The organism is Marinobacter sp. DUT-3 (assembly GCF_050379435.1).
Taxonomy (GTDB): Bacteria; Pseudomonadota; Gammaproteobacteria; order Pseudomonadales; family Oleiphilaceae; genus Marinobacter.
On sequence record NZ_JBNRMG010000005.1, the window covers coordinates 115,343 to 171,285 of the forward strand.

55 protein-coding genes and 2 pseudogenes (2 of these 57 running past the window's edge) are annotated in these 55,943 nt (G+C 57.9%); 25 read left to right on the forward strand and 32 right to left on the reverse strand.

Features of this window, described 5'->3' with window-relative positions:
• Positions 1 to 807: the 3' portion of a phosphoglycerate dehydrogenase gene (gene serA, locus ACQUWM_RS10970; protein ID WP_428922182.1), read on the forward strand. It extends 423 nt beyond the left edge of the window; the window shows 807 of its 1,230 coding nt (coding positions 424–1,230); its start codon lies beyond the left edge, outside the window; the stop codon is at positions 805 to 807.
• Between the two features lie 80 nt (positions 808 to 887).
• Here serA and ACQUWM_RS10975 read toward each other — a convergent pair whose 3' ends face one another.
• Entirely contained in the window at positions 888 to 2,189 is a 1,302-nt protein-coding gene (locus tag ACQUWM_RS10975) for a S8 family peptidase (protein WP_428922183.1), read from the reverse strand.
• Between the two features lie 223 nt (positions 2,190 to 2,412).
• Here ACQUWM_RS10975 and ACQUWM_RS10980 point away from each other — a divergent pair, with 223 nt between their 5' ends.
• Positions 2,413 to 2,697 carry a hypothetical protein gene (locus ACQUWM_RS10980; protein ID WP_406999260.1) on the forward strand — a complete coding sequence of 95 codons (285 nt, stop codon included), beginning with the start codon at positions 2,413 to 2,415 and terminating at the stop codon, positions 2,695 to 2,697.
• Between the two features lie 59 nt (positions 2,698 to 2,756).
• Here ACQUWM_RS10980 and ACQUWM_RS10985 read toward each other — a convergent pair whose 3' ends face one another.
• Both ACQUWM_RS10985 and ACQUWM_RS10990 read right to left on the reverse strand, forming a co-directional pair.
• Positions 2,757 to 3,413 carry an OmpA family protein gene (locus ACQUWM_RS10985; RefSeq protein ID WP_428922184.1) on the reverse strand — a complete coding sequence of 219 codons (657 nt, stop codon included), beginning with the start codon at positions 3,411 to 3,413 and terminating at the stop codon, positions 2,757 to 2,759.
• A 24-nt stretch (positions 3,414 to 3,437) separates the two neighbouring features.
• Positions 3,438 to 4,457 (reverse strand): alpha/beta hydrolase, encoded by a 1,020-nt coding sequence (locus ACQUWM_RS10990; protein ID WP_428922185.1) that lies wholly within the window; start codon positions 4,455 to 4,457, stop codon positions 3,438 to 3,440.
• Between the two features lie 136 nt (positions 4,458 to 4,593).
• On the opposite strand from ACQUWM_RS10990, the gene ACQUWM_RS10995 reads away from it, so the two are divergent.
• A complete protein-coding gene (locus ACQUWM_RS10995; RefSeq protein WP_428922186.1) occupies positions 4,594 to 5,487 on the forward strand; it encodes an alpha/beta hydrolase in 894 nt (297 codons plus the stop codon).
• Here ACQUWM_RS10995 and ACQUWM_RS11000 read toward each other — a convergent pair.
• The 4 genes from ACQUWM_RS11000 to ACQUWM_RS11015 are packed head-to-tail and all read right to left on the reverse strand — an operon-like array spanning position 5,465 to position 9,489.
• The gene (locus ACQUWM_RS11000; RefSeq protein WP_406999267.1) at positions 5,465 to 5,740 is read right to left on the reverse strand and encodes a GIY-YIG nuclease family protein; all 276 of its coding nucleotides are present in this window, start codon (positions 5,738 to 5,740) and stop codon (positions 5,465 to 5,467) included. The genes ACQUWM_RS10995 and ACQUWM_RS11000 overlap by 23 nt on opposite strands.
• A complete protein-coding gene (locus ACQUWM_RS11005; RefSeq protein WP_428922187.1) occupies positions 5,737 to 6,642 on the reverse strand; it encodes a DMT family transporter in 906 nt (301 codons plus the stop codon). The genes ACQUWM_RS11000 and ACQUWM_RS11005 overlap by 4 nt, the downstream gene beginning before the upstream one ends.
• Positions 6,639 to 8,021 carry a sigma-54-dependent transcriptional regulator gene (locus ACQUWM_RS11010; RefSeq protein ID WP_428922188.1) on the reverse strand — a complete coding sequence of 461 codons (1,383 nt, stop codon included), beginning with the start codon at positions 8,019 to 8,021 and terminating at the stop codon, positions 6,639 to 6,641. The genes ACQUWM_RS11005 and ACQUWM_RS11010 overlap by 4 nt, the downstream gene beginning before the upstream one ends.
• Entirely contained in the window at positions 8,014 to 9,489 is a 1,476-nt protein-coding gene (locus ACQUWM_RS11015; protein WP_428922189.1) for an ATP-binding protein, read from the reverse strand. Before ACQUWM_RS11015 ends, ACQUWM_RS11010 begins: the two co-directional genes overlap by 8 nt.
• 250 nt (positions 9,490 to 9,739) lie before the next feature.
• On the opposite strand from ACQUWM_RS11015, the gene ACQUWM_RS11020 reads away from it, so the two are divergent.
• Together ACQUWM_RS11020 and dctP are read left to right on the forward strand one after the other, a co-directional pair.
• Complete coding sequence (locus ACQUWM_RS11020) at positions 9,740 to 10,138, forward strand: DUF4168 domain-containing protein (protein ID WP_406999275.1); 399 nt, start codon at positions 9,740 to 9,742, stop codon at positions 10,136 to 10,138.
• A 150-nt stretch (positions 10,139 to 10,288) separates the two neighbouring features.
• Entirely contained in the window at positions 10,289 to 11,392 is a 1,104-nt protein-coding gene (dctP, locus tag ACQUWM_RS11025; RefSeq protein ID WP_428922190.1) for a TRAP transporter substrate-binding protein DctP, read from the forward strand.
• Positions 11,393 to 11,416: 24 nt separating this feature from the next.
• Here dctP and ACQUWM_RS11030 read toward each other — a convergent pair whose 3' ends face one another.
• A complete protein-coding gene (locus tag ACQUWM_RS11030) occupies positions 11,417 to 12,256 on the reverse strand; it encodes a 23S rRNA (adenine(2030)-N(6))-methyltransferase RlmJ (RefSeq protein WP_428922191.1) in 840 nt (279 codons plus the stop codon).
• A gap of 134 nt (positions 12,257 to 12,390) precedes the next feature.
• On the opposite strand from ACQUWM_RS11030, the gene ACQUWM_RS11035 reads away from it, so the two are divergent.
• On the forward strand, positions 12,391 to 13,704 hold the full coding sequence (locus tag ACQUWM_RS11035; protein ID WP_428922192.1) for an MFS transporter: 1,314 nt from the start codon (positions 12,391 to 12,393) through the stop codon (positions 13,702 to 13,704).
• Between the two features lie 163 nt (positions 13,705 to 13,867).
• On the forward strand, positions 13,868 to 14,161 hold the full coding sequence (locus tag ACQUWM_RS11040; RefSeq protein WP_428922193.1) for a DUF6316 family protein: 294 nt from the start codon (positions 13,868 to 13,870) through the stop codon (positions 14,159 to 14,161).
• A 747-nt stretch (positions 14,162 to 14,908) separates the two neighbouring features.
• Here the strand turns inward: ACQUWM_RS11040 and ACQUWM_RS11045 are convergent.
• From ACQUWM_RS11045 to ACQUWM_RS11080, 8 genes and pseudogenes are all read right to left on the reverse strand, one after another.
• Positions 14,909 to 15,137: pseudogene (locus tag ACQUWM_RS11045) on the reverse strand (thrombospondin type 3 repeat-containing protein); the annotation flags it as partial.
• 21 nt (positions 15,138 to 15,158) lie between these two features.
• Positions 15,159 to 15,440, reverse strand: a pseudogene (locus tag ACQUWM_RS11050) (thrombospondin type 3 repeat-containing protein); the annotation flags it as partial.
• A 20-nt stretch (positions 15,441 to 15,460) separates the two neighbouring features.
• Positions 15,461 to 16,411 (reverse strand): OmpA family protein, encoded by a 951-nt coding sequence (locus ACQUWM_RS11055; RefSeq protein ID WP_406999284.1) that lies wholly within the window; start codon positions 16,409 to 16,411, stop codon positions 15,461 to 15,463.
• Between the two features lie 528 nt (positions 16,412 to 16,939).
• Positions 16,940 to 17,299: a DUF4870 family protein gene (locus ACQUWM_RS11060; RefSeq protein WP_428922194.1), complete on the reverse strand. Its 360-nt coding sequence runs from the start codon at positions 17,297 to 17,299 to the stop codon at positions 16,940 to 16,942.
• A 67-nt stretch (positions 17,300 to 17,366) separates the two neighbouring features.
• Entirely contained in the window at positions 17,367 to 19,007 is a 1,641-nt protein-coding gene (locus ACQUWM_RS11065; protein WP_406999288.1) for a methyl-accepting chemotaxis protein, read from the reverse strand.
• 217 nt (positions 19,008 to 19,224) lie between these two features.
• Positions 19,225 to 21,261: a PhoX family protein gene (locus ACQUWM_RS11070; protein WP_428922195.1), complete on the reverse strand. Its 2,037-nt coding sequence runs from the start codon at positions 21,259 to 21,261 to the stop codon at positions 19,225 to 19,227.
• 194 nt (positions 21,262 to 21,455) lie between these two features.
• Positions 21,456 to 21,755, reverse strand: a complete 300-nt coding sequence (locus ACQUWM_RS11075; protein ID WP_406999292.1) for a hypothetical protein — start codon at positions 21,753 to 21,755, stop codon at positions 21,456 to 21,458.
• 129 nt (positions 21,756 to 21,884) lie between these two features.
• The gene (locus tag ACQUWM_RS11080; RefSeq protein ID WP_406999293.1) at positions 21,885 to 22,148 is read right to left on the reverse strand and encodes a hypothetical protein; all 264 of its coding nucleotides are present in this window, start codon (positions 22,146 to 22,148) and stop codon (positions 21,885 to 21,887) included.
• Positions 22,149 to 22,397: 249 nt separating this feature from the next.
• On the opposite strand from ACQUWM_RS11080, the gene ACQUWM_RS11085 reads away from it, so the two are divergent.
• The gene (locus ACQUWM_RS11085) at positions 22,398 to 23,624 is read left to right on the forward strand and encodes an alkane 1-monooxygenase (RefSeq protein WP_406999696.1); all 1,227 of its coding nucleotides are present in this window, start codon (positions 22,398 to 22,400) and stop codon (positions 23,622 to 23,624) included.
• 171 nt (positions 23,625 to 23,795) lie between these two features.
• Here ACQUWM_RS11085 and ACQUWM_RS11090 read toward each other — a convergent pair whose 3' ends face one another.
• Positions 23,796 to 24,575, reverse strand: a complete 780-nt coding sequence (locus ACQUWM_RS11090) for a crotonase/enoyl-CoA hydratase family protein (protein WP_428922196.1) — start codon at positions 24,573 to 24,575, stop codon at positions 23,796 to 23,798.
• 209 nt (positions 24,576 to 24,784) lie between these two features.
• Positions 24,785 to 26,587, reverse strand: coding sequence for an acyl-CoA dehydrogenase (locus tag ACQUWM_RS11095; RefSeq protein ID WP_428922197.1), 1,803 nt, complete (start codon positions 26,585 to 26,587; stop codon positions 24,785 to 24,787).
• A gap of 258 nt (positions 26,588 to 26,845) precedes the next feature.
• On the opposite strand from ACQUWM_RS11095, the gene ACQUWM_RS11100 reads away from it, so the two are divergent.
• Positions 26,846 to 27,841 (forward strand): GlxA family transcriptional regulator, encoded by a 996-nt coding sequence (locus tag ACQUWM_RS11100; protein ID WP_428922198.1) that lies wholly within the window; start codon positions 26,846 to 26,848, stop codon positions 27,839 to 27,841.
• Positions 27,842 to 27,952: 111 nt separating this feature from the next.
• Positions 27,953 to 28,117, forward strand: a complete 165-nt coding sequence (locus ACQUWM_RS11105) for a hypothetical protein (protein ID WP_406999300.1) — start codon at positions 27,953 to 27,955, stop codon at positions 28,115 to 28,117.
• A 20-nt stretch (positions 28,118 to 28,137) separates the two neighbouring features.
• Here the strand turns inward: ACQUWM_RS11105 and ACQUWM_RS11110 are convergent, their stop codons facing one another.
• Both ACQUWM_RS11110 and ACQUWM_RS11115 read right to left on the reverse strand, forming a co-directional pair.
• Entirely contained in the window at positions 28,138 to 29,157 is a 1,020-nt protein-coding gene (locus tag ACQUWM_RS11110) for a CNNM domain-containing protein (protein ID WP_428922199.1), read from the reverse strand.
• Positions 29,158 to 29,164: 7 nt separating this feature from the next.
• Positions 29,165 to 31,219, reverse strand: a complete 2,055-nt coding sequence (locus tag ACQUWM_RS11115) for an FAD-dependent oxidoreductase (protein WP_406999304.1) — start codon at positions 31,217 to 31,219, stop codon at positions 29,165 to 29,167.
• Positions 31,220 to 31,672: 453 nt separating this feature from the next.
• On the opposite strand from ACQUWM_RS11115, the gene ACQUWM_RS11120 reads away from it, so the two are divergent.
• The 8 genes from ACQUWM_RS11120 (at position 31,673) to ACQUWM_RS11155 (ending at position 39,654) form a co-directional block, all read left to right on the forward strand.
• Positions 31,673 to 34,474, forward strand: coding sequence for a monovalent cation/H+ antiporter subunit A (locus ACQUWM_RS11120; protein ID WP_428922200.1), 2,802 nt, complete (start codon positions 31,673 to 31,675; stop codon positions 34,472 to 34,474).
• The gene (locus tag ACQUWM_RS11125; protein ID WP_406999308.1) at positions 34,474 to 34,842 is read left to right on the forward strand and encodes a Na+/H+ antiporter subunit C; all 369 of its coding nucleotides are present in this window, start codon (positions 34,474 to 34,476) and stop codon (positions 34,840 to 34,842) included. The genes ACQUWM_RS11120 and ACQUWM_RS11125 overlap by 1 nt, the downstream gene beginning before the upstream one ends.
• Positions 34,839 to 36,356 (forward strand): monovalent cation/H+ antiporter subunit D, encoded by a 1,518-nt coding sequence (locus ACQUWM_RS11130; RefSeq protein WP_428922201.1) that lies wholly within the window; start codon positions 34,839 to 34,841, stop codon positions 36,354 to 36,356. The genes ACQUWM_RS11125 and ACQUWM_RS11130 overlap by 4 nt, the downstream gene beginning before the upstream one ends.
• Positions 36,356 to 36,844 (forward strand): Na+/H+ antiporter subunit E, encoded by a 489-nt coding sequence (locus tag ACQUWM_RS11135; RefSeq protein ID WP_406999312.1) that lies wholly within the window; start codon positions 36,356 to 36,358, stop codon positions 36,842 to 36,844. The genes ACQUWM_RS11130 and ACQUWM_RS11135 overlap by 1 nt, the downstream gene beginning before the upstream one ends.
• Positions 36,841 to 37,110, forward strand: coding sequence for a K+/H+ antiporter subunit F (locus ACQUWM_RS11140; RefSeq protein WP_406999314.1), 270 nt, complete (start codon positions 36,841 to 36,843; stop codon positions 37,108 to 37,110). Before ACQUWM_RS11135 ends, ACQUWM_RS11140 begins: the two co-directional genes overlap by 4 nt.
• A 39-nt stretch (positions 37,111 to 37,149) precedes the next feature.
• Positions 37,150 to 37,482: a Na+/H+ antiporter subunit G gene (locus ACQUWM_RS11145; protein ID WP_406999316.1), complete on the forward strand. Its 333-nt coding sequence runs from the start codon at positions 37,150 to 37,152 to the stop codon at positions 37,480 to 37,482.
• 82 nt (positions 37,483 to 37,564) lie between these two features.
• A complete protein-coding gene (locus ACQUWM_RS11150) occupies positions 37,565 to 37,846 on the forward strand; it encodes a pyrimidine/purine nucleoside phosphorylase (protein WP_012136445.1) in 282 nt (93 codons plus the stop codon).
• Positions 37,847 to 38,010: 164 nt separating this feature from the next.
• A complete protein-coding gene (locus tag ACQUWM_RS11155) occupies positions 38,011 to 39,654 on the forward strand; it encodes a fatty acid--CoA ligase (protein WP_406999318.1) in 1,644 nt (547 codons plus the stop codon).
• Between the two features lie 54 nt (positions 39,655 to 39,708).
• Here ACQUWM_RS11155 and ACQUWM_RS11160 read toward each other — a convergent pair whose 3' ends face one another.
• From ACQUWM_RS11160 to ACQUWM_RS11185, 6 genes are all read right to left on the reverse strand, one after another.
• Complete coding sequence (locus ACQUWM_RS11160) at positions 39,709 to 40,962, reverse strand: D-amino acid dehydrogenase (protein WP_428922202.1); 1,254 nt, start codon at positions 40,960 to 40,962, stop codon at positions 39,709 to 39,711.
• A gap of 90 nt (positions 40,963 to 41,052) precedes the next feature.
• Complete coding sequence (locus ACQUWM_RS11165; RefSeq protein ID WP_406986915.1) at positions 41,053 to 41,409, reverse strand: translation initiation factor Sui1; 357 nt, start codon at positions 41,407 to 41,409, stop codon at positions 41,053 to 41,055.
• A 34-nt stretch (positions 41,410 to 41,443) separates the two neighbouring features.
• On the reverse strand, positions 41,444 to 41,980 hold the full coding sequence (locus ACQUWM_RS11170) for a DUF4136 domain-containing protein (RefSeq protein WP_428922203.1): 537 nt from the start codon (positions 41,978 to 41,980) through the stop codon (positions 41,444 to 41,446).
• 72 nt (positions 41,981 to 42,052) lie between these two features.
• Positions 42,053 to 42,658 (reverse strand): YigZ family protein, encoded by a 606-nt coding sequence (locus ACQUWM_RS11175; RefSeq protein ID WP_428922204.1) that lies wholly within the window; start codon positions 42,656 to 42,658, stop codon positions 42,053 to 42,055.
• Positions 42,658 to 43,980, reverse strand: a complete 1,323-nt coding sequence (locus ACQUWM_RS11180; protein WP_428922205.1) for a sensor histidine kinase — start codon at positions 43,978 to 43,980, stop codon at positions 42,658 to 42,660. Before ACQUWM_RS11180 ends, ACQUWM_RS11175 begins: the two co-directional genes overlap by 1 nt.
• Positions 43,977 to 44,663, reverse strand: a complete 687-nt coding sequence (locus ACQUWM_RS11185; protein WP_406986925.1) for a response regulator transcription factor — start codon at positions 44,661 to 44,663, stop codon at positions 43,977 to 43,979. Before ACQUWM_RS11185 ends, ACQUWM_RS11180 begins: the two co-directional genes overlap by 4 nt.
• Positions 44,664 to 44,851: 188 nt before the next feature.
• Here ACQUWM_RS11185 and ACQUWM_RS11190 point away from each other — a divergent pair, with 188 nt between their 5' ends.
• The 3 genes from ACQUWM_RS11190 (at position 44,852) to ACQUWM_RS11200 (ending at position 47,213) form a co-directional block, all read left to right on the forward strand.
• Positions 44,852 to 45,247 (forward strand): hypothetical protein, encoded by a 396-nt coding sequence (locus ACQUWM_RS11190; RefSeq protein ID WP_428922206.1) that lies wholly within the window; start codon positions 44,852 to 44,854, stop codon positions 45,245 to 45,247.
• 56 nt (positions 45,248 to 45,303) lie between these two features.
• Positions 45,304 to 46,461: a GNAT family N-acetyltransferase gene (locus ACQUWM_RS11195; protein ID WP_428922207.1), complete on the forward strand. Its 1,158-nt coding sequence runs from the start codon at positions 45,304 to 45,306 to the stop codon at positions 46,459 to 46,461.
• Positions 46,462 to 46,547: 86 nt separating this feature from the next.
• Positions 46,548 to 47,213, forward strand: coding sequence for a hypothetical protein (locus tag ACQUWM_RS11200; RefSeq protein ID WP_406999332.1), 666 nt, complete (start codon positions 46,548 to 46,550; stop codon positions 47,211 to 47,213).
• On the opposite strand, the gene ACQUWM_RS11205 is transcribed toward ACQUWM_RS11200, so the two are convergent.
• The 3 genes from ACQUWM_RS11205 to ACQUWM_RS11215 are packed head-to-tail and all read right to left on the reverse strand — an operon-like array spanning position 47,200 to position 49,389.
• On the reverse strand, positions 47,200 to 48,552 hold the full coding sequence (locus tag ACQUWM_RS11205; RefSeq protein WP_428922208.1) for a nicotinate phosphoribosyltransferase: 1,353 nt from the start codon (positions 48,550 to 48,552) through the stop codon (positions 47,200 to 47,202). The genes ACQUWM_RS11200 and ACQUWM_RS11205 overlap by 14 nt on opposite strands.
• 22 nt (positions 48,553 to 48,574) lie before the next feature.
• Positions 48,575 to 49,126 (reverse strand): isochorismatase family protein, encoded by a 552-nt coding sequence (locus tag ACQUWM_RS11210; protein WP_428922209.1) that lies wholly within the window; start codon positions 49,124 to 49,126, stop codon positions 48,575 to 48,577.
• A 47-nt stretch (positions 49,127 to 49,173) separates the two neighbouring features.
• Complete coding sequence (locus tag ACQUWM_RS11215; protein WP_406999337.1) at positions 49,174 to 49,389, reverse strand: dodecin; 216 nt, start codon at positions 49,387 to 49,389, stop codon at positions 49,174 to 49,176.
• A 112-nt stretch (positions 49,390 to 49,501) separates the two neighbouring features.
• On the opposite strand from ACQUWM_RS11215, the gene ACQUWM_RS11220 reads away from it, so the two are divergent.
• Positions 49,502 to 50,272 (forward strand): DUF3750 domain-containing protein, encoded by a 771-nt coding sequence (locus ACQUWM_RS11220; RefSeq protein WP_428922210.1) that lies wholly within the window; start codon positions 49,502 to 49,504, stop codon positions 50,270 to 50,272.
• 27 nt (positions 50,273 to 50,299) lie between these two features.
• Here the strand turns inward: ACQUWM_RS11220 and ACQUWM_RS11225 are convergent, their stop codons facing one another.
• The 3 genes from ACQUWM_RS11225 to ACQUWM_RS11235 are packed head-to-tail and all read right to left on the reverse strand — an operon-like array spanning position 50,300 to position 51,952.
• Complete coding sequence (locus ACQUWM_RS11225; RefSeq protein ID WP_406986944.1) at positions 50,300 to 50,611, reverse strand: AzlD family protein; 312 nt, start codon at positions 50,609 to 50,611, stop codon at positions 50,300 to 50,302.
• Positions 50,608 to 51,351 (reverse strand): AzlC family ABC transporter permease, encoded by a 744-nt coding sequence (locus ACQUWM_RS11230; RefSeq protein ID WP_428922211.1) that lies wholly within the window; start codon positions 51,349 to 51,351, stop codon positions 50,608 to 50,610. The genes ACQUWM_RS11225 and ACQUWM_RS11230 overlap by 4 nt, the downstream gene beginning before the upstream one ends.
• Before the next feature lie 58 nt (positions 51,352 to 51,409).
• On the reverse strand, positions 51,410 to 51,952 hold the full coding sequence (locus ACQUWM_RS11235; protein ID WP_406999342.1) for a hypothetical protein: 543 nt from the start codon (positions 51,950 to 51,952) through the stop codon (positions 51,410 to 51,412).
• A 603-nt stretch (positions 51,953 to 52,555) separates the two neighbouring features.
• On the opposite strand from ACQUWM_RS11235, the gene ACQUWM_RS11240 reads away from it, so the two are divergent.
• The 3 genes from ACQUWM_RS11240 to ACQUWM_RS11250 form a co-directional block, all read left to right on the forward strand.
• Entirely contained in the window at positions 52,556 to 53,656 is a 1,101-nt protein-coding gene (locus ACQUWM_RS11240) for a Glu/Leu/Phe/Val family dehydrogenase (protein WP_406999344.1), read from the forward strand.
• Positions 53,657 to 53,741: 85 nt separating this feature from the next.
• Positions 53,742 to 55,154: a sodium-dependent transporter gene (locus tag ACQUWM_RS11245; RefSeq protein WP_428922212.1), complete on the forward strand. Its 1,413-nt coding sequence runs from the start codon at positions 53,742 to 53,744 to the stop codon at positions 55,152 to 55,154.
• Between the two features lie 163 nt (positions 55,155 to 55,317).
• Positions 55,318 to 55,943: the 5' portion of a metal-dependent hydrolase gene (locus ACQUWM_RS11250; protein WP_406999348.1), read on the forward strand. It continues 202 nt past the right edge of the window; only the first 626 of its 828 coding nucleotides appear in the window; the start codon lies at positions 55,318 to 55,320; its stop codon lies beyond the right edge, outside the window.

The window sequence follows — 55,943 nt, forward strand, 5'->3', positions numbered from 1 at the left end:
TCCGCCAAGAACAGCTACGAGATTCGTGGCAAGAAGCTGGGCATCATCGGCTATGGCAACATCGGCACCCAGTTCAGTGTGCTGGCCGAAGGCCTGGGCATGGACGTGTACTTCTACGATGTGGTCTCCAAGCTGTCGATCGGTAACGCCACTCAGGTAGGTACGCTGCAAGAGCTGCTGAACATCTCTGATGTGGTCAGCCTGCACGTGCCGGAAACCCAATCGACCAGGTACATGTTCAAAGCTGAGCAGTTCGCCCAGATGAAGCCGGGCTCGATCCTGATGAATGCCTCACGGGGTACCGTGGTGGATATTGACGCTCTGGCCGATGCCCTCGGAAGCGGCAAACTCCTTGGCGCCGCCATTGACGTTTTCCCGGTTGAGCCCAAATCCAACGACGAGGAATTTGTCTCTCCGCTGCGGGAATTCGATAACGTGATCCTGACGCCGCACGTTGGTGGCTCCACCATCGAGGCCCAGGAAAACATCGGTCGCGAAGTGGCGGAAAAACTGGCCATGTACAGCGACAACGGCACGTCTGTGTCTTCCGTGAACTTCCCGGAAGTGGCCCTGCCCTCACACCCGAACCAGCACCGTCTGCTGCACATTCACGAGAACGTGCCGGGCGTGATGTCCGAAATCAACCAGGTGTTTTCGGAGAACGGCATCAACGTCTGCGGCCAGTATCTGCAAACCAAGGAAGACATTGGCTACGTAGTGATCGATGTCGACAAGGAGTACGGTGAGCTGGCGCTGGAGAAGCTGATCCACGTCAAAGGCACCATTCGCTGCCGCGTTCTGTTCTGATCAGATCGGCAGAAAGCCTAAAAAAACGGGAGCCCCAGGGCTCCCGTTTTTTGTTCCGCCAGCATAAAGCTCAATAGCAATTATTGAGGTACGCGCAGCAGCAAGTTGGGCGAACCCGCCTTGATACCACTCAGCACATTTGTCGTCGTCATCTCCAGAATGGCGGCCCCCACCTGATCCGGGCTCAAGCCACCCTGATCACCCAGAACCAGCGCCGCCACACCGGCGACATGGGGCGAAGCCATTGATGTGCCGCTGATGGTGTTGGTCTCGGTATCGGTCTGGTACCAAGCCGCCGTGATGTCGGATCCGGGGGCAAACAGATCTACGCACTCACCGTGGTTGGAGAAGGACGAACGCTGATCCTCCCGGGTGGTGCTGCCCACCGTAAGGGCGGCCTCCACACGGTTGGGGGAACCGGAGCAGGCATCGGCATCGCTGTTACCGGCGGCAACAACAAAGGTCACACCTTTGGCGATGGCGCCTTTCACCGCAAAGTCCAGAGCGTCTGAATCGCCACCTCCGAGAGACATATTGGCAATCGCAGGCGCCTGATGGTTTTCAGCGACCCAGTCCACACCTGCAATCACATCGGCATTCGAACCGGCGCCGGAGCAATCCAGCACCCGTACCGCCGCAACTGAGGCGGCCTTGGCGACCCCATATTGAGACCCCGCTGCGGTGCTGGCCACATGGGTGCCATGGCCGTTACAGTCGGTGGTATCAGCTGGATCGGTTTCTCCGCCAAGATTCAACAGGGGGCCAAGCAACGGCAAACCTCCCACGCCCAGGAGGCCAGCGTCATTGACCGCGAAATTACGCCCCTCAATCACACGCCCGGTAAATTCCACATGGCTGTCCCGCAGGCCGGTATCGATAATATACACATTGGCGCCCGCCCCGGCAGACGCGGGGTAACGGTAGAGTTCATCCAGCGGCAGTACCTGCTGATCAATCCTGTCCAGCCCCCAGGTTGCGCCTTGCTGAACGTCGGTGTTGGCGGCAACAATACGATCCGGCTCCACGGCCAGCACTCCCGGCAGGGATGACAGCAGGCCGGCCTGCCCATCGGTCAGCGTTACCGCGGCCCCGGTCATGGCGGTGCTATACAGATGAAGGATCTCTCCGCCTCCTACAGCCAGCAACAGGGACTCGACCCCCGCCTGCAGATCCGCCAACCCGAGAATGTCGGGCAATTCCGGATTGAGGGTTACGATGTAGCGACCTGGCAATACGTCTCCGGGCTGCAATGCCTGTTGCCCGGTTTCATCGCTGGATTCGCCAGTGAACCCGAGGCCGCCCAGCAGGCTCCCGTGGATTGCGGGTGCGGTAGCGGCCAGGGCTACACCAAGACAGGCGGCAGGCAATATTCGGCTGGTCATAGGGTTCGTTCCTTCACTTATCATTATTTACGTTTTTGAGCGTGACAATCTGTCACAACCCACACCCTGACCAACATGGCATCGAGGGCCAAAACGTGACGAAGTTAACGTTATTTAACCGGCTATTTTTTGATTAACACTTGAGAAACGGCCAATAACGTCCATGGTTAATAGGGAAAGCGTTTGTTCAAGCCGCACGCACAACCATAGACAGGAGTAAACCATGTCACTGAAGGATTCTCTGCTGACCAAGCTGGAAACCCAGACAGAGCGTTGGAGCAAACAGATCGACAGTCTCAGGGCAGACGCCGAACACAAGATGGCAAAAGCCAAAGACGACCAGGCAGAGGCTGAGATTCAGAAGGAGTTCTCCGAGAAGGTACAGCAACTGGAAGACCGCATTGAGGATGCCCGCAAGAAACTGGGGGAGGTACGGGATTCCGGCGAAGACCGGCTTCAGGATCTCAAAGACCGCATTGATGAATGGCTACCCAGCAATACCAACTAACCACAAAAAAGCCCCGGAGCAATGAAGCGCCGGGGCTTTTTTTATAACCGCACCAAACCTTACTGCATCGGTACCAGCGTCAGCTCGACCCGACGGTTCTGCTCCCGCCCGGAAGCGGTGTCATTGGACGCAACGGGATAACGCGGGCCATAGCCCACTGCCCGGGTACGCTTGGGTTCAATACCCTGATTGAGCAGAAAGTCCCGCACGGAGCCGGCACGGCGCTCACTCAACAGCTGGTTGTAGTTCTGTGCACCAGTGCTGTCAGTATGGCCGTCGATCTGGATGATGGTTTTGTCGAACTCCTTCAGAACCAGGCCTACGGATTCCAGGGTGTTGCTGAAGGAGGGCTTGATCGTGGACTGGTCGGTATCGAAAGTAATGTTGCCTGGCATAACCAGCTCAATCTCATCACCATTACGTACGACCCGAACACCGGACCCTTCCAGTTTGCGGCGAAGCTCGGCTTCCTGCTTGTCCATGTAGTAACCGATACCGCCACCCACTGCAGCACCGCCAGCGGCGCCAATCAACGCCCCCTTGCCACGGTCACTGCTGCTTGACGTTGCAGCGCCCACAGCGGCGCCACCAATGGCGCCAATAATGCTACCCTTGGTTGCACTGGAGGTTTTTTCTTCCCCGGTATACGGGTCATAGGTCATACAGCCACCCAAACCAACGGTGGCAACGGCAAAAGCGAGAACAGTTTTCTTCACAGCTTACTCCTGGCTTTATTATCCCTAGCAGGCCTCAGACAGAGTACCCGCACGGTCGTTTGAGAAGGTATCAATAATAGTATTGAATACCGTCGATTGCAGATCCTGAGCTTCGTTCACCAAATGATGACGACCATCCGGGATACGAAGTTCCTCCACTGGGGAAAATTTATTACGGATAATCCGCAAATTATGCTGCCAATCGACGGTCAGGTCTTTTTCACCCTGAACCACCGTAACCGGAAAATTCACCGGCCTGGCAGACTCAATGTGGGGCACCCAGCTCCTAAGAGCCGATACCCAGTCCACATGAACCGCCCGAGCCTGCAGCGGATCGTGCTCTTTCAGGAATTGCAGGAATCGCGTATTACCGCTGTTCTCCGCAAACACCCGCCGCCAACGGGTCAGGAACGGCTTCGCCAGACTGTGCAGCACCTTTGCACCGAGCCACCCCACGGGCCTGATCAGCGGCGCCAGCAACACAACCTGACGAAAATCCGACGTTTGCTGGCTGTGCCGGCCGGACAACAGGTAGTCGATCAGAATGGCTCCGCCGGTGCTTTGCCCGACCGCATACCACGACTCCCTCACTTTACCTTTAACATCGGCAATCACCTCCGACAGCACGGCCTGGTATTCCAGGAAACTGCCGATCGCCGCCGGGGTCCCGCTGGACAAACCGTGCCCGGGCTGATCATAGGTCAGGACATCGAACCCTGCCCCCAGGCAGCGGTCGATCAGCTGGCTATACAACCCGACATGGTCAAAGTACCCATGAAGGATAAACACCGTCCCTTTGGACCGACCACTGTCCGGTAGCCGGAAATAATGCACCATAACCTGGTGCTTGCCGGCGCTCACATAACCTTGATGGTAGCTGACCTCCGGATGCTCTACCCAGAGATCCAGGCCATAAAAGCGGCAATAGGCCACCATCTCATCCCCCAGCTCCCGGGGGGCAGACGGGTCAAACGGCTCAAGCCTGTCCAGCAGTGAGCCGCGATTCCAGTCAGGAATTTCTATGGTATCTGTTTTCCAGTACACGTAGAGTTACACGCTTGTCATTTGAAATGAGTGAAGATGGCCCAGGTGACCCTTGTTCGTTTCAGCTTCCGTCACTAGGTTAGCACACCACCGTAACATCACGGACAGAACCTGTTTCTTTTCCACGGAGTCAGCCATGCTGCAGAACCTGCTTGAATCCGGCCTGAGGCAAACCATGCAACGCATGATTCGCCCCCTGCTACACCCGGCAGTGCCGATCCCTCTCCAGCGCAAGGTTATTGCCCAGGCTTATCGCAGTTCCATACCGCCCAGAGGGTGTAAGTTCGACTCCATCACCGTTAACGGCATCCGGGCGGTCAGAACCCGGCATGGCGCCACCAAAGAGGGGGTTATCCTGTATCTCCATGGCGGCGGCTATATCATCGGCTCCCCTGACACTCACCGGGGCATCACCGGCCACCTGGCCAAGGCCAGCGGCCAAACCATCGTTGCCCCGGATTACCGGCTGGCGCCGGAGCATCCGTTCCCGGCCGCCCTGGATGATGCCGAGGCAGTGTATGACGGTTTGTTAAAGGAAGGCCATGCCCCTGCGTCCATCGCCATAGCCGGCGACTCTGCCGGAGGCGGCCTGACCATCGCCCTCGCCATGCGGCTCCGCGACAACGGCCGCCCGCTACCAGCGTCACTGACGGTTTTCTCGCCCTGGGTCGACCTGACACACCAGCAGTTGTATTCACCGGAGCGCGAGCCGGTCCTGCAACCGCGCTGGATTGAGAAGGCTGCCACCGCCTATTGTGGTCAGCAACCAAGAACCACCCCCCTGATTTCTCCCATACACGGTGACCTTGATGGCTTGCCGCCGTTGCTGATTCAGGTCGGAAGCGAGGAAATTCTGCTGAACGATGCCCGGCAGTTATCAGAACTGGCGAGCAGACAGGGCGTCGAAACCACGCTGGAAATCTATAACAGCCTCTGGCATGTGTTTCAGGTCCACGCCGGTCAACTGGAACGTGCAACCAGCGCTTTGACGACTGCGGCGGCGCACATCAATCGCTACCGGGCAGGCTGATCTCGCCCCGCACCAGCGCCTCCTTGCGGGTACGGGGCCACTGCTTGAGATGCCACTCCAGCCGGGAGGCGACACTGCGATCCTCCGCCTCGGCGGTAAACACCAGCTCAAGCGGTCCCTTTCCCCGAAGGCTCCTCGCGCCTTTCGGCGCCCCGGCCTGATGCTCGGCGAAACGCCGCCCGACATCCGTGGTTATACCGGTATAAAGCGCTCCCCTGGCGGTCCTCACCATATAAATGTACCAACGGCTCATCCGCTCTCCACCTGTGACATACGCTTTCTGACCTTGCGTTGCTGAACCCAGAGCCCGGCCACAATCAGTACCAGTCCGACATAGGTGGAAGGCAGGATCACTTCGCCCAGGATCAGGGAGATGAACACCAGGGACAGGAAGGGTGAAATAAAGATCAGGTTGCTGACCCGCGATGTGTTCTCCGCCTTCTTCATGGCGTAGGACCACAACACAAAGGCAATTCCCATCTCGAACACCCCGACGTACACCGCTGCCACAACCGCCGTTCCCGGCACGATGTCGTAGCCGTCGGTGAAGCCGCAGATCACCGCGATCACCGGCAGCCCGCACAGGAAGTTGAGAAACAGCCCCACCACCGGGTCACGGGTATCACGGGTGGCAATAATCCAGTACGACGCCCAGATCACAGTACTGGCAATGGCCAGCCCGACGCCGAGTGGATCTGAGAAAGTCAGTGACAACACATCGCCGCGGGTGGCGATGACCACCACCCCGGCATAACAGATGAGGCCGGCAATAATATCCTGCCGGCGCAGTCGCTGGCCCAGAAAAGGCACCGACATGTAGGCCAGCACCAGGGCCCAGGTGTAGTTCAGCGGCTGGGCTTCCTGGGCGGGTAAACGGTCAAAGGCACCGAACAAGACAAAATAATAAAGGCACGGGTTGATCAGCCCCATGCCCATGGATTGCAGGTATTGCTTACGGCTCAGTGAAAACACCAGATGCCAGCGCTTCTGCACCAACAGGATAATGGCCATCACCACCACCGATGCGGAGCAGGCAATCACCAGCATCTGTACCGGAGACAACTCACGCAGGGACAACTTGAACGCGGTCGCCACAGTGGACCAGAGCAGGACCGTCGCCAAGCCGTACAACATTGCCTGTTTCTGACTGGTCATTCTTTTTCCCCTGTGCCGGCATCCAGCCAGCGATAAAGAGTCCTTCGATTCACCCCCAGGATCTGGGCGGCCCGGCGCTTGTTACCGCCCACGGCACGGATGACGTCGCTGACGTAATTCTGCTGGAGGGTTTCAAGGGTCGGCCAATCTGCCAGATTATCCCGATTGAGTCGAGCAGGCGTGGCAGGAGATTCAGCCTGGCGCTTGCGTATCCTGGCAGGCAGGTGTTCCGGCTGGATCACATCACCGTCGCAAAAGGTCACCGCACGCTCAATGGCGCTGCCTAGCTCTCTTACGTTACCGGGGAACGGGTAGTCCATCAGGGTGCGGGACGTCACCTCGCTGAGGCGCATGAACCCGCGTTCATGACGCAGCGCCGCTTCCCGGAGAAAATGCATGGCCAGGATGTCGACGTCATCCCCTCGGTCCCGCAGTGGCGGAACCACCAACGCCAGGGTCTCCAGCCGGTAATACAGATCCTCACGGAAAGAGCCTTCCTCGACCGCTTTCAGAAGGTCCACATGGGTCGCGGCAATAATGCGTACATCCACCGTTTCTTCCTGATCGGCACCCACCGGCTTGATGGTCCCTTCCTGCAACACCCGTAATAGCTTTGCCTGCAATGCCAGAGGCATTTCCCCGATTTCGTCCAGCAACAGGGTGCCCCCGTCTGCTTCCGCAAACAGTCCTTTGCGGGCCTGCCTTGCCCCGGTAAAGGCACCCGCTTCGTGACCAAAGAATTCGCTTTCCATCAGCTCATGAGGGATACCGGCGCAGTTGACCGGCAGAAATGGCTTTGCCTGGCGTTCACTTTCCTGGTGAATGGCACGGGCGACCAGTTCCTTGCCGGTGCCACTCTCGCCATTGATCAGCACCGCGGCATGACTGCGGGCGACCTGTCGGATTTCCGTGCGCAGCCTTCTCATGGCCGCACTCTCGCCGACCAGGCCCAGGGAGGCATCGTCGCTGCTCCTGGATTTGTACCGGGCCAGCTCACTGGTGATTTCGGCCTGGGCCAGCAGACGGCGGATTTTCAGTCGCAGGTGGTCGGTCGACAGCGGCTTGGTCAGGAAATCATCAGCACCCGCCTTGAGCGCATCCACCGCCTGATCCACCGTGCCAAAGGCAGTGATGATGATAAAGGGCACCGAATGACCTGCAGCCTGAAGCTCTCTGAGAATCGATAACCCATCCTCATCAGGCAGACGCAGGTCGGAAACAATCAGATCGGGCTCGGTTTTCAGGGCTTTCTGCTGCCCCTCACGGGCAGTGGCTGCCACTTCAACCCGATAGCCATCCAGTTCCAGTTCTTCCGCCAGCAACAAACGGAGGCTGGCATCATCCTCAACCAGCAGGATGGCAGGCTGTCTGTCATTCATATGCAGGTACCCCCGGCCAGAACAGACTCATACGACAGCCACCCAGGGGACTTTCGCCAACCTCGGCGTAACCCCCATGCTCCTTGAGGACGCTGCCCACCACTGCGAGCCCCAGGCCTGTACCCTCTCCCGCCGGACGGGTGCTGTAGAAGGGTTCGAAAACACGCTCCCGGACCTCCGGGGCAATCCCCTCGCCGTCATCATCAACGCGGACTTCCCATAAACCGTCGCCCTGCAACAGAGACACTTCAACACGACTGCTGCTGGCCTGGCAGGCGTTGCGGACGACATTGACACAGGCAAGCTCGAGGCGGGTCGGTTCAGCCTTGATCCCGGCCAGCTGATTCAGTCCATGGGTCACGACCGTTTTTGCAGAGCATTTGGGATCATCAGAAATGCGATCCGTCACTTCACGCAGAACCGCCGCCAGATCCGTATCTCGTCGTGAATCCGGGACATGACGAAAACAATCCAGTAACTGCTGGATAATCAGCGTCATACGTTCCACCTGGTGTTCAATGTCGTCCAGGTGTCGACCCTGCCCTTCCGGCAAGCCGGTACGGCGCAGTATATTTGCCCGGCCCTGGATCACATTCAGGGGCGCCCCCAGCTCGTGTGCCACGCCGCCGGCAACACGACCGATCATGGCCACCTTTTCCTGGTACTCCAGTTGTTCCGCCAGCTCCCGCTCCCGGACAACCCGTTCACTGATCTCAGCTTCCGCAGCAGCCATCCGCTCGCCCATATCCTGAAGCCCCTCATGAATCTGCCTGAGTTCACGGGGACCGCCCGGCAGCGCATCCACTCGCCAATGACCCGGCGCCATGGAATACATGATCTCCAGCAGCCGGCTGACATGACGCCCCACCGCGCCGTAATGCCCGAGCACCACCACAAGAATGACGATAAGCGACAGCGACGACCAGATGGCTATCGCCCACAAACGACTGGATGCGACCAGCTCATGAAAATCACTGCGCTTGCGGGTAATCTGCAACAACCCCTGGATACGACCGTCCCCGGCCACCAGCGGTGTAAACTGGGAAAACACCGACTCACCATCCACCCGGCGAAACGCGCCGCCCAGTTCACCACTTGAGATGACCTGCTCGGCACTTTCACTGCTGGCAACGTCACTGTCTGCCACACCGAGACTGGCGATCTGTTTGCCCTCCTCGTCAAACACCGAGGCGCCGTACACCCGACCAATCCGGAAGATGGACTCCAGGGACTCTCCCATCACGATCTCATCCCCCTCCGACATCGCCCGGGAAAGGGGGCCACTCACCGCCCGGGCCACAAGTTCGAGGTCTTCCCTCAACCGATCATTCAGGTTGCGCTCGACTGCACTCAACCCCAGGTATATCGCCAGCCCGCTGAATACCATCAGCGGTACCACCAGGCTCAATACCAGGGTCAGGCGCAGGGAACGAAACATTCTTCCTGCATTCAGGACAGGCCGTTGCATCAGGGGCACTCCGACAAAATGTCACACCTTTTTGCCACATGTGGCATTTAGCCACAACCGTTATTACATGAAGTTAACCCCCGATACATCGTAGTCCTTTGTTTTTTAATGACTTTATTGTCAACGCAAAACCTGGCACACACCTTGATTGCATAGTGGGTACGAACACAAACGTACCGAAACAGACTTGTTTCGAACCAATGGCTGCCTCCAATGAGTGGCGCCCAAATGCAGAGAAAGGAGTAACGCTATGAACAAACTTCTCACTTCACTGACCGTATCCATGGCCCTGCTTGCAGCCGGTCCCGCCCTGGCCCAGCAAAGCCAGCAGCAGAACCCGGCCCAGACCGGCCAGGAAGGCTACAGCGATCCGGCGGCTGCGGGCACCCAGAACACCAACTACAATGATGCCGAACTGAAGAAGTTCGTCGAAGCTCAAGGCGGCATCAACGATATCCGTGACGAGTACATGGAGAAAATCGAAAACGCAGATTCCCAGGAAAAGGCCCAGGAGCTGCAGATGGAAGCCAACGATGAAATGGTATCCGTCATCGAAGACTCTGGTCTGGATATCCCGACCTACAACGCGATTGCGACCGCGTATAACAGCGAGCCGAAGGTACGCAACCGCGTTGACGCCCTGATGTAATCGCTCCCCCTGCGATCAACGTCAGCGCAAAGCCCCGCCCAGCGGGGCTTTTTTTTTGCTCCGGCATCAGGGCCAACCACCCCGACTGTTATCTTGTGGTACCTTGTGACAGGAAGTTTCGGACCAGAAAACGTCATTGGAGACATAGACATGCCATCATTTTGCCCCCGGCTTAGCCTGTTGCTCGCAACAGCCCTGACCGTTCTAATGGGCTGCTCCGACCCCCAACAGGACAACAAGCAAGAGGCGACAGGGGCTGATAATGGCGTTCCCGAGTATCCTGTAACCTGGCGGTTTGCGCTGGAGGAAATTGAAGGCAGTGTTCAGCACCTCTACGCCAATGAACTCAAGCAACGGATCGAAAGTATTTCCGACGGCAACATCGAGCTGGACATATTCCCCTATGGTTCCCTGGGCACTTCAGCACAGTTGACGGAACTGACCCAGGACGGCTCGGTTCACCTTGCCTTCGCGTCCCCCGGCCACCTGGCCGATACCATCCCGGAAGTGGGCGTGTTCACCCTGCATTATGTGCTGTCCGACGACAGCGAGGTCAATCGCAGGCTTCTGGCCAGCGACCAGCTCCTGACACTGTTCAGCGAACCCTATGCCGAACGCAACATGAAATTGCTGGGATTTGTACCGGAAGGCTGGATGGTATGGACCGCCAACAAGCCCCTGCGCAGCCCGGAAGATTTTGGCGGGTTCAAGATACGCACCATGACGTCCAGGATCTCCGCGGAAACCTACAGGGCCTACGGCGCTGACCCTCACCCTACCCCTTACTCCCAGGTCTACAACGACCTTCAACTACAGCGTATTGACGGTCAGACCAATCCGGTATTCGCCATTGAAGAGATGGGCTTCTACGAGGTTCAAAGCACACTGACGTTTGCCCGCCCGGCCCAGTTCATTGCCTCGGTGGTTTCCAATCGGGAATGGTACGAAGCCCTGCCCGATGATCAGCAGCAATGGCTGGATGACGCTCTGGCCGACGTTGCCCCGCTGATTTACCGTAAACAGGCGGAACTGAACGAATCCAGACTGCAGCAGATTACCGAGGATCGTGACATCTCACTGGTAAGACTGAGCGAGGAAGAACGCGAGCGCTTCCGCAAAGCCAGCCTCGGAGTCAGGGACACCTACATCGAGAATGCGGGCGAACGTGGAGCAAAAATCCTCAACACCATGCTGGATCTGATTTCATCATGGGAGCAGGAGCTGGGCAGGTCAGACCCTGGCGACCGGGACTGATTCTTACAACAGAAAAGGCGCGGCTTATTCCGGCACCAGCCAGTCCATGGTGGCAGATACGTTCAGACACTCCTCACCCGAAACCTCGGCCAGCATCGCCGCGAGGCGCTCATCAAAGCCCCAGGGCGGATTCACCACCAGCATGCCTGACCCGGTCATCCCCCTGTCCGGGGGGCACTTCAAATGGATCTCGCTGCTGAGAACCCGGGTGACCGGCCCGTTCACAACCGCCTGTTTGAGCGTCTGCTCCAGCCCCGATGTCAGTATCGGATACCAGACAAGATAGACACCGTGGCGACATTTGCGCCAGGCCCGCGCGAGCGTATCCGCCACCGCGCCATAGTCCGATTTGACCTCATAGGAAGGATCGATCAGCACCAGCAGGCGTGGTAACGGCGGCGGCAACTGGCGTAACAGGCCACTCAGGCCGTCCTCACGAAACACCCGGACTTTGTCGCGCCCTGCCCAGTCCGCCAGGTGCCGGCCTTCGGTCGGGTGAAGTTCGAAGGTGGTCAACGAGTCCTGAGGGCGCCGGAAACGCCGGAACCATTCCGGTGAACCCGGGTATTGGTCCAGTGCTGATCCGCCCTGATTAATATCCGCCAGGACATTGACCAGCGGCTGCCAATCTTCCCCCAGGGAAGACGGACCCGCCGCCCACAATTTCCGGATACCCTGCTCCGCCTCTGCCGTTTTCTGTGAACGCTCGCTACGCAGATCATACAACGCACTGCCGGCGTGAGTGTCGAAACAGGCGATACCAGCCGGCTTGGCCTGCAACATCCGCAAGGCCAGCGCCTGGGCGCCGTGTTTCTGGACATCGGCAAAGTTGCCGGCATGGAAACCGTGGAGATAGCTGAGCATGAAACATCCTGTGGCGGTCTGACGTCGTATGATCGCATTAGGCCCTAAGATCAAAACGGGAGCAAGCCGGCTGGGGCCCTTGCACCAGCCCTGCTATCATTCCCAACGGGTTCCGGTTTCCAGAGGAGGCGCACTTGTCAGCGAAGTCCAGTCATGCAGCAGAACAACTCTACGCCCTGATCGCCAACGAGGAGGATGCCAGGGTCTGTAAGGACATTCCTGACGAAGCCTGCCGCGAAGTCCCCCGCAATTTCTTCCTGATACTGGCCAGCAATGTGCTGACCAAGCTCGGTGATTTGCTGATCAGCCCCAAAACCGTTCTCGCCTGGCTACTCAGTTCGATAGGCGCACCAGCCCTGGTCGCCTGGCTGGTGCCCATCCGGGAATCCGGCTCCATGGTGCCACAAATGGTCATAGCGGCCTGGGTACGGCGCAAACCCGTGAGAAAGTGGTTCTGGACGCTGGGCAGTTTTGGCCAGGCCATCAGTGTTGTGGCCATGGCCGCCAGTATCTGGTTTTTCGAAGGGTACGCCGCCGGTGGTGGCTTGATCGCGGCACTGGTGGCCTTTTCCCTGGCACGGGGTTTCTGCTCGGTCTCCATGAAGGATGTGCAGGGAAAATGCATTCCAAAAACCCGGCGCGGCCGCCTCTCGGGCCTTGCCACAACCATCGGCGGCTCAGCCACCGTCGTGCTGACGGCGCTGCTGTTCTGGGATCGTGGTGACCCGGGAATTGTCTTCTATACGCTTTTGCTTCTGCTCGCTGCCGGGCTCTGGGTCATTGCCGGACTACTGTTCGCGAACATCCAGGAGCACCAGGGGGAAACCGGCGGTGGCGGTAATGCCATGACGAAAGCGCTGAAGCGCCTGTCACTGCTGCGGGACGACGCCCCCTTCCGCCATTTTGTCATCACCCGTGCATTATTGCTGTGTTCCGCACTGGCCTCTCCCTATTTCGTGGTTCAGGCCCAAAAGGAAGCGGACAGCGATTGGCTGCTGGGCGTGTTCCTTCTGGCCAGCAGCCTGGCGAGTTCCGTAAGCGCCAGTTTCTGGGGCTGGATGGCGGATACCTCCAGCCGGCGGGTAATGATTCGCGGCGCAGCGATCGCCAGCGCAACCTGCCTGCTGGTTGGCGTTATTGCCTTGCTCGCCGGAGAGCGAGCCGGAAGCGTCTGGTTCTACCCGATTGCCTTTTTCATCCTGAGCATCGCCCATGCCGGCGTGCGCCTTGGCCGGAAAACCTATCTGGTTGACATGGCGGGAGGTAACAAACGAACGGACTACACCGCTGTCAGCAACACCGTCATTGGTGTACTGCTGCTTGTAACAGGTGGATTCACAGCACTCATATCCATGGTCTCAGACGTCGCGGTAATCCTGACACTGGGATTCATGGGGCTGGCGGGAGCCGTCAGCGCACTACGCCTGAAAGAAGTCACCGGCGATTGACCGACAACACTGTGATACGCGTCACAACAATCAATGCGTTCAAATGAACAATCCGTATCATTTAGCCAGCAGTGGTAGGTCTATACTCTGCGGGGAAGCAGAACAACATGGATGTGTTGTTTCGTGCAGTAGTTCTGAAGTAAATATCCATTGAGGATTGAACATGCGAGACCCGAAAATTCCTTCGAGCCACACCAATCGACTGGTTCGCACCGCATTCGGCTGGTACGCCCTCACGCGCGAGCAATCCGATCTGGGCCCATTCCCCAGTAAGCAGGAAGCCTCCGAGGCCCTGAGCCGCCATATTCACGTCTATAAGGGCGTAAACACCCGTAACGACCGCGACGGCAAGCCGCATTCCGGAATCTCACTCCATGATTCCGCAAACTGCCAGAAATCCAATTGCGCCCTGTGTGCCGAAGCGTACATTCTGCGCCAGGGCATGATTGCTTCGTGACAACGGATCACTGCCGAACGGCTGAGGGCGAGCAGGAGATGCTCGTTCCTCGTCATCGGCGGTACCGGGTCCTCACTGCCATTCTTGTCTTTGCTGCCGGTCTGACCGCTGTTCATTGGTTAAGTCCGTTATAAGATTGCAAGATAGAAAAAACCCGCAAATCCTGCGGGTTTTTTCTGGCACTTCCTATTCCTGCCTTATTAGCATGTCATAGTGCGTTCTCACTCGCGCAGATCGCAATAACCCCCAACTGGGTCACCACGTTAATACCGCCCACACCGACAGTGACCTCGTTGAAATCTTCCGTGGTATCAAACACAAGGAAGCCCGCGTCACCGTCATTCAACTGGCCGAGGAGATCCAGGTTCGCCAGGCTCAGGTTAGTGAAACTCTCCTGCTCTGTACCATTCAAGCCGGTAGTCACCGTGATGGAGCCAAGTAAATCCAGACTCAGAAGCTGATCAGGGTCAACTACCGCCACGCCCAATCTATTGGGCCCTTCATAGATCTCGCCATTATCAACAGCATCAAGATCAACGGTGCCCACAAGGTTCAGCGGCACGTTGATGGTCGCAGAGTTAAGGAAATTACTGTCGACAACATTATCGGGATTATCAACGCAACCATTCAGGCACAGGAGCGAGGTATCTCCGGTAGCGATCGCATCGGGCGACTGGAAAGGCTTGAACGGCGCACTTTCCGCGGTCCCACATGAGTACGCAGTATCCGGATCACTGTCCACAACGGGGTCACAGGCATCGCCGATCCCGTCACCATCCGTATCAGTCTGACTACTGTTGGACGTGTCCGGGCAGTTATCTTCACTATCGGGCACACCATCACCATCACGATCGCTTGTATCCTCACACGCGTCGCCTACGCCATCACCGTCGCTGTCCTCCTGACCAGGATTGAAGGTGTTGGGACAGTTATCATCAACATCCTTTATCCCGTCACCATCGGTGTCTGCATCAGCCGCAGTGCAGTTCGGATCGGGGTTGCGAGGACAGGCATCAAAAGAGTTGTCGACGCCATCACCATCAATATCCGCATCGCAGGCATCACCAATACCATCACCATCCATATCTTCCTGACCGGGGTTAGGTTCCAGAGGGCAGTTGTCATCAACATTCACAACACCGTCGCCATCTTCGTCCAACTGCTCGACATCACCACCAACAGCTCCATCCGATCCGCTACTGTCAGACCTACAACCCGCCAGAGCCAGCACTGCCGTTATCAGTAAAGCCAGGTACCAATTAAATCTTGTCATTTTCATGGTGTTACTCCTCTTACCGCTCAGCGGGAAAGCACATTGAATTCAACGCGACGATTCCGCTCTCGCCCTTCTTCGGTATCGTTACTGCGAACCGGTTGGGTTTCGCCATAACCGGTGGCAGTCATCTGGTCCGGGGAAACGCCCAGATCAATCAGATAATTGCGAACCGAATCCGCCCTCCTCTGGGAGAGTTCACGGTTGTATTCTTCCGCCCCCACGCTATCGGTGTGACCGGCCAGCTCCACTTCCAGATCAGGCTGACCTTTCAGGGCATCGGCGGTGCGGACCAGCAGATCCCGGGCATTGGCCGTCAGACGGTCGGAATTGAAATCAAAGGTGACGCCCAGAAGAACCACGGATTGCTCCCGGTCGGTCTTGACGCACCCCACCGAATCCACTTCCAGACCTTCCAGCGTATTCGGGCACTGGTCGACACCATCAACCACGCCATCGCCATCGGAATCGGCAAAGTCTTTCTCAACCACCACTTCACGCTCAACAACCGTTGTCTTCTCGACAATTTGTTTGCGAGTGGCGCCGATGGGGACTGTAAGGCCCAGACTGAACTGGATGTCGGACAGACCATCATCAAAGGAGTCATAGAAATAACGGGCGTCACCGCGGATACGGAGCCCGGATTGTGTCAAGGGAGAAGTCATGAGGCCCAGCCCGACATTGGCAAAGCCGCCGAACTCACTCGAAGAATTGTTGGCAACGTCATTTCGGGAAACACCGCCGCCAATCAGGCCGTAGGGCGTAAATTCCTTGTCGCCAAAGAAACGATAGCTGATATCAGCGCCCAGGCCCTGCTGGTAGTAATCCGTGAATCCGGACTCGCCGGTTTCAATGACACCCGCAAAGCCCTGAGGCTCCACCCACCAGTGTTTGTCCAACCGAATACCATAGATCACCCGAACGGCAGAACCGTACTCATCAGTGCGGTCGCTGTCCGGCTCAATATAGACACCCATGACCGAAAACTCACGGGTATGCTGGACACTATCTGTAGCCTTTGCGATTTCGGGCACCAGCGTCACAAGCAAGCTTGCGGCCAACAACGAAGGTATTTGTATCGGCTTCCTCATTCCAAACGCTCTCCCTTATTGTCATTACGGTAGCCACCATGTGAGTAAACCCACACGCTAACTGCCCAGAGTATAGGACAAATATTGGAGAGAATTGGCCTGGCTGCCGCTTACAAAAAGAAACAGATGCCATGACACTTTTGGGTGACAACGAAAGAACTAGAGGGAACTCAAAAGAATGATCAGGAATGAGAGAAGTATGATTCTACATACACAATTGAAAATAAAAGATTTTTTAATTTGCTATGGGAGAAGAAACAAGACGGGTGTTAACGTCGGGGAAACAGGCCGGCAAAAACCCGTCCATATATGGGGTTTGATCGCGACCGTTTTTTGGCAGAAAAAAATCTAAAAAGCACAAAAAAATTTTAATTGTTCAAGGGCATAGATCACATATTTGTTATATTTTGTAACTTACGGTGCCTTACCATCATTCAATGCCAGCGCCCCTTTTACGATCCGGTAAATAAACCAGATCGCGATGCCAAGCAAAAAAAACCAGCCAATGATCAGGGGAGCGGTCAGCGTACCGATTACCAACCACAACAGCCCGATCCAGAAGGTGCGGATCTGCCATCGAAAATGCGGCTCTATCCAGGTGCCTGTTACGTCATCCATCTTGACGTAATTGATGATCACTCCAACCAGCGGCGTTATACCGGCGAAAAAGAACAGGCCCTGGAGGATGTATACGACGACAGCCAGGTTCCGGGCGGGGTCGGATCGGCGGGCGTCGGGATCAGAATCAGCGGGAATGAATTCTGGCTCGGTCACAGGTTACTCCGGTCAATACAATGACTGGAGTCTACCATAAGGCGCCTGGCACGGAAGGAATCGCACCTCAGTGATTGTCCGGACGGTACCCAACCCGGAAACCGCCCCAATGGCGACCATTCACAAATACCGGCACCGACAGGTCGTGCATGATTTCTCCGGTATCCCGCCGATAGGTCTGCAGCAACATGTCTTCGGTGTGATTGCCACAGCGCGCGCCGGTACGGTCATTGAACAACCGCTTACTACGGCTTTTCACCAGATCCACATCGGGGTCGCCGGTCGGGGCATGGGCAAAATTCCGGTTATGGGTGGGCACGTACCCATCTGGTGCGGCGGCAATGGCAAACACCACGGCGTTGTGTGAATCCTTGACGGGCTCCTGTGCCGACGGCAGGTGCTGATCGGTAAACTGGTCAAAGGCACTGGAATATTTCTGTGGCCGGGTATTGGGAATCGGGTTGCGGGTTTTGTCGAACAGCGCCCCCTCCGTGATTCTGCCGTCACGGATAGCCTGCTCGAACAGCTGCCCGATGCGGTCCGCCCCCTCCCTTGCCTGCTGGTAAAAGAAGCGGTGATAGCTGGCATCACTGTTGAGGGCAAACGCAGCGTTTGCCTTCTCCGCCAGCTCCATCAGGGTAGCGGCCTGCTCCGCCAGCGACTCCACGCTGCTGTCGCTTTCGGAAATCTGATCACGCACCGTGCCGATAGCAGTAAACACCTTCTCCAGGCTCTGTTCGTTGTTCTGGTCACTCTCAGCGATGCGGGCAACCTGTTGCTGCAAGTGATCCGACTGGTCGCGGATCTGATCCAGTTGTTCTCCCACACTCTCTACGGACGTCAGCCCTGCTTCCACACTCCGAGCCAGATCCTCGATACGAGACACAATCAATGTGGTGTCTGTGCGGATTTCCTCCAGCGTCTCCGCGACCTCGCCTGTTGCCTGCGCTGTCCGACCGGCCAGTTGCCGTACTTCGTCGGCAACGACTGCAAAACCACGACCCTGATCCCCCGCCCGGGCTGCCTCAATTGCGGCATTCAGTGCCAGCAGGTTGGTCTGTTCGGCGATACCCTGAATGGTGGTGGTTACACCCTGAATACGGTTGGATTTTTCATTCAGTTCCTGGATCAGCCGTAGGTTCTCAGCGGATTGCTGATGGACCACCCTGACGCTTTCGATAGCGCCGGTCAGTGACTGGCGGCCTTCGGCACTGATCTGGCTCGCCTGCTGTGCCATCGTGGCGGCGTCGGCGGCCTGGCGGGATGACTCCCGCACCGTTTCAGTGATTTGACCGGTGTAATCCGCCATTTGGGCAGTTTCTTCCACCTGGCGGTCCAGGCGAAGCTTGAGCTGGTCTGCGGCGTATGAAACCTGGGCGGCGGAAATGGCATTCCTGTCAGCGCTGCCAGAGAGTGTTTCCACCAGAGCACGGCCAACCCTGGCATCAGACACCAATTGGCCACACTGATCCGCGATGGGGTTACCGTCCGACAACTGACCGGAGTTCAGTTCCTTCAGCCCCCGCTCGACAGGCTCCAGCACACGAAGTACCAGATAGCCGGTAGCAACCACCAGCCCGACGAGAATTCCGACAAGCAGGGAGATGGCATCCAGGCCAGTCACGGGTGCCGCCAGCACACCAATGATTGCAACAACAACCGCAAATATCGCCCCTTTCCAAGCCACTGGCCGCAAAAGTAATCCCATGCCAACCTCGATGATGTCATTACTGATTTAGAATTGTTATTGAGGGTCATTCCGGAGCTTACTGAATTGGGCTGGGTTGTGATCTCATACTTTAGTTCATTCTGTCGCTGTTTGACGGCGGAGGTTTCCAGAACTTAAGAAGGGCAACTAAAAGAACGGGCCGCCCCGGTCGGGGCGGCCCGTTCTGACTGACTTTCAGATTTTGCGACTGCGCGGCTCAGGCGCCAACCACCCCGCCATCGTCCCGGGTCACGATGACTGTTGCGTCCCGGGGGCGCGATTCATCCGCGTTGGGCCAATTGCCCTGAGGGTGCTGGATGTTAACAAACATGGTCTTGCCGTCCGGTGTAGTAACAACCCCGGTCACTTCACAGTTGACAGGGCCTACGAAGAACCGGCGAATATCCCGGGTCTGCGGATCGGCGGCCAGCATCATGTTGTTGAGGTATGGCTCGCTCCAGCTTCCGTCTGTCTGAATCCACAGCCGGCCGTTGTAGTCGAACCACAGGCCGTCCGGACTGTTGAAGATGTTGGAGTCATCCAGGGTCACAACCGCTTCACCATCAACGACCGTTTCCGTGCCCTGCTCACCGGCAAATACGAAAATATCCCACTCAAAGGCCGTTGCGGCGTGATCGCTTCCGGCCTCCATCCAGCGGATGATGTGGCCGGTACTGTTCTCAACCACCGGGTTGGCGGCGTTGACGTCATCATACCCATCCTTGCCCCGGTTGCTGTTGTTGGTCAGCGTGAAATAGACCTCACCGGTTCCCGGATCCACGGCACCCCATTCCGGGCGGTCCATCGTGGTTGCACCGGCAATGTCCGCCGCCAGGCGGGTATTGAGCAAAACGTCCTGCTGGCTCTCAAAGCCATCAAAAGCAATATCGCCCACGTTGGTGCCCACCGCAGCAGCCACTTTCGCTGCGAACGCCTCATCGTCCAGTGAGAGGGGCAGCCAGTCTCCGGAACCGTCATCGTTAAAGCGCGCTACGTAGAGCGTGCCTTCGTCCAGGAGATAACCACCGGCGGTTGCCGCGTAGTAGGGTTGCGCGGAAACAAACTTGTAGATGTATTCGAAACGGGAATCATCACCGGAATAACACACCACCGGCTCCCCTTCCCTGGCGGGGGCGAAAATGACGCCCTCATGGCCAAAACGTCCCAGTGCTGTCCGCTTTTGTGGTTTGCTTTCCGGCGTGAACGGATCAATCTCCACCATGAACCCGTAGGTGTTGGCTTCATTGCGGTAGTCGAGATCGGCAGAAGCCTCCTTGGTCGACACATCAAACCGCAGATACTGGTCCTCTGCGCTGTCAGCCAGCTCCCAGTCGTACCGTGATGACGATCCCACACCATGACGAACCTGCTCACGCGGTTGGCTTGCATCACTGCTGGCAAAATAACCGTGCCAGTTTTCTTCCGCCGCCAGATAGGTGCCCCAGGGTGTTGGCCCCATGGAGCAGTTGTTCAATGTGCCCCGGGTCTCGGTTCCCGTGGGACTGTATTTGGTGAAGAGTTTCTCATAACCACGCAGTGGTCCGCGGATATCCATCGGAGTGCCACCGGTAACCCGGCGGTTGAAGGGGCTGCCATGGACGACTTCCCACTCACCATCCGTGGATTGCTTGATATGGATAACGGACACGCCGTGGGCGGCAACCTCTTTGCGAACCTCGTCTGCCGGTCGGGTGCCGTCACCATTGGTCGTGGCCCCGGACGGGTGCAACGCTGACTGGTTGATGTACTCATGGTTCATCACCAGCAAGCCTTCCGTAGAGCTGCTGCCCCCGGCTTTCTGATCAATCGGGAAAAAGTGCATGCCATCGTGGTGCATGCCCACCTGGTTTTCCTGCTCAGCCCCGGAGTTGGACCCATCCGGAAGGTAAGCCGGGTAGCTCCCGGTCAACGGAGTTCCCCACGGCACAAAGGCTGTTGCGGTGTAACCCTCGGGGACCACCACCCGGTTCTGATCGGAAACGGCCACCGCCTTGAAGCCAAGCTCTGTTGTCACCTCGGCGCCGCCAGAACCCCCATCCAGGTTGCCATCGTCATCGTCGCTGTCATCATCAGAACAGCCGACCAGCCCCATGCCCATCAAACTGGTCAGTGCGGCACCTACTGTGCCCTTCATCAGGGTGCGGCGCTCCATTCGCGACGCCAACACGGACGTAAACGATGTGTTGCCGGAATGATTGACCACCGGTTCGTAATTCGGATCCAGATAATTGGGATCAAGGTCTTGCTTGGCCATGAATGCCTCTCTAATCAGGTTATTAGGTGTGTAATGATCAGAGGACAGTGTCAGCTCAATAAATGACAGGCTGTGGACAATAAGAAGTCAGTATCTTTACCGTTTTTTGACACCTCATTTCAGTCGTCCATACACGAAAAAACCCGCTCCATAGTCATGGAGCGGGTTTTCTCTGAGCTGCGGTCAGCCGCTACTTACTTTTCGTCTTCAGTAACTTCATCGTAGCCTTCTTCCATGGCGTCGCCAGCGTCATCGGCTGCCTCGCCAATTTCATCAGCCGCGTCTTCTGCACCTTCCTGCATTTCACCCATGGCGCTCTCGTCCTGACCGGTCATCTCTTCCGCGCCTTCCTCAATTGAATCACCGGCATCGTCCATCATCTCACCGGCGTTGTCGGCGGCCTCATCAAAATCGGCACCCTCGTCTTCCTGACTGCAAGCTGCAAGACCCAGCGTCATAATCAGAGCCAATGCACTCAAAGTTAGCTTGTTCATACCATGTCCTTTCGTTGGCGAATGTAAACAACGGAGACGAGTGTAGGGCCGCCGCTGCATGGGAGGCAATTACCGGGGGATTACTCTTTTGTTAGCTCATACAGCCAGTTAACCAGACTTGAGGGAATATCAGCCAATTCCGCTGGATATTTCCACGCCATCCACCATGACCACATGATCCAGCCGAAGCATCTGCCCCCTGCCGATCAGTACGAATTCCCGACCCGCCCGGCTGAACAGGTCACGGATAACATCGTGGACTATCTGGACCTGACCGGCATCGTCCCGATAGACGATTTCCAGAAGCCGCGCGGACGATAGATGCTCCCGCAGAAACTGGTGAACAGACCAGTGGACCGATGGCGGTGCGCTGGAGAGATTTCCCGAGGCCATAGTTGACGCTTCCCTGTGAGTCGTGACCGTTGCCTTGTCAGTGTGGTCCATAAACCATTGCTTTGCCAATTTCACGATGACCTGTTTCTGACCCATTGTGATAAAGATTACTGTTGCATTGATAGATTGTCCGACATAAAGTGAAATCACATCCTGATGACTGGAGCCCCTACAATGAATACAAAAACCCGTGACAAACTGGATAGCCAGACAGTTGATGCAACCGTCAATGTCAGTGCGAATGAGGAAATGCCCTCCTCCAACAAGGCGGGGCAGGACTGGAAGGACCCCAAACGCTACCTGTGGCTGATGGGGCCGGCACTGCCGGGGATCGGTCTGGCTGCCCTGGCGGGGTATGCCATCGCACCGAAAAAACTCCGGGCCCTGGCCTGGACCGGCCCGGCACTGGTTCACGGCATCATTCCCGCATTGGACCGGGCCGTAGGCGAGGACAAGAGCAACCCGCCGGAGTCGGCGGTGAAGACCCTGGAGCAGGACAAGTATTACGACCGGATCGTGAAGGCTTTTATTCCAACCCAATACGCCATGACGTTCATGGGCGCCTGGCTGGCAAGCCGCAAGAAAACGCCGCTGGCGGATCGGATTGGCATTACCCTGACGGTTGGCGCCGTAAACGGTATTGGCATCAACACGGCCCATGAGTTGGGGCACAAGTCCAATAAGCTGAACAAGCTGATGGCCATGGCGGCGCTGGCGCCAACCGGTTACACCCACTTTGTGGTGGAGCACAACTTTGGCCACCATAAACGCGTGGCAACCCCTGAAGACCCGGCCAGCAGTCGTATGGGCGAGAGCTTCTGGAAGTTCCTGCCGCGCACGGTGGTGGGCGGTATCAAGTCTGCGGTGAAGATCGAGAAGGCGCGCCTGGCACGTAAGGGCAAGGGCTTCTGGAGTCTGGACAATGAGCTGCTGCAGGGCTGGGCGATGAGTGCCGGGCTCTTCGGTGCCACTACTCTGGTATGCGGGCCCCGCGCCATTCCGTTCCTGGCGGCACAGGCAGCCTACGGCGCCAGTCTGCTGGAGACGGTGAACTATGTGGAGCACTACGGCCTGCTGCGTCAGAAAGATGCCAAGGGCAAGTACGAACGCACCCAGCCATCCCACAGCTGGAACAGCAATCACATTGTGACCAACCTGTTCCTGTATCAGCTACAGCGCCATTCGGATCACCATGCGCATCCGACCCGCAGCTTCCAGGCATTGCGTCACTTTGAGGATGCGCCACAATTGCCGGGCGGTTATGCGTCCATGCTGGTGCCAGCCTATTTGCCATCCCAGTGGTACGAGATGATGGATAAGCGGGTGATTGAGCACTACGAGGGAGATCTGGACAAGATCAACTGGGATCCTGACCGCAAGGCGGAGCTGATGGCCAAGTATGCCGATTATGCCGCTGAGGTGGCTGCCAAAGCCAAGGCCCGGAAAGAGTCTTCTGCTTCAGAGGAGGCCGCCTAGAAACCCAGCCCTGGTGCATGCGGCCATCAGGGAGCGTCTTTCCGTAACACGCCCGCAAGTACGTCCATGCAGGGCTCGTCTGTGGCCATCCCTGGCCACAGACGGTTTCGGAAAGACGCTCCCTGCTGTCCGCTCGGACTTGGTTGCCAGCCGCCCGCTCAGAGTCCGGAGTTACCTTCCTTTGAAAACCGCATCCCTTCTTTCCAGGAAAGACTGGATTCCTTCTTTTACATCCTCACTGGCCATGACCGGCCGGAGATCCGGGAACAACCGTTGCTTCGCGGCCTCCTGCCCTTCACTGACAGCGATTTTTGATGACTTCAGGCTGCCCTGAACACCCAGCGGCGCGGCTTTTGAAATTTTCTCAGCAATCTCCATGGCCACATTGAACTGCTCGCCCGGCTCCACCAATTCCTGAATCAGCCCCCACTGGAAAGCCTGCTCGGCGGTCCACTCATCGCCGGTGAGCAAATAACGCTGGGCATTGCCCCAGCCGATTTCCCGCTGCAGGCGAATGGTCGCGCCACCACAGGCAAAGATGCCGCGTTTGACTTCCAACTGTGCAAAGCGGGTGCCTTTGGCGGCTACGCGGATGTCGGTGTTGAGCATCATTTCGACACCGCAGGTGAAACAGATGCCCTGGGCGGCGAAAACAATCGGTTTGGTGAGGCCTTCACCGGTAACGTGGAAGGGGTCGAGTTCCCCCTCCCCCGGTTCAATGCCCGTGCCGTCGGCAAACACGCCCGCCCAGTCGTCCAGTTGCAGGCCGCTGGTGAAGTGGTCGCCTTCGGCGTACATCAGACCGACCCTCAGGTCCGGGTCGTTTTCCAACTGGTGATAGGCCGCCGCGATTTCGTGGTACATCGCCCGGTTCATGGCGTTCATTTTTTCCGGGCGGTTCAGACCGATTAACAGGATGTGGCCCCGTTTTTCCACGTGTACCAGTGACATTTGATGTGCCCTCAACTTTGGGAACCTAGCCTGCTCGCTGCGGGGTGGCACGGTCAACGGGGTGGTCGTGCGCCATACTTCCGCAATATATCCGGCAACAGGCTCGGGAAATGGAATTCTGATCATTCCAGACTCTGGTTGACCAACTTGCGGAACTTTCCATTGCGCTAACTCCAGGACTCTCAGGCCTGGAGTATGGAAGCATCAGGTCAGAACCACTCGGACTTCATGTTCAGACAAGTATCGTCCTGATTCCGGAGCAGAACCAGATCCTGCGCCACTGTCGGCAACTCCCAGTGGAAGAAGTACTGGGCGGCCTGGAGTTTGCCCTGGTAGAAGTTGCGCTCATCGTCACTGTTGGCGGACGCCAGGGCATTGGCGGCGGCGTTGGCCTGGCGGATCCACATCCAGGCGACAATGATATGGCCGAACAGGTGCAGGTAGCAGGCAGCGTTGGCCAGGGGTTTGTCCACGTCGCCACCCATCAGGGATTTGCCCAGGTCCTGGGTGACTTTGACTGCCTGCTGCAGGGTTTCACTGAGTGACAGCGCCCATTGCTGGCAACGATCCGTGGTTGCCGCCTCGAGATCCACCTGCATTTCCTGCATCAGCAGCTGCAGGCCGTGGCTCTGATCCTGCCAGATTTTGCGGCCCAGAAGGTCGAGAGCCTGAATGCCGTTGGTGCCTTCGTGGATGGGATTCAGGCGGTTATCACGCCAGCACTGTTCTACCGGGTATTCCCGGGTGTAGCCGGCACCACCGTAGACCTGGATGGCCAGGTCGTTGGCCTTGGGGCCGTATTCGGAGGGCCAGGCCTTGATGACCGGGGTGAGCAGGTCCAGCAGTTTGCCAGCTTCCAGGCGTTTCTGTTCGTCTGGATGGGTGTGCTGGTCGTCCATCAGGCGGGCGCCATACAGGCACAGGGCCAGGCCGCCTTCGCTGTAGGCTTTCTGGGCCAGGAGCATGCGCCGTACGTCGGCGTGATCAATGATCGGCACCTGGGGGGATTCCGGGTTTTTCTCGCTGGCTTTGCGGCCCTGGAGGCGGTCTTTGGCGTATTCCAGGCTGTGCATGTAGCCGCGATAGCCGACCACAGCCGCACCAAAGCCTACTCCGACTCGCGCTTCGTTCATCATCTGGAACATGTATTTCAGGCCCTGATGAGGCTCGCCAACCAGATAACCGTGGCAAGGAGCGTCATCACCAAAGCTCAAGGCGGTGGATGTGGTGCCACGGTAGCCGAGCTTGTGAATCAGGCCGGCGAGGTTGACGCCGTTGCGTTCGGTGGGATTCCCTTCTTCGTCCACCAGGAACTTGGGGACGATGAACAGGGAGATACCTTTCACGCCGGCCGGAGCACCTTTGATTTTCGCCAGCACCATGTGAACGATGTTCTCGGTGATGGACTGCTCGCCTCCGGAAATGTAGATCTTGGCGCCTTTGATCAGGTAGTGGCCATCGTCCGTGGGGGTCGCGGAGGTGCGAATATCCGCCAGGGATGAGCCAGCGTGGGGTTCCGTGAGGGCCATGGTGCCGGTATAGCGGCCGGAGAGCATGTGCGGCAGGAAGGTGGTTTTCTGCTGCTCGTTGCCAAAGACGCGGACAAGGTTGGCGGCGGCGGTGGTCAGGAACGGGTAGCCTGCGGTGCCGGGGTTGGCGGCGGTGAAGAAGCCGTTGCAGGCGGCCATGACGGATTCCGGCAGTTGCATTCCGCCCAGGTCATAGTCGTAACGGCCGGCGATAAAGCCCGCTTCGGCGTAGGCGTCGAAGGCTTCCTTGACCTGGGGCAGCATCTCTACCTCACCGTTGACGAATTTGGGTTCGTCCTTGTCGGCAGCGCTGTTATGGGTCGCAAACTTTTCCCGGGCCATTTTGTCGGCGGTTTCGATGACGGCATCGAAGGTGTCGCGACTGTGTTCGCTGAAGCGCTCGCGGGTGGTGAGGCTGTCGGTATCGAGAACTTCGTAGAGTTGGAACGCCAGGTCGCGGCGGTCGATCAGGGTGTCGGTCATTCTGGGTCTCCTGTTTGTTGCTGACAAGCCTCTCATACCTCTGTTTTTCTGGGAACCGGCATTTATGACATAATCTTGGTGAATCCCGCCATCCCAAGATTTATCTGGCTCTGCCGGGAGTCCGGCGGTCGGACATGAAAGGGGGAAGTCCTCCCGAGACACGCCGTAAATACATCCCTGTAGGCTTGAGTGCAGCATCCATGCTGCACACAGTCTCGTGAGGACTTCCCCCTTTCATGCCCTGCTTTGGGAGCTAGTATGCGAACAGTGTCTGTTATCGGGTTTGATGGGGCACTTGCCAGTGCCATTACAGGCATTATTGACCTGTTCCGATTAGCGGGTGTTACCTGGGCACGGATCAACGGAGAGCCGCCCGAACCGCAATTTACTACCCGTTTGCTAACGAAGGACGGGGCGCCCTGCCGTTGTATAAACGGCCTGACGATTCTTCCGGATGGCGCGTGGAACGACAGGCAGCCTTCTGAAGACAGCACCGATCTGGTGATTATTCCGACCATTGGCGGGCCGATTGAGCGGGTGTTGGCAGCGAACCCGGAGCTGATTGAATGGCTTGCCGGGTTTCAGTCGTCGGATTCTGGGCAGGTGCGGGTGGCCAGTAACTGCACGGGCGCCTTCATGCTGGCGGAGGCCGGTTTGTTGAACGGACGGCAGGCGACGACCCATTGGGGGTTCAGTCGTCAGTTCCGGCAGCGCTACCCGGCGGTGGATTTGCATCAGGACAAGCTGGTGACGGTGGACGGTCACCTAGCCTGTGCGGGTGGCGGGATGGCCTGGTGGGACCTGGGGGTTTATCTGGTGGAGCGGTATGCCGGGGCGCAGGTGGCGCGGGAGCTGGCGAAGGCGTTTGTGATTGATGCCGGGCGTACGAGTCAGGCGCCTTATGGTGCGCTGCAGGCCCGGCGGTATCATTCGGATGCGGCCATCCTGAAATTGCAGGATTGGCTGGACGAGCATTATGGTCAGCCGGTGACCCTGCAGTTTCTTGCCACCCAATGCGGTCTGACGGAACGTTCGCTGATTCGACGGTTCAGGGCAGCGACTGGCGACACCCCGACCAGCTACCTTCAGATTCTCAGGATCGAGGCGGCACGACAACACCTGGAAAGTTCACGAATATCGGTGGAAGAGGTGACCCGCCAGGTGGGCTACGAGGACGTGAGTTCCTTCAGCCGGTTATTTCGCAAACACACCGGTCTGACACCCGGGACCTATCGCTCAAGATTTGCACGTTAATTCGACTGAAAGGCCCTCCTGGCCCGGGTTATGCATCGGTATTGAGTGTGGGCCATTCCGTGCCACTGAACGTAAAGAATATTGACGGGTGTAAAAATGGGGAGGTTCGCCATGAACGCACCGATCAGACAAAGCCAGGCAGACATTCTGAGCAAGCTGTACGACATGAAACAAAAGCAACTCGCTCAGGCCTGTCAGCAGGGACACAGCTTGCGTTGTCAGGTACTTGAAGCGGAGGCGGAAGCCATTTTCAATGCTCTGAAAGCCATCCGGTAACCGGATAGCCCACCGACACATCAGGAGCTGTACTTTTTCAGTCGTCGGCTCCATCGTTGCTTCGCATAGCGGCGAAGATTAGAGACATTATCGGTTTCGTCCACGATTTCGGTGCCCAAAAGTGTCTCTAATATGTCCTCCAGCGTCACTATTCCGAGCCAGGTGCCCAATTCGTCATAGACCACGGCCAGGTGTTGCCGCTCCCGTAACATGTCCGAAAACACCAGTTCGATGTTCGTGTTGCCCTTAACTTTTTTAACGGTTCTCAGGCTCTTCTGGAGGTCTGCATCGTCAGGCAGGGTGATCAGGTCGGAACGGTGAAGGTAGCCTAACGTCTCGCCATCCTCGTCGATCACCGGATAGCGGGAAAAGGGCCCCGACTTCACTTTTTCCCGGAACTGCTCAATGGTGGTGTCCGGCGAGATGAACTTGCACACTGTGCGCGGGGTCATCACGGAGCTGACTTTGATCTCATGGAATCGCAGAACGTTCTGGATCATCCGCCGCTCGTCTTCATCCAGCGCCTGCTGGTCCCTGCCGATCTCCGCCAGGGCACTGATTTCCGCCCGGACATCCGTCTCCGGCTCACCGGAGGCAATACGTCGGGTGATCTGTTTCGACAGCCAGATAAACGGCAACAGGCATTTCATCAGGAAGCCAAGGATTGCCGGCAGTTTCGGCGCCAATCCCCGCCAGTACTTGGCACCAATAGTCTTGGGAATAATTTCCGAAAAAATGAGGATTGCCAGGGTCATAACGCCAGAGGCCAACCCCAGCCATGCCTCGCCAAACACCACCGCCACTTGCGCGCCCACACCAGTGGCACCAACGGTATGGGCGATGGTGTTAAGTGTCAGAATTGCCGACAGGGGGTCATCAATGTCGTCCTTGAGCTTCCTCAATCGGGCAAACAGCTCGGGGTTGTCCTGTTTGATGGATGCAATGTAGCTCGGCGTAATGGAAAGCAGCGCTGCCTCCAGGATCGAACAAAGGAAAGAGAACCCGATGGACAGAACCGCGAATGCGATCAGAAGTATCATGAATGCCTCAAATACCCGCCGCCACTTCGGTACCCTGGCGGATGGCCCGCTTCGCATCCAGTTCTTCGGCAACGTCGGCGCCGCCAATCAAGTGGGCTTTTACGCCAGCACCGGCCAATTGATCAAATAGTTCACGGTAGGATTCCTGACCGGCGCATATGATCACATTATCGACACTCAGCACTTTGCTTTCCTTTACCTGGCCGTCTTTATCCCTGATGGATATGTGCAGGCCCTCGTCGTCAATGCGGTCGTAACTGCATCCCCGCAGCATGTCTACGTCGCGGTGTTTAAGGCTGTTACGGTGCACCCAGCCTGAGGTTTTACCCAGACCACCGCCAACCTTGCCGGTTTTGCGCTGCATCAGGTAGATCTTGCGCGGCGACGGTGTGGGCTTACGTTCCGCCAATCCGCCCGGCCCTTCAAATTCCGGGTTAACACCCCACTCTGCCTGCCAATCCGCCACGCTGACCTGCTCGCCCTCCGGGTGATGGCCAAAATCGTGGGTCAGAAATTCGCTGACATCGAAGCCGATACCGCCCGCACCAATCACCGCAACACTTTCGCCAACCGGTTTGTTGTGGCGCAGGACGTCGAGATAACCCAGCACCTTGGGGTGATCAATACCCTCGATGTTCGGTGTCCGTGGCTTAACGCCAGTGGCAATAATGACATCGTCAAAACCCTGTTCGGCCAGCTCGGCGGCTCCGACGCGGGTATTGAGTTTCAGGTCAATCTCCAGCAGTTCGATCTGGCGCTGGTAGTATCGCAGGGTCTCGTAAAACTCTTCCTTGCCAGGAATGCGTTTGGCGTAGTTGAACTGACCACCGATTTTATCGTCGGCCTCGAACAGCGTCACCCGATGGCCACGCCTGGCGGCCGTTGTGGCTGCCGCCAGGCCCGCCGGCCCGGCTCCGACCACCGCGACGCGGCGAACCACGGGCGCTACCGTCAATACCAGTTCGGTTTCATGGCAGGCCCTGGGATTCACCAGGCAGGAGGCGCGCTTAGCCTTGAATACATGATCAAGGCAGGCCTGGTTACAGGCAATGCAGGTATTGATCTCGTCGGCACGGTTCTGCTCGGCCTTGCGCACGAATTCGCTGTCCGCCAACAGCGGGCGGGCCATGGAAACCATATCCGCCTTGCCGGCGGCGAGGATTTCTTCGCCTTTCTCCGGAGTATTGATGCGGTTGGTGGTACAGACCGGAATGTTCACTTCACCGTAAAACTTGGCCGTTACGTCGGCAAAACCGCCGCGGGGTACGGAAGTCACGATAGTGGGCACCCGGGCCTCGTGCCAGCCAATGCCAGTGTTAATAATGGTGGCGCCCGCTTTTTCAATGGCCTTGCCCAGGGTCACGATCTGATCCCAGGTCTGACCGCCTTCCACCAGGTCCAGCATGGAAAGGCGATAGATGATGATGAATTCGGGGCCGACCGCCTCGCGCATGCGGCGAACGATTTCCACCGGCAGGCGCATGCGATTCTCGTATGGGCCGCCCCACTTGTCCGTGCGTTTGTTGGTGCGTTCACACAGGAACTGGTTGATAAAATAGCCTTCGGAACCCATCACCTCAACGCCGTCATAGCCGCCGAGCTTCGCCAGTTTCGCGGCATTGACGAAATCGTTGATATGACGCTCCACGCCTTTGGTGGACAGGGCGCGGGCCTTGAACGGGCTGATCGGCGCCTTGGTGGCGGATGCGGATACAATCAGCGGCTGATAGCCGTAACGGCCAGCGTGGAGCAACTGCAGGCAGATTTTGCCGCCCGCTTCATGGACAGCCCCGGTAACGTGCCGGTGCAGCAACGCGGTGGCGCGGTTGTTCATGGTTGAAGACAAAGGCGCCAACTGGCCCGCCAGGTTCGGTGAATACCCCCCGGTGACCATCAGCCCAACGCCCCCTTCAGCCCGCTCGGCAAAATAGCGGGCAAACTTGTGGATGTTCCAGAACCGGTCTTCAAGGCCGGTATGCATGGAACCCATCAGCACCCGGTTCCTGAGTTCGGTAAAACCCAGATCAAGCGGCTTCAGGAGGTTTGAATAGGCTGCGGTCATAGTGCTCTCTCAGATTCTCTGATCAGAAAGGGCCATGTTAGCACAGGGCTCCGGGCCCGATGTATGACACAAAACCCGTCCCGGAGGCATTGTTCAGCCAAGCCCCGATGCACCTCCCGTAACTGCCAATAGTTTTGATTAATCGCAAGCTGACTTGACCTCTGGGGCCTGCCACGTATCATCGGTCCTCGTATCTGACTAACGGAGCACTTATGACCGCCAGGTCCAACGTGTTACACCAACCCGGTTTTCGCCCGGTCACTGCCGATTCGCAGAGACACCGGGGCAGGTTGCCGTACTTTCCAGACCCACCCCGTTTGCTCTGATTCCCCCGCCACAGCCGTTATTGTCAGCGGCATGCACCAATTGGTGCACAATGGCAGGTCGGGAACTAGACTCAGGCACTGACTGCATCTCCATCCATGAAAGAGAAAAACCAATAACGAGGTTGCGATGTCGCTACCGCTGGTCGTTTTACTGCCCTTTATAGGGGCGTTGGCAGCACCTTTGTTTGCTCAGGGAGGCCGCACGGCAATTGCCATTGCCTCGTCGGTTCCCGCCATTGTCGCTTTGGCGGCACTGTACCCGCATTGGTCAACCATTGCCGATGGCGGCATCGTCCTTCACAGCTATGAATGGCTGCCGGCACTGGGCTTTTCATTCAGTTTCCGTCTGGATGGGCTGTCTTTACTGTTTGCTCTGCTGATTCTTGTTATCGGCCTGCTGATCATTCTCTATTCCCGCTATTACCTGAAGGCCAAAGAGAATGTCGGGAAATTCTACTCGATGCTTTTGTGCTTCATGGGCTCCATGCTCGGCATCGTGCTATCCAGCAACCTGCTGCTGATGCTCGTGTTCTGGGAACTGACCAGCCTGACGTCGTTCCTGCTGATCAGTTTCTGGAATCATAAGCAGGACGCCCGCCGGGGCGCCCGTATGGCCCTTGCCGTCACTGGCGGCGGCGGTCTTGCTCTGATGGCCGGCATTCTGATCATCGGCAATATCGTTGGCAGTTTCGAGCTGGACGCGGTGTTGGCCGCCGGCGACCAGATCAAGGCACACAGCCTGTACCCGATTGCCCTCACCCTGGTGCTGCTGGGCGCATTCACCAAGTCCGCCCAGTTTCCGTTCCACTTCTGGCTGCCCCATGCCATGCAGGCGCCCACGCCGGTATCGGCCTACCTTCATTCGGCAACCATGGTCAAGGCCGGCATTTTCCTGATGGCCCGCCTCTACCCGGCACTGGCGGGTACCGAGCAGTGGTTCTATATGGTGAGCTTCACCGGTATGGCCACCCTGTTGATCGGCGCCTACGTGGCCATGTTCAAGCACGACCTGAAAGGGCTGCTGGCCCATTCCACCGTCAGCCATCTGGGCCTGATCACCCTGCTGTTCGGCATGGGCACCCAACTGGCTGCCGTGGCAGCGGTATTCCACGTCATTAACCATGCCATCTTCAAGGCATCCCTGTTCATGGCGGCGGGCATCATCGACCATGAAACCGGCACCCGGGACATGCGCCGCATTAACGGCCTCTGGCGTTACATGCCCCACACCGCCACCCTGGCGATGGTCGCGGCCTCATCCATGGCTGGCGTGCCCCTGCTCAATGGTTTCCTCAGTAAGGAGATGTTCTTTGCGGAATCCCTGCAACTGAATCTGCCGGGCTTCTGGGCCTGGGTGCCTCCGCTGGTTGCCACCCTTGCGGGCATTTTCGCCGTCGCCTACTCGGCACGCTTTATCCACGATGTATTCTTCAATGGTAAGCCGGTGGATCTGCCCGTGTATCCGCCCCATGAGCCGCCGCGCTACATGAAGATTCCGGTGGAAATTCTGGTCTTTGCCTGCATCATGGTGGGGGTGTTCCCGGCAATATCCGTCGGCCCGCTGCTTTATGCCGCTGCTTCAGCCACCCTGGGCGGCAATGTACCAGAGTACCACCTGACCATCGCCCACGGGTTCAACCTGCCTCTGATGATGAGCTTCGCCGCATTCATCGGTGGCCTGCTCATGTACAGCCAGCGTCAGCGTTTCTTCGATTTTCACGCCCGCTTCCGGGAAATTGACGAAAAGGCCGTCTTCGAGGCGGCGGTTTCCCGAGTGGTCGCGGCAGCCCACCGACTCACCAGCTGGATCGAAAATGGCTCGCTGCAACGCTATGCCCTGCTTCTGGTGCTCAGCGTGGTTGCTGTTGCCATCGTACCGCTGTCCAGTCTGGGCTTTTTCGTGGGTGAGAACGGACTGGCTCCGATCGACTGGCCAACCCTCATAGGTATGGGCGTGCTGATCCTTTGCGCACTGGGCACAGCGGTGTTCCACCGTGAACGCTTCTATGCCCTGGTATTGCTGAGCGTGGTGGGCCTGCTGGTATCGCTGGGTTTTGCCCGTTTCTCCGCACCCGACCTCGCCATGACCCAGCTGTCTGTTGAGGTTGTCACCATCGTGTTGCTGATGCTGGCGTTGTTCTACATGCCATCCTGGACGCCAATGGAAAGCTCTACCGGCCGCCGGGTTCGTGATATCGTAATTGCGCTCGCCGCAGGCACCGGTATGACCCTGGTGACCCTGGCGATGCTGACCCAGCCTTTCACGTCCATTTCCGACTACTTTCTCGAGAACAGCAAACCCGGCGGTGGCGGCACCAACGTGGTGAACGTAATCCTTGTGGACTTCCGGGGCTTCGATACCCTCGGGGAAATCACGGTACTGGCGATTGCCGCACTGGGGATCTACGCGATGCTCAAGAACACCGCGCTGACGCCGCCCCCGGGCGATGGACAGGGACATCCCTGGACCCGCGATGCCTACCCGCTGATGCTGCGTCAGATCGCAAGGCCCATGCTGCCGATGGCGCTGATGGTATCCGCCTACATCTTCCTGCGCGGACACAACATGCCGGGTGGCGGCTTCATTGCCGGTCTGATTACCGCAGTGGCACTGATTCTCCAATACATCGCCAGCGGCATGGTCTGGACTCAGGACCGCGTGCCATTCCGCTATCACAGCGTCATAGGTCTGGGACTGTTCTTTGCCGCTATAGCCGGCGCTGCCAGCTATGCATTTGGCTACCCGTTCCTCACCAGCACGTTTGATTACATAAGCTGGCCGATCGTTGGCAAGTTCGAGGTGGCCTCCGCCCTGGTCTTCGACCTCGGGGTCTATCTCACGGTCATCGGAGCCACGCTCCTGGCACTGGTCAGTATTGGCCGCCTGTCACCCCATTCCGCCATTAAAAGCAAGAAGGAGAGCGCATAATGGAGCTGGCATTTGCTCTGGTCATAGGCGCGCTGACCGCGTCTGGCGTGTACCTTTTACTGCGGGCCCGCACCTTTCCCGTGGTAGTGGGTCTGACGCTGCTTTCCTACGGCGTCAACCTGTTCCTGTTCTCTTCCGGTCGGCTGGTGACCGGGGGCCAACCCATTATTGGAAGCAATAACAGCTATGCCGATCCGCTGCCCCAGGCACTGGTCCTGACGGCGATCGTCATCGGCTTTGCCATGACCGCATTTGTTGTGGTGCTGGCGCTGCGCAACCTGGCCGACAACGAAGACGACCATGTCGACGGATACCAGACCGAGGCCAATGCCGAATCAGAGGAAACAGTGGAGGTAACCAGTAAATGAACCATTGGCTTACCGCCCCCATTCTGATTCCGCTGCTGGGCGGGATACTTCAGGTATTTATGGGGTATGCCCCGATCAGCCTGCGCCGCACCCTGGCGATAACCACAACGGTCCTCATTCTGGCGGCCTCCGTGGTGCTGCTGGTTCTCGCCGACGATGGCAGCTACCGCGCCTACGCGTTCGGCAACTGGGAGCCCCCTTTCGGCATTGTGCTGGTACTGGACCGCCTGGCAGCCCTGATGCTGCTGCTGACATCCATCCTCGCGCTGTTCTGCCATATCTATTCCATTGGCGGCGCGGATGAAGGGAATCGTCAGTTTCATGCGCTGTTCCTGTTCCAGCTGCTGGGCCTGAATATCGCGTTTCTTACCGGCGATCTGTTCAACCTGTTCGTCGCGTTCGAGGTTCTGCTTATCGCCTCCTACGGACTTCTGATGCACGGTGGCGGAACCGCGCGTACCGTGCCTGGCCTGCATTACGTTGTGCTGAACCTTGCGGGCTCCGCCGTGTTCCTGATCAGTGTGGGCATGATCTACAGCGTCACCGGCACCCTGAACATGGCGGACCTTGCAGTGAAGGTATCCCAGGTCAGCGAGGAAAACCTGCACCTCGTCAGGGCCGGCGGCATGATGCTTCTGGTGGTATTTGGCCTGAAGGCGGCCATTCTGCCGCTGTGTTTCTGGTTGCCCAAAGCCTATGCCAAGGCTACGGCACCAGTAGCGGCCCTCTTCGCTGTCATGACGAAAGTGGGCATTTACGCCATTCTGCGCGTCTATTCGCTGATCTTCGGCGATCAGGCCGGAGATCTGGCGGGCCTGGGCATGGACTGGCTGTTCCCGCTGGCCCTGATCACCCTGGCCATGGGGGTCATTGGCGCCCTGGGTTCAGAAAACCTCAAGACCCTCATCGCCTGGCAGGTCATTATTTCAGTGGGAACACTGTTGGCAGCGATGTCCCTGGGATCCGTGGAGGGTACCTCAGCAGCGTTGTTCTATCTGCTTAACACCACCTGGGTGGTTGGCGGCCTTTTCCTGGTGGTCGATCTGATCAGCCGCCAGCGTGGCACCGCTGGCGACCGGATTGTCACTGCCCCCAGAATGCGGAACCGCACCTTTCTCAGCGCGCTGTTCCTGACTGGTGCCGTCGCGGCAGCCGGGCTGCCTCCCCTGAGCGGTTTCTTTGCCAAGCTGATGATATTGCAGGCCGCCACCCCGGGCCCTGAAATGGCCTGGCTGTGGTCCGCCGTGCTGATCGGTGGCTTTTGCACCCTCATCGCTTACAGCCGGGCCGGCAGCATTGTGTTCTGGCGAAACGTCGATGGCCATATTGAGGACCCGGGCAAACTCAGCGGCGCCGTGTCGGTGTCGGCCGGAGCACTGATAGCCCTGAGCCTGGTGATCGTTGCCCTTGCCGGGCCGATCACCCGCTATACTGACGCCACTGCCGCACAGCTGCATAACAGCGAGGCATACATCCAAATCCTCGGGACACCCATGGTGGGGGAGGATAACTAATGCTTGATCGCCTGAATTTCCCCCAACCCTGGTTAAGCCTGACTCTGTTTCTGACATGGCAACTGCTGAGCGACGGCATTTCCGGCGCCAGTGTTGTAATGGGTCTGATTCTGTCCTGGCTGATCCCGCAGTTGACCCAGGGGTTTTGGCCCGAACGCCCGGTGTTCATCAAATTCTGGCGCATGCCGGCTTACCTGCTCAGGATGCTGCTGGATATCGTAACCGCCAGCATTACAGTGGCACGGCTGATCCTCAGTGGCCGCCAACCGAAACCGGTATTTGTGTGTTATCCGCTGGATCTGGAAAACCCGCTGGCTATCTCCATCCTTGCCAGCACCATTTCCCTGACCCCCGGCACCGTCAGTTCAGACATCAGCGATGACCAGAAAATACTGCTGATTCACACCCTGGACGCGGACAACGAACAGGACGTTATCGATGCCATCAAAAATCGCTATGAAAAGCCTCTGATGGAGATGTTCCAATGATCACAGTTGCCCTCCACATCACCATTGCCATGGTTGTGCTCGCAGCTCTGCTCAACGTTTACCGCCTGATCAAGGGGCCAGATGCCCCTGACCGGGTGTTGGCACTGGACACCCTTTACATCAACGCCATTGCCCTGATCATCCTGCTGGGGATCACGCTCGGGACGCGCATGTACCTGGAATCCGCGCTTCTGATCGCTGTTATGGGCTTCGTTGGCACGGTTGCCATGGCGAAGTACCTGAAAAGGGGCAGTGTCATTGAATAAGTTACCGGACGTATTGAAAGCATACGGAGGAGACAGGCCATGAGCCCGCTTATCGAATACACGATCGCGGCCCTGCTGCTGATCGGGGGATTCTTCACTCTGGTCGGCGCCATCGGCCTCGCCCGACTGCCGGATTTTTTCACCCGGTTACACGGCCCCACCAAGGCCACCACACTCGGAGTCGGGGCCATTATGCTGGCATCCGTGGCCTATTTCAGCGCCAACGGCGAAGGTATCGGTCTCACCGAGATTCTGATTACCGTCTTCCTGTTCATGACCGCGCCAGTGAGCGCCAACATCCTGGCCAAGTCAGCCATGCACATTGGCGTGGACGTAATGGAGGGCACCACGGGCAACCCCTGGGAACAGTAAAGCGAACTGCAAAAAAATGTCATTGGATGGAAAACAAATTGCCGTATAGTAGGCCCCCACTTTTAATCAAGGAGCCATACCCATGCTGAACGTGAACGAATACTTTGACGGCAAGGCGAAATCCATCTCCTTCCAGACCTCCACCCTACCGGCCACTGTTGGTGTGATCAGCCCGGGCGAGTATGAGTTTGGCACCAGCAAGAAAGAAACCATGACGGTGATCAGCGGTGCTTTGACCGTTCTGCTGCCGGGCATGGAAGAATGGATGACCTACGGTTCCGGGGAAAGTTTCGATGTTGCCGGCCAGGCAAGCTTCAAAGCGAAAACCGATATCGATACAGCCTACCTCTGCACCTACGAATAGGCCAGACCGGCGCTCATAAATTGCAGAGCGGAACAGAATTCCTGTAACACCTGATTCGTTCTGCAATTTTTATGCATTCCAAGGTTCCCGTTTCCGCCAAAGTGTGTCAGATTTACTCCTGTTTCTCGCTATAACATCAACAACCGAGAAAGAGGTAAAAAGTAATGGCACAAACCCGCATTCTTCCACCAGCGGACAACGCCCACCAGTACCCCCTTCTGATCAAGCAATTGTTGCTCTCTGGCCCCAGGTACTCCCCTGACCAGGAAATCGTTTACGCCAACCGCAGCAAGTACACCTATACCGACCTCGTTGAGCGTATCCATCGCCTGGCCAATGCTCTCACTGATGCTGGCGTGAAACCCGGAGACACAGTAGCGGTGATGGACTGGGACACTCCGCGTTACCTCGAGTGTTTCTTTGCAGTTCCGATGATTGGAGCAGTACTGCACACCATCAATGTGCGCCTTTCACCCGAGCAGATCGTCTATACCATGAATCACGCCGAAGACGATGTGGTGCTGGTGCACGATGACTTCCTGCCCATTGTTGAAGGCGTCAAGGATGAGATTAAAACCGTAAAAAGTTACATCCAGCTCACCGACGACAACGAAGCAAAGTCCACCAGTCTCGATGCCGCTGGCGAGTACGAGGCTCTGCTGGCCAGGGCCGGAACCGAATTCGACTTCCCGGATTTTGACGAAAACAGCATCGCGACTACCTTCTACACCACAGGCACGACCGGCAATCCCAAGGGCGTTTTCTTCAGTCACCGTCAATTGGTGCTGCACACCCTGGCAATGACCGGGTCTCTCTCGGCCTACGATGAGATCCCACTGCTGCGCTCCTCATCGGTCTATATGCCGGTCACCCCAATGTTTCATGTCCATGCCTGGGGCGTCCCCTACGCCGCCACCATGTTGGGCATCAAGCAGGTTTATCCGGGGCGCTATGAACCGGAACTGCTGGTGGACCTGCTCAAGGAACACAAGGTCTCGTTCTCCCACTGTGTGCCGACCATCATGCAGATGATGATGGGCACCGAGTCCATCAAGACCGCCGACCTGAGCAACTGGCACGTGTTGATCGGCGGCAGCGCGCTGACCAAGGGTCTGTGCGATGCCGGCGCCAAGCTTGGCATTCGCATGTACACCGGCTACGGCATGTCGGAAACCTGCCCGCTGCTGAGCGTTACCCACATGAAGCCCGAGGATCTGGAGCTGCCACTGGAGCAACAGACCGCCAAGCGGGTCAAAACCGGTATCGCGGTACCCATGACCCAACTGGAAATTGTGGATCCGTCCGGCAACCCGGTCGCCCATGATGGAGAAGCCAAGGGCGAAGTGGTCGCACGCGCACCCTGGCTGACCCAGAGCTATTTCAAGGAACCGGAGAAAGGCGAGGAACTGTGGGAAGGTGGCTGGCTCCACACCGGCGACGTGGCGTCGATTGAACCGGACAACACCCTGGTGATCAAGGACCGAATCAAGGACGTGATCAAGACCGGCGGTGAATGGCTGTCATCCCTGGATCTGGAAAACCTGATCAGCCAGCATCCGTCCGTAGATGGCGCTGCCGTTGTAGGTGTTCCCGATGAGAAATGGGGCGAACGCCCACACGCGCTGGTTACCCTGAAGCCGGGCGAGAAAGCCACCCTTGAGGACATCCAGAACCACTTGAAACAGTTCGTCGACACCGGCGAAATCAACAAGTGGGCTATTCCCTCGCACATCGATTTTGTCGAGGATATCCCCAAGACCAGTGTCGGCAAAATCAACAAGAAGCTGATTCGCGATCAGTTGCAGTAATACCACCATGTGATAACCAGAACGGCCCCGGGATGAAACCCGGGGCCGTTCTGGTTACAGCCCACAGAAAGTGAAATCCACCTCGGGCTTACGCCCGCCGATGATGTCTGCAATCGCCGCCGCGGAACCACAGGAATGGGTCCATCCCAGGGTGCCATGCCCGGTATTCAGGAAGAGATTGCCAAAGTGGCTTTTCCCGATATAGGGCACGTTTGACGGGGTCGCAGGCCGCAGCCCTGCCCAGAATTCGGCCTGGTCCCAGTGGGCAGCATCCGGCATGACTTCCGCCGTGCGCCGGACGATTATTCGACAGCGGGTGAAATCGAGATTCCGGCTGTAGCCACTCAGCTCAGCGGTTCCGGCCACACGAATCCGGTCACCTAGGCGAGAGTACACCAGCTTGTACTCATCGTCGGTCAGGCTCACCTTGAACGCCGCTTCTTCGTTCTTGACCGGTACGGTGATGGAGTAGCCCTTGGCGGGATAGATATTCAGGAACAGGCCCAACTGCCGGGCCAATACCGCGCTGAAACTGCCCAGGCTCAGGACATAAGCGTCGGCACGCAACATTTCATAGTGCCCTTCCTTCAGGGTCTGGACCCCGAGAATCCTGTCACGGGTACGGTCGAAGCCCAGAATTTCCGTGCCATAGAGAAACTTCACACCCGCTTCCTCGGCTTTTCGCGCGAGGCCCTGGGTGAACTTTCTGGCGTCCCCGGACTCATCTTCAGAGGTGTAGGTTGCTCCGGCAATCCGGTCGCGAATCGGAGCCAGGGCTGGCTCCAGCTCAACCGCACGGGCGGGATCAATCACCTGGCGGTCACAGCCCAGGTCACGCATCAACCGGGCAGGCTCCAATGCGGCATCAAATTCCTTTGGATTGGTGTAGAAGTGCAATATGCCCTTCTCCAACTGGTCATATTCAATCCCGGTTTCCTTACGCACGGCCTGCAAGTGGTTACGACTGTAGGTGCCCAGGTTAACGATTTGCCGGAGGTTATGGGCCGCCCTGGCGGACGTGCATTGCATCAGGAATGACAGCCCCCAGCGCCACTGGGCAGGGTCGAGGCTCGGACGAAACAGCAGGGGGGCATCCGGTTGAGTCAACCACCGCAATATATTGAGCGGTGCCGACGGATTGGCCCACGGCTGCGCATGGGACACGGAAATCTGCCCACCATTGGCATAACTGGTTTCAAGGCCGGCTTTGCTCTGTCGATCAACCACGGTGACCTCATGGCCCTGCTTGCGCAAAAACCAGGCAGTGGTTACGCCGACAACACCTGCACCCAACACCAGTATGTGCATTCTCATCCTCCGGTAAGCGATTGTCCCGTCACGGGCCGTTGAAAAGCAGACCTATTCTAGCGTCTGAAGGCAGGTTTGCGTGTTATACCATTAGCCACCGGCACGTTTTACGGTCCAGCCCTTGGCCTGGAGTAACGGGACGAGGATGTCCCGTTGATCACCCTGAATTTCCACCACGCCGTCCTTCACCGTGCCGCCGGTTCCGCACTTGGCCTTGAGCACTTTGGCGAAGGCCTTGAGCTCCTTGTCATCCATGGGGATGCCGGTCACCAGCGTTACGCCCTTGCCTTTGCGGCCCTTGGTTTCACGGCTGACTCGAACGATACCGTCCCCCGCGGGACGGGAGGGCTGACCACAGGTACATTCTTCGACGGGGTTGCGGCAACCGGGGCACATGCGCCCCTGCTCGGTTGAAAACACCAACCCACCCGAGGATTTCGACTTCATCTTTTCTCCGTTGTCGTTGGCAAGTAACAGGCCTCTATTCCAGCCCCGGAGGATACTTGGAAAACATTTCGGCCACCACTTCGTCGATCAGCTTGCGGCGATACTCCGGAGACTGATCTTCATTCAGGTAGCGCCGGCTGGCAGCGCGCCAGACCACTTGTTGCGTACGGGTGTCCGCCAGCTCGATCACAAGCTTGCCTTCCTGGACCTCCCGTACCGGCGGTGCGGATGCAAGCCCCCAACCAAAGCGGCCATGTCCGAACCCCAGACCAAACCCCATGCCGTAACTTTCGAGCCGCTCTTCTTCCACGATCTCCCAGGCCACCAGCAGATCGGCTTCATCCGCTCCCACCTTTTTCATGGCCTTGCGATTCAGCTCACGCTCCACCGCATTGCGAATGCGGCTGCCATCCAGTGACACCACGGACTGGCCTTCGCCACGCTCATCCGCGAACGCCCAGGACGAATAGTTCCCGAATACGGTACCGGAATCATAATCCGTCACTACATTACTGGCACAGCCGGCCAGCGCCAACATCAGAAACGATGCGATGATCACTCGAATAGCCATAGCGAACCTCCTTACGGTTGCCTTTCAGGTAGTATACGGACACGTGACGTTCAGAGATGTAACAACCGTTCCCTACCTTTCGAAACGGTAATCCAGCTTCTGGGCATCGCAGAAGCCTCCGAATTGCTCAACATGATCCATCGGCACGGACACCCGGGCGATGACCGTCGAACCATACTCTATGGACTCCACCGAGGCGCCATTGGTTTCACACCAGTGTCGCAACGGCTGTTCGTCGGCGAAGCCCATGGTCACAGAGGCCGTATCCATGGACCGCTGAACCACGCGATCCACTGCAGACAGAACGCTCTCAGCCGCCCCCGCATACGCCCTGACCAAGCCGCCAGCCCCCAGCTTTATGCCGCCGAAATAACGAACCACCATCACCAGGACATCCCCCATATCCTTGTGTTGAATGACATTGAGGATTGGCTTTCCGGCGGTACCGGACGGTTCGCCATCGTCATTCATCGCCGCCTCAGCGGCTGATCCCGGCCTACCAATCTGGTAGGCCCAGCAAATATGGCGGGCATCGGGATGGTCCTTGTGGGCCTGATCCAGCCACACCTTCACCTCATCACGGCTGGCCACCGGAGCGACCCGCGCAATGAATCGACTTTTCTTTATCTCCGTTTCCCGCTCAAGATATCCCGCGGGAACGGGGTAATCCTTGCTCATCAGAGGATGTCCGTAAAAATGGGCAGACTGACGGTAACCCTGAGACCACCCGAAGTGCCGTTTTCCGCCCGGATAGCGCCATCATGAGCCGAAACAATGTCCCGCGCGATGGCCAGCCCGAGCCCCCACCCTTTGCCGCCACGGGACTTGTCTGCCCGGTAGAATGGCTCAAACAGGTGGGGCAGCATGTCCGGGGCCACGCCCGGCCCCTCGTCTTCAATGGCAATCACCAGACTGCCGTCTACCTTGTCCACACCAATGTGAATGGCATGGCCAGGGCCGGTGTGGTCCAGCGCATTCTGGACAATGTTATCAAACGCTCGCTGCAACAATCCCTGATCGCCGAGAACCGACACCTTGCGACATTCGGGGCGGACCATCAGTTGGCAGTCCACCCCCTGGTGTTCGGCGTAATCGGCGGCGTCCTGAAGCACGTTATTGATAATAACAACCGGCTGAACCGCTTCGCGGGGAATGTCAGCGCCTTCCTCGGTTACCCGGTAGAGCGTGAGGATCTGTGAGGTCATTGCTTCCAGCCGTTCATTCTGCCGCAGGATGCTGGCCATCAGGTCGTCGTCAATACCACCCTCACTGGCAAGTTCAATAGCGATACGCTGGCGCGTCAGAGGCGTTCTCAAATCGTGGGAAATATCCCGTAACAGGTGTTTCTGCCGTTCCAGCAAACTGCACAACTGCTCGGTCATTGCGTTAAACGCAGCGGCGAGCTGGCCCACTTCGTCCCGGCGGCCGGCAATCCGCTCACTGACCCGCAATTCAGTGTTCCCACCGGCAATATCCCGGGCGGTGGTTTCCATGTGTTTGAGTGGGCGGGACACCAGCCGTGCAATCCACCAGCAAGCCAGGGTAATCAGCACGAACGCCAGGACCATTTCCAATACCCGGAAGAACCTCGGGTCAATCCAGCCATCGCCGTCCATTCGCGGCCAGGCCACCAGACGATACTTCTCAGTGACATCAATCAGCGCCGGTCGCTGGCGATGCCAGCCGGACTGCATACGTTCACGGATAGAGGATGGCAACCGGCCATCATGCTTGTCATTCTCAATCAGGATCAGATGCAACTCCAGTCGCTCACCCTGGCCCTTCAGGAACCGCCAGGCTGCTCCGCGCCCTTCATCTTCACGCACCTTGATCGCCTCGAATGCCAGCTCCCGCAAACCCACCTGGCGTTCGATGGCGGCCCTTTCCCGATCCATCAGCGCACGGGTGGCCACGTTGCTGATCAGCAAGGTAATCGCCATCGCCAGCCAGATGGACAGGAAAATACGCCAGAACAGCGGGAACATCAGGCGCCGTTTCATACCGGTACCCGATAGCTGTAACCAAGACCGCGCACTGTCTCGATCCGGGGGGGATCATCATTTCCCAGCTTCTTGCGCAGATTACTGATGTGCATGTCGAGAGTCCGGTCATGAGCTTCCAGGCGCCGCCCCAGCGCCCACTGCATCAGGTCAGTTTTGCGTACCACACTGCCGGCATGGGCCAGCAATACCTGCAACACCTCATACTCGGTGGCGGTGAGTTCCAGAGGGTTGTCGTTCTGGTAAATACGGCGGTGAGACGGCTCCACCCTGAGATCACCGTAGGTCCTGGCGGCATCCATTTCCACCGACTGGTCCCAGGCAATCCGACGCAGTAGCGCTTGCAGGCGGGCAACCAGTTCCCTGGGATTGCAGGGCTTGGGAATGTAGTCATCGGCGCCAACCTCAAACCCGACAATACGGTCGGTTTCATCGCCCCGAGCGGTCAGCAGTATGACCGGAAGGTGGGTATCCGCCCGCAGGGATCGCAGCACGTCGAGACCGCTGATATCCGGGAGCATAATGTCCAGCACAACAATGTCACAGTTCTGCCCCCGGGCCAGCGACAGGCCATCGTTGCCGTTTTCCGCTTCCCGCACACTGAACCCCTGGTTGGTCAGATAGCGCGCCAGCAACTGCCTCAGCTCATCGTCGTCTTCTACCAGTAATACCCTGTTCTGCATGGACATCCTCCCGATTAACCGCGTTCAGTCTAACACGTTGCCTGTCGGTGTCTTTTTCCCCGATTTTTCCTTTGCACAACCTTTACACCACCCTGACACCGGATGACAGCGTTCTCCGCTAGCATTAATCCCATCCACAACGGTACTGCTTACCGGCAGCACCACAACCAGAAATGAGGAACGGAACCATGATGAAACATCGCACTTCCCTTTTTATGGCAAGCGCATTGCTGTCCGCTGCCATGCTCACCAGCAGCCCGCTGGCGATGGCCGGCAAGCACGGTGACAGGGACGAAGGCCACCACGGCAAACACAACAAAGCCGAGATGTGCCAACAACTGCGCGAGGGCACCGGCAAGTTCAGCCCGGAAAAGCGTCAGAAGCGGATGGAGGAACGCCAGGCGAAGATGGAAGAGCGCCGCGCCGACATGGCGGATCGCCTTGAACTGACGGAGGAACAGCGGGAAACCTGGGACGAGATCCATCAGGAAAACATGGAGAAACGCGCCCACAAGATGGAAAGGTGGGAGAAAAAGATGAAAGAACGCTGTGAGGAAAAAGCCGAAAACAACAGCGACCAGTGATCAGGCACCGGGTTCTGGCGTATGGTATCGGGTAACACCAAGGAGTACCCCAGACCATGTCCGAACCCGGTTTCCCGTTTCCAAGCGTACGTGTTTGCCAGTCGATCCATGATATTCCCGAAGCTGACTGGAACGCCCTCTGCCCCGGCACCTACCCGTTTCTGAAACATGGGTTCCTGAGGGCACTGGAGGATACCGGCTGTACCACCACATCAACCGGCTGGACCCCGTCACACCTGACGTTCTGGCAGCAGGACCGGCTGGTTGGCGTGGCTCCGGCCTGGCTGAAAACCCACTCCATGGGCGAATACGTCTTTGACTGGGCCTGGGCCGACGCCTACCAGCGGTACGGGGAAGCCTACTACCCCAAACTGCTGATTGCCGTGCCCTTTACCCCCTGCCAGGGCCCCCGGTTGCTGTTGAGCGACGCGTTCAGGGCGAGCCTGTCACCGGACAGGCTTCATCGGATGCTGGATGATGTCAGCACAACCCTTGGCGCTCACTCCTGGCACCTGCTGTTTCCGGATGCCAGCGACCAGCGCCTGCTCGCACAACCGGACAGCCTCCATCGTCTGGGTTGCCAGTTCCACTGGCACAATCGGGGTTACCATTGCTTCGATGATTTTCTGGGCGAGCTGACCTCCCGCAAACGCAAATCCATCCGCAAGGAGCGCCGGCAAGTTTCGGAGTCTGGGATAACCTTCCGGCGATATTCAGGCACCGATATGCCTGATCATGTCCTCCGGGCCTTTTATGTGTTCTATCAGGCGACCTATTTCAAGCGCGGGCAACGACCGTACCTGAATGAACGGTTTTTCCGGCAACTGCTCTCGGAAATGCCGGATCAGTGCCACATCATCATGGCGCAGAAAGGGGACGCCATGATCGCGGGCGCTCTTTTCCTCAACGGCAACGACACGCTCTTTGGCCGTTACTGGGGCAGCCTGGAAGAATACGACTTCCTGCATTTCGAAACCTGTTACTACCAGGGAATTGATCTGGCCATTGAGCTGGGCCTGTCCGTTTTCGATGCCGGCGCCCAGGGGGAGCACAAACTGATCCGGGGTTTCGAGCCGGTGATAACCCATTCCTGGCACGGCATCCACCATCCGGGCTTCCGCGATGCCATCCATCGTTTCACGCTGGAAGAGGCGGATCACGTGCAACAGTACTTTGACGATGCCTGCGCCGCACTACCCTTCAGGCAAGAGTAGTACCTATACTGTGTTGTAATAACCCGAGCCACGAATTCCTGATACTTTCGGGTTACCACTCTCAGGGATTCGAACCGAGGCCACCCATGGACACGGATCAGCTACTCAGCCTCATCGGTAACAACAGCGTTGCATTTGTACTCTCCGCAGCTGCATTGATCGTGGCTGTGCTGACAATGCTGTACGTTGCGAAAAGCAGGCACCGGCAGGACTTTCTGGATGACCAGCTCAAGAAACGGACAGAAACCCTGTGGCGGGACATGGACGAGTTGCGCATCAGCCATTTCCATGGCACCGCGACGCCCTCACCCGGGCCGGGTCAGGGCGTTTTGGAATCCGATCAGTTTGCGGCGGAGAAATCCGCTTATGAAGTGATCTGGCCGCAGATCTGGCTGCTTCATGATCGCCTGGGCATGTTCCTTCGTTCGGTCGAATCCGGGGAACCGGCAGGGGAACTACGCCTGGAAGCCCGGAATGCTGCCCTGGAGGCACGCAGCGCACTCAACCGGAACCGGCCGTTCTGCCATGAGGACGTCGACGATCTGGTGACCAAAATCATCGATACTGACATCAAGGCTCACCTGGCTGCGTGTCAGTACATGGACCTGCTGAAAGACTCAGCCACCTCCAACACCACGCACGAACGCAATGTCCAACGGGAAAAATTCCATTTACTCTACGATGGCGAAGCAAGAGATATGATCAATCAACTCGTTACCACCATTCGCGGACGCATCCTCAGGAAGAGCTGAGGCCTCGCTGCATCCGCCTCAGGGTATCGGCCTGGAGAGCTTTCAGGTAGCGGCTGATGATAACCGGAAAGCGCCCCGCTGGGGCCAGTTCCCGAAGCTCCGGCGGCAGGGCGCGAATGGCAGCCATTGCGTAATGGGCCTGATCATCCGGGGAATGGATGGCATCCAGCAACACCACTCCGTGTTTCATCACCGGGCTCAATAAGGGCTCCCCGTCGAACACCTCCTCTCGCCCGCCGATCACATCCCCCCTCATCTGGCCGTCGGGGGCATGCTGGCGGAACACCTGCTTTGCTCCGGGCAGTGACTGTTTACCTGAGGAATTTTTCATTCGTGGCTGGCCGGCGTACTCGGTCAGCTTGTAAGCCAGTTCCAGAGCCGGTGCGTCATTCGAGACACCTATAGCCGTTCCCACGCCAAAACCATCAATGGGGGCGTCAGCCGCAGTCAGCCGGGCAATTTCATATTCATCCTGTCCCCCGCTGGCCATGATGCGAATGTCTTCAAGACCGGCCTCGTCCAGTATTGCGCGGCAATCCCGCGACTCTGCAACCAGATCGCCCGAATCCAGGCGAATGGCGCTAACACGGGCTTCAGGATCCTGCTTCAGCCACTCGGCAATGCGCCGGACCGCTCTCCGGGTGTCGTAGGTGTCCACCAGCAACGTGGTGCCCGGGTACAGCCGTGCGTATACCCTGAAGGCGTCCATTTCATCGGAATAGGCCTGAACAAAACTGTGAGCCATGGTGCCACTGACCGTCAGGCCGAAATCAAGGCCCGCCAGCACATTGCTGGTTCCCGCCAGCCCGGCGAGACGAAACGCCCGGGCGCTTCTGTGGGCCGCATCCATGCCATGCATTCGCCGCATACCAAAATCAACCACCGGGCGATCACCGGCGGCAAGCTTCACCCGCACCGCCTTGGACGCCAGCACCGTTTCCAGGTGAACGTAGTTCATCACCAGGCTTTCAAGGATCTGGGCTTCGGCAATGGGCGCCTCGATTTCCAGCAGCGGCTCCTGGGGGAACAGCGGTGTTCCCTCCGGTACCGCCCGGATATGACCGCTGAAACGAAACTTGCCGAGCCACTCAAGAAACCCGGGCTGGAAACGATCAAGGCTCTCCAGGCGCTTGATATGCTCGCGGGAAAACTTCAACGTCTCGATGACCGTGGCGACCTGCTGCTGACCGCAGGCCAGCATAAAGTTCCGGCTTTCCGGCAGTTCCCGGAAAAACAGACTGAATACCGCCGTATCGTGCATACCTTCGGCCCAATAAGCCTGGGCCATGGCCAGCTCATAGAGATCCACAAGTAGTGCAAGATCTTTCTCATGCACCATGTTGTCAGGCTCCTGCATCCTGTCAGTGTTGCAAAGACACACCCTGTCCTGTCAGTTCGTCCAGAACTGCCGACGCGTTGTCGCTGTCTACCGCATAGGTACCATCGACGATCAGATTAACACTGAACCCCAGTTGGACGGCATCCATCACCGACGCCCGCACACACACATCCAGCGCCAGGCCAGCCACATAAAGGGATCCATACCCATGCCGGCGCAAATAGCTGTCGAGCTGAGTACCATCAAACGCCGAGTAGGCGTCGGTATCAAACGCTGTGCCCTTGCTGACCCGTACCGCATCGGATGGCAACTTCATGGCGGGGTGAAAGGCCGCACCCTCGCTGTCCTGCACGCAATGCACAGGCCAGGGGCCGCCCCGCTCAACGAAGCTGACATGGTCAACAGGATGCCAGTCACGACTGGCGATAATTGCCCAGCCCTCGTTCCGGGCCTTGCTGATCCATTCATTCACGACCGGGAAGATCGCGTCACTCTGAGGTACCGCCAGGCTGCCGCCTTCACAGAAATCATTCTGGATATCAACGAGCAGCAGGGCGCATTTATCGGAAGACATAATGCCACCCCCTGTGTACCAGTATGGGCCTACGGGCCCGGTAAGCATCAGCTGTCCGCGATACGGAAGCCGATCTTCATCACCACCTGATAATGCCCGACCTTGTTACCCTCAATATGGCCACGGGTCTCAAGGACCTCAAACCACTCCATATTGCGAACGCTCTTGCCACATTCAGTCAGCGCATTCTCGATGGCGTCCTCAATACTTTTTGTCGAAGAACCCACGATTTCCACTTTTTTGTAAACATGATGGTCTGACATGCCGCCCCCCAACGAATATACTCACTGTTACTTCTGAGCCTAGAAGACGGGACTGAACCGGGCAAACCGTGAAACAGTATTATTATCACTGACCCGAATCCGGACACCTGAAATGAGACGACTGTTCAAGTTCACCGCCTGGTCTTTTGCCGCCCTTTTTCTGCTCCTGATCGGACCGCTGCTGGTGGCAACCAGCGGCTCCCTGCATAGTGCGGAGAGCTGGCAGACTGCTTCCCGGGATAGCGCAGGCATCGCCCCGCTGCCCGGGGAGACCGAAGAGGCTATCGTGCATGTATACGGTGCCAGAGCCTGGAGCTGGCGCGGGTATTTCTCGGTACACACCTGGATCAGCACCAAGGAGGCGGGGGCGGATCATTACCAGGTTCACGAGGTGACCGGATGGCGCCGCTACGTGGTCAGCTCCCGGCCCGGCGATCCCGACAGGCACTGGTACGGCGCCCGGCCCGAGTTATATGCAGATATTCGTGGCGAAGAGGCGGAACAACTGATTCCCGCCATTTATGATGCGGTCGCGTCCTATCCCTACCCGACGGAGTACGAAGCCTGGCCCGGCCCCAACAGCAACACCTTTGTCGCCTGGGTGATCCGGAACGTACCCGGCCTGGACGTCGCCCTGCCCAGCCACGCCATTGGCAAGGACTATCTGGGCGACCGTGTGGTTGCCGCAGTTCCGGGAGGGGTAGGCTATCAGTTTTCACTGGGGGGGTACTTTGGCGTTCTCGCGGGCGTCCGCGAGGGACTGGAGCTGAACATCATGGGCCTGTCCCTGGGAATAAACCCGCTGGGACTGGGTATCAAATTGCCCGGTGTTGGCGAGCTGGGCCTGCGCAATACCAATCCGATGCCGGCGGACAATCCCTGACCGCAACACGGCCGGACGCAGTGTTCACTACATCAGGTAGCGCACGACCCCCGCTGCGGCAATGCCCGCTGCTATGGCGGGCAACGGCTTGCGTAGGGCAAGCATGAGGACTGCGGTGACCGTCAGCGCGGCAACGGCTCCGGCATCACCACTGAACGCCATGGGAACGATGATGGCAATCAGTACCGAACTGGCCATGGTATTGATAAAGCTCTCGATCCGCGGACTGATCCGAACGAAGGACATAACGAATACCCCGCCGAAACGGGTGGCCAGGGTCACCACCGTCATGATCGCAATCAGTGCAAGGACGCCGGCAGTGGTAGTTTCAATGGTCATTGGGCGGCCTCCTCTGCCTCAGCGGGTGCTTCCACGTCTTTCGGTTCCAGCCAGAAGAAACCGATGGCACCCCCGGCGAGCGCGCCCACCACAACGTGGGTATTGGCTGGCAGCCATCGCCACGCCGCCAGCGAAGCCACAGCGGCAACCGTCCAGGCCACCAGCACCCGGGGAGATTTCCGTCCGCCCAGGGCCATCGCCAGCAGGAAACAGCCGAGCACCATATCAAGCCCCAGACTCTTCGGGTTCTGCAGCAACCCGCCAAAATAGACACCCAGCCAGGTGCCCACGATCCACGCCAGCCAGAGCACCAGACCACCACCCAGGATGACTTCCAGATTGCGTTTGCCGTTCTGATAGTCCTGGGCTGATACCGCCCAGTTAGCATCGGTGAGAAGTAACAGGAGCCCGTAACGCTTGCCGGGTGAGATATCCTTCAGCATCGGATACAGCGATGCCCCCATCAGCAGGTGGCGGGAATTTATTGCAAACACCACCACTATCAGGGGCAGCACTGACACTTCTCCACCCCACATATCGATTGCGGCAAACTGGGAGGCGCCGGCAAACACGGTGGTGCTCATCAGGATCGCTTCCAGCGGCGGCAGGCCTTTCTGGGTGGCAGCCAAACCAAAGGCAGCACCAAAGGCCACCACGAACAGGGAGATGGGGAGAAGACGGAAGAACTCCAGTCGCACCTTGTGCGGCTGGAGCTTATAAGAATAGGAAGCGACAGACATCAGAGGAAACTAAGGCAGTTTCCCCAGGCAGCGTATAGGTAAATACCGAATCGCTCGCTTAATGAACCACGTGAATCTTGCCGTCGCCCGCCGCCAGCGGGTTATTAACACTGCTGCTCTCGCCCTGCAGTTCCGCTTCCGGGTGATTCAGCGCCATCAACTCTTCCATTTGCGCAACATGGGCTTTGGGCACATCCACCATGACCAGGTAGCGCCCGGCCTCAATATCACCATGGAACTTGCGGATCCGGTAGTTCTCGGTGCCAATACCCCCGAAACCACCGAGCCAGCCACCGGCGACGACGGCAAACACGCCCATGGCCACATAGGCGGATACCGGCCAGCCGAGACCGCCCCAAACAGCCAGGGGAACCACAAAAAACAGGGCAAAGAGTGCGCCAATCAACAGCCCCCGTTCGACAAACCTCGGCAGATCGGTCTTGTCCAGGACACTGGCTGAGTGCAGCCGGTGAGTATACAAGCCGGCCTCATCCTTGCTGACGATATGGAATCGCCAATCTGTAATCCCGCGCTCGTGAAGGTCATCGGAAATGCTCTGAACGCTGTCAATCGAGTCCACCAGATAGAAAAGCCGTTTCATAACTCCTCCTTCACTGCTCACAAACAGGATGGCATGACATAACCTGATTATAAAACAACCAGCCCTACCCCCGTCGGCCTGTTAAAACCGATTTACGATAACCAGACGGACTATATGGCAAATTCCTCTAACAGGGATTTTTGCCCACAACACAAAACCTTGTGACTTCCCAGTCATGAAAATATGCATTTCACAACATTTATTCGTTGACGTTTACGTTAGAAGTAACTAGTTTATTTGCGGTCCGGCCCCAAAAGGGTTCTCAATCGGGAAATACGGACGCTTGAAATCAGAACGCCGGCCACAAGCCGGTCGACAAGAACAAGACATCCACTCAAGTCGCAATCCGGCCAGGTGGAAGAGGATTTCAACATGCTCAACTCCGCACCTTTAGCGGACGAACCTCTCCTGCATGCACAGCCAGAACCCTCCCGGGTTTCCGGCAACGATCCCTATGCCATTCCGCCTATCACCGTGGACCGCGATGCCCCCGGACACAACTCAGCATCAACAAATTGCCCGTACTGCTGTCTAACCCATAACAAAACCGTTGTCGCAGGCCCCAAAAGGGTAGCGGCTGCTTTCTATGAGAGGTGAAACGCCATGAACGTATTCAGCCATCCCGAGTTCGATAACCACGAACACCTGTCCTTTTTCTGCGATCCGGAAACCGGACTGAAAGCCATTGTCGCCATTCACAACACCTCCCGTGGCCCCGCTCTCGGGGGTTGCCGTATGTTTCCCTATGCTTCCGACGAAGAGGCCCTGAGAGATGTTTTGCGTCTGTCAAAGGGGATGACCTACAAGTCCGCGCTTGCCAACCTGGACCTGGGCGGAGGCAAGTCCGTCATCATCGGCGATCCGCGCAAAGACAAGACCGAAGCGCTGATGGAAGCCATGGGGCGACACCTGGAAAGCCTGGGCGGCCAATACATCGCGGCCGAGGATTCCGGCACCAGCGTACCCGATCTGAAGGTGATGAGCAGACACACCCGCCATGTGTCCGGCATTGCCGAGCACACCGGCTTCGATGGCAAACCCAGCAACGGCGATCCCTCGCCCGCCACCGCCTACGGCACATTTATTGGCCTCAAGGCTGCGGTGAGGCACAAGCTGGGCCGCTCCGACCTTGCCGGCCTGAAAGTGGCGATCCAGGGCATCGGAAACGTGGGTTACCGACTGGCCCGGCACCTGAAAGAGGCCGGCGCCGATCTGTGGGTCTACGACATCCACGCGGACAACATGCAACGAGCCATTGATGAACTGGGCGCGAAACCCGCCACTGCGGAGGACATTCTGTTCCTGCCCGTGGATGTGGTTGCCCCCTGCGCCATGGGTGCGGTGCTGAACGATGACAGCATCCCGCAAATCAAGGCCACCATCGTGGCCGGCGCAGCCAATAACCTGCTGGAGCGCCCGGATCACGATCAGGCCCTGTTGGACCGCGGCATTCTCTATGCCCCGGATTTCGCCATCAACGCCGGTGGCATCATTGATGTGTCCTACGAGCGAATCGGCGCTCCCCCCGAGAAGGTCCGTGCCCACGTAGATACCATTGGCGACACGCTGAACGAGATCTTTACCCGTTCTGACCGCAGCGGCAGGCCCACCGGGGCCATTGCCAACGAACTGGCGGAAGAGCGGTTCCGCAAACACACTGCCCGCGTCAATGCGATGTCGGAGCAATTGGCCCATGCCGGGTAATACACCGGGGCCACGTCTGTGAGGCCGCGAATTATTCGCGGCCTTTGCTTCCCCAACAAAAACAAGTACCAAGCAGGAGACAGCTATGTCTGTATCACAATCCGGGTCTGCCACCCATTCCGGTGAGCTGGAAGGCTCCAACGCCAAGCGCGGACTCTGGTCATCGCGCCTTGCCTTTATCCTCGCCGCCACCGGTTCCGCCGTCGGCCTCGGTAACATCTGGAAGTTCCCCTACGTAACGGGTGAAAACGGCGGCGGCGCCTTCGTTCTGGTTTACCTGCTCTGTATCGCCATTGTCGGCATCCCCATCATGATGGCCGAAGTCATGATCGGTCGTCGCGGTGGCCACAGTCCGGTTAACAGTCTGCGCGCGATTACCCAACGGGACGGGCTGAAACCCGCCTGGAAGCTGGTGGGCGCTGTGGGTGTCCTGGCAGGCTTCCTGATTCTCTCGTTCTATTCCGTGATTGGCGGCTGGGCCATTTCCTACGTCGGTACCACCGCCAGCGGCCAGCTCGCAGGGCAATCCGCCGACGCCGTCGGTGCCATTTTCTCCGGACTGCTCAGCAATCCGACCACCCTGCTGGCATGGCACACCCTTTTCATGGCGCTGGTCATGTTTGTGGTCGCGCGGGGTGTGCGCTCCGGACTGGAGCGGGCCGTCAGTATCCTGATGCCCGCGCTGTTCCTCTTGCTGCTGATTGTTGTGGGCTACGCCATGACCACCGGGCACTTCGGCCAGGCTGCCGCCTTCCTGTTCCAGCCGGATTTCTCCAAACTGACCACGTCCGGCATTCTGGTTGCCCTCGGGCACGCGTTCTTCACCCTGAGCCTGGGTATGGCGGTGATGATGGCCTACGGCTCCTACCTGCCCAAGAACATCTCAATCGCCAAGACCTCCATCACCGTCTCGGTGATCGACACCGGCGTGGCCCTGCTTGCTGGACTGGCCATCTTCCCGATCGTCTTCGCCAATGGCCTTGAACCGGGCGCCGGCCCCGGCCTGATCTTCCAGACCCTGCCGCTGGCCTTCGGCCAGATGCCCATGGGCTCGCTGTTTGGCACCCTGTTCTTCGTGCTGCTGATTTTCGCCGCCTGGACCTCGGGTATTTCCCTGCTGGAACCCATTGTGGAATGGCTGGAAGAGCAGAAGAGCATGAACCGCACGGTCAGCACCCTGACTGCCGGTCTCGTCTGCTGGGCGCTGGGGATCGCCTCGATCCTGTCCCTGAACCTCTGGGCCGACTTCGCCCCCCTCGGCTTTGTGCCGATGCTGGAAGGCAAGACCATCTTCGACCTGCTGGACTTCTTCACCGCCAACATCCTGCTACCGCTGGGCGGATTGCTGGTTGCCCTTTTCGCGGGCTGGGTAATGTCACGCCAGGCCATGGAGAAAGAACTGTCACTGTCACCGGCTATGTTCAACCTGTGGTTCGTGACCGTCCGTTTTGTTACCCCGGTCGCGGTCGGCGTGGTGTTTATCTACAACCTGCTGTAACCCCACCAGGAGGCGGCATCTGCCGCCTCCTTCCCTCTCCGTCACTGCGCTCTCTTTGCCCCTTTCCATCTCTGACCGCATTCTGTCCCTTTATAACCGGACGAAGCGCTGGCTGTCCCAGTACAGTTGACCATGTAGGACAATGAATCAGAGAGGTCACACTATGACTGCAGTAACCGCATCGTTTCCCGTACGCCGCCAGGACTTCGGTTTTGAGGAAGTGCCACGGCACTGGGTCGACAGTGACCCGTTCATGACGCACCTGTTCAACGCCCTGTCCGCCCTGTTTCCGGATGGTGAACGTTTCTTCGTGGACAGTGTTCGCGCGGTACGTGATCAGATCAATGACCCGCAGCTGCAGAAAGACATTGGCGCTTTCATTGGACAGGAAGCCATGCACGCAAAAGAGCACGGTCACTTCAATGAGGGTGCGATTGAGCAGGGTTTTGACATCAAGAAGCTGGAACGCTGGACCCGCGGTTTCCTGTCAGCGAAGAACCTGCCGCTGCTGAATAACAAACGGGTTCACCTGGCCGCAACCGTAGCTCTGGAGCATTTTACCGGCATCCTGTCCGCCCAGTTGCTCAAGCGCGAGGATATGGTCAATGCCATCGACCCTTCCATGAGAACGCTGTGGGCGTGGCACTGTATTGAAGAGAACGAGCACAAGGCCGTTGCCTTCGACACCTACGAGACGCTGTATGGCAAAGGCGTGGTGGATTACGCCATCCGCATGGGCACCATGGCCCTGATCACCACCCTGATCATGGTGGCGATTCACTCCTTCAT

Excerpts from the sequence above, each read along its gene's own strand:
- ACQUWM_RS11150 (WP_012136445.1), top strand. The coding sequence starts at position 37,565 with ATGCTGAACGTGAACGAATACTTTGACGGCAAGGCGAAATCCATCTCC.
- ACQUWM_RS11230 (WP_428922211.1), bottom strand. The coding sequence starts at position 51,351 with ATGTCTGTCGCTTCCTATTCTTATAAGCTCCAGCCGCACAAGGTGCGA.
- ACQUWM_RS11070 (WP_428922195.1), bottom strand. The coding sequence starts at position 21,261 with ATGGCCAAGCAAGACCTTGATCCCAATTATCTGGATCCGAATTACGAA.
- ACQUWM_RS11005 (WP_428922187.1), bottom strand. The coding sequence starts at position 6,642 with ATGACCAGTCAGAAACAGGCAATGTTGTACGGCTTGGCGACGGTCCTG.
- ACQUWM_RS11200 (WP_406999332.1), top strand. The coding sequence starts at position 46,548 with ATGGACACGGATCAGCTACTCAGCCTCATCGGTAACAACAGCGTTGCA.
- ACQUWM_RS11165 (WP_406986915.1), bottom strand. The coding sequence starts at position 41,409 with ATGAAGTCGAAATCCTCGGGTGGGTTGGTGTTTTCAACCGAGCAGGGG.
- ACQUWM_RS11235 (WP_406999342.1), bottom strand. The coding sequence starts at position 51,952 with ATGAAACGGCTTTTCTATCTGGTGGACTCGATTGACAGCGTTCAGAGC.
- ACQUWM_RS11130 (WP_428922201.1), top strand. The coding sequence starts at position 34,839 with ATGAACCATTGGCTTACCGCCCCCATTCTGATTCCGCTGCTGGGCGGG.
- ACQUWM_RS11020 (WP_406999275.1), top strand. The coding sequence starts at position 9,740 with ATGAACAAACTTCTCACTTCACTGACCGTATCCATGGCCCTGCTTGCA.
- dctP (WP_428922190.1), top strand. The coding sequence starts at position 10,289 with ATGCCATCATTTTGCCCCCGGCTTAGCCTGTTGCTCGCAACAGCCCTG.
- ACQUWM_RS11210 (WP_428922209.1), bottom strand. The coding sequence starts at position 49,126 with ATGTCTTCCGATAAATGCGCCCTGCTGCTCGTTGATATCCAGAATGAT.
- ACQUWM_RS11160 (WP_428922202.1), bottom strand. The coding sequence starts at position 40,962 with ATGCACATACTGGTGTTGGGTGCAGGTGTTGTCGGCGTAACCACTGCC.
- ACQUWM_RS11125 (WP_406999308.1), top strand. The coding sequence starts at position 34,474 with ATGGAGCTGGCATTTGCTCTGGTCATAGGCGCGCTGACCGCGTCTGGC.
- ACQUWM_RS10980 (WP_406999260.1), top strand. The coding sequence starts at position 2,413 with ATGTCACTGAAGGATTCTCTGCTGACCAAGCTGGAAACCCAGACAGAG.
- ACQUWM_RS11145 (WP_406999316.1), top strand. The coding sequence starts at position 37,150 with ATGAGCCCGCTTATCGAATACACGATCGCGGCCCTGCTGCTGATCGGG.
- ACQUWM_RS11015 (WP_428922189.1), bottom strand. The coding sequence starts at position 9,489 with ATGCAACGGCCTGTCCTGAATGCAGGAAGAATGTTTCGTTCCCTGCGC.
- ACQUWM_RS11080 (WP_406999293.1), bottom strand. The coding sequence starts at position 22,148 with ATGGCCTCGGGAAATCTCTCCAGCGCACCGCCATCGGTCCACTGGTCT.
- ACQUWM_RS11215 (WP_406999337.1), bottom strand. The coding sequence starts at position 49,389 with ATGTCAGACCATCATGTTTACAAAAAAGTGGAAATCGTGGGTTCTTCG.
- ACQUWM_RS11040 (WP_428922193.1), top strand. The coding sequence starts at position 13,868 with ATGCGAGACCCGAAAATTCCTTCGAGCCACACCAATCGACTGGTTCGC.
- ACQUWM_RS11110 (WP_428922199.1), bottom strand. The coding sequence starts at position 29,157 with ATGATACTTCTGATCGCATTCGCGGTTCTGTCCATCGGGTTCTCTTTC.
- ACQUWM_RS11000 (WP_406999267.1), bottom strand. The coding sequence starts at position 5,740 with ATGAGCCGTTGGTACATTTATATGGTGAGGACCGCCAGGGGAGCGCTT.
- ACQUWM_RS11090 (WP_428922196.1), bottom strand. The coding sequence starts at position 24,575 with ATGTCACTGGTACACGTGGAAAAACGGGGCCACATCCTGTTAATCGGT.
- ACQUWM_RS11135 (WP_406999312.1), top strand. The coding sequence starts at position 36,356 with ATGCTTGATCGCCTGAATTTCCCCCAACCCTGGTTAAGCCTGACTCTG.
- ACQUWM_RS11055 (WP_406999284.1), bottom strand. The coding sequence starts at position 16,411 with ATGGGTGTCTATATTGAGCCGGACAGCGACCGCACTGATGAGTACGGT.
- ACQUWM_RS11105 (WP_406999300.1), top strand. The coding sequence starts at position 27,953 with ATGAACGCACCGATCAGACAAAGCCAGGCAGACATTCTGAGCAAGCTG.
- ACQUWM_RS11185 (WP_406986925.1), bottom strand. The coding sequence starts at position 44,663 with ATGCAGAACAGGGTATTACTGGTAGAAGACGACGATGAGCTGAGGCAG.
- ACQUWM_RS11170 (WP_428922203.1), bottom strand. The coding sequence starts at position 41,980 with ATGGCTATTCGAGTGATCATCGCATCGTTTCTGATGTTGGCGCTGGCC.
- ACQUWM_RS11120 (WP_428922200.1), top strand. The coding sequence starts at position 31,673 with ATGTCGCTACCGCTGGTCGTTTTACTGCCCTTTATAGGGGCGTTGGCA.
- ACQUWM_RS11220 (WP_428922210.1), top strand. The coding sequence starts at position 49,502 with ATGAGACGACTGTTCAAGTTCACCGCCTGGTCTTTTGCCGCCCTTTTT.
- ACQUWM_RS11085 (WP_406999696.1), top strand. The coding sequence starts at position 22,398 with ATGCCCTCCTCCAACAAGGCGGGGCAGGACTGGAAGGACCCCAAACGC.
- ACQUWM_RS10995 (WP_428922186.1), top strand. The coding sequence starts at position 4,594 with ATGCTGCAGAACCTGCTTGAATCCGGCCTGAGGCAAACCATGCAACGC.
- ACQUWM_RS11205 (WP_428922208.1), bottom strand. The coding sequence starts at position 48,552 with ATGGTGCATGAGAAAGATCTTGCACTACTTGTGGATCTCTATGAGCTG.
- ACQUWM_RS11240 (WP_406999344.1), top strand. The coding sequence starts at position 52,556 with ATGAACGTATTCAGCCATCCCGAGTTCGATAACCACGAACACCTGTCC.
- ACQUWM_RS11065 (WP_406999288.1), bottom strand. The coding sequence starts at position 19,007 with ATGGGATTACTTTTGCGGCCAGTGGCTTGGAAAGGGGCGATATTTGCG.
- ACQUWM_RS11190 (WP_428922206.1), top strand. The coding sequence starts at position 44,852 with ATGATGAAACATCGCACTTCCCTTTTTATGGCAAGCGCATTGCTGTCC.
- ACQUWM_RS11225 (WP_406986944.1), bottom strand. The coding sequence starts at position 50,611 with ATGACCATTGAAACTACCACTGCCGGCGTCCTTGCACTGATTGCGATC.
- ACQUWM_RS10975 (WP_428922183.1), bottom strand. The coding sequence starts at position 2,189 with ATGACCAGCCGAATATTGCCTGCCGCCTGTCTTGGTGTAGCCCTGGCC.
- ACQUWM_RS11245 (WP_428922212.1), top strand. The coding sequence starts at position 53,742 with ATGTCTGTATCACAATCCGGGTCTGCCACCCATTCCGGTGAGCTGGAA.
- ACQUWM_RS11075 (WP_406999292.1), bottom strand. The coding sequence starts at position 21,755 with ATGAACAAGCTAACTTTGAGTGCATTGGCTCTGATTATGACGCTGGGT.
- ACQUWM_RS11175 (WP_428922204.1), bottom strand. The coding sequence starts at position 42,658 with ATGAGCAAGGATTACCCCGTTCCCGCGGGATATCTTGAGCGGGAAACG.
- ACQUWM_RS11010 (WP_428922188.1), bottom strand. The coding sequence starts at position 8,021 with ATGAATGACAGACAGCCTGCCATCCTGCTGGTTGAGGATGATGCCAGC.
- ACQUWM_RS11030 (WP_428922191.1), bottom strand. The coding sequence starts at position 12,256 with ATGCTCAGCTATCTCCACGGTTTCCATGCCGGCAACTTTGCCGATGTC.
- ACQUWM_RS11155 (WP_406999318.1), top strand. The coding sequence starts at position 38,011 with ATGGCACAAACCCGCATTCTTCCACCAGCGGACAACGCCCACCAGTAC.
- ACQUWM_RS11195 (WP_428922207.1), top strand. The coding sequence starts at position 45,304 with ATGTCCGAACCCGGTTTCCCGTTTCCAAGCGTACGTGTTTGCCAGTCG.
- ACQUWM_RS11115 (WP_406999304.1), bottom strand. The coding sequence starts at position 31,219 with ATGACCGCAGCCTATTCAAACCTCCTGAAGCCGCTTGATCTGGGTTTT.
- ACQUWM_RS11140 (WP_406999314.1), top strand. The coding sequence starts at position 36,841 with ATGATCACAGTTGCCCTCCACATCACCATTGCCATGGTTGTGCTCGCA.
- ACQUWM_RS11100 (WP_428922198.1), top strand. The coding sequence starts at position 26,846 with ATGCGAACAGTGTCTGTTATCGGGTTTGATGGGGCACTTGCCAGTGCC.
- ACQUWM_RS11095 (WP_428922197.1), bottom strand. The coding sequence starts at position 26,587 with ATGACCGACACCCTGATCGACCGCCGCGACCTGGCGTTCCAACTCTAC.
- ACQUWM_RS11180 (WP_428922205.1), bottom strand. The coding sequence starts at position 43,980 with ATGAAACGGCGCCTGATGTTCCCGCTGTTCTGGCGTATTTTCCTGTCC.